General features: G+C 63.2%; 53 protein-coding genes, 1 tRNA gene and 1 pseudogene. 29 read left to right on the top strand and 26 right to left on the bottom strand.

From position 1 onward, the window contains the following. Positions 1-41 precede the first annotated feature (41 nt). Positions 42-260: a DUF2945 domain-containing protein gene (locus tag V2B31_RS11010; RefSeq protein ID WP_328278401.1), complete on the bottom strand. Its 219-nt coding sequence runs from the start codon at positions 258-260 to the stop codon at positions 42-44. 168 nt (positions 261-428) lie between these two features. Between V2B31_RS11010 and V2B31_RS11005 the strand changes: the two genes are divergently transcribed. From V2B31_RS11005 to V2B31_RS10995, 3 genes are all read left to right on the top strand, one after another. Continuing rightward, positions 429-1,607 carry a glycosyltransferase family 4 protein gene (locus tag V2B31_RS11005; protein WP_328278399.1) on the top strand — a complete coding sequence of 393 codons (1,179 nt, stop codon included), beginning with the start codon at positions 429-431 and terminating at the stop codon, positions 1,605-1,607. 105 nt (positions 1,608-1,712) lie between these two features. Further along, the gene (locus V2B31_RS11000) at positions 1,713-3,017 is read left to right on the top strand and encodes a replication-associated recombination protein A (protein ID WP_328278397.1); all 1,305 of its coding nucleotides are present in this window, start codon (positions 1,713-1,715) and stop codon (positions 3,015-3,017) included. After that, the gene (locus V2B31_RS10995) at positions 3,014-3,883 is read left to right on the top strand and encodes a hypothetical protein (protein ID WP_328278395.1); all 870 of its coding nucleotides are present in this window, start codon (positions 3,014-3,016) and stop codon (positions 3,881-3,883) included. Before V2B31_RS11000 ends, V2B31_RS10995 begins: the two co-directional genes overlap by 4 nt. Before the next feature lie 9 nt (positions 3,884-3,892). Here the strand turns inward: V2B31_RS10995 and V2B31_RS10990 are convergent. Then, positions 3,893-3,967: transfer RNA gene (locus tag V2B31_RS10990), tRNA-Thr, on the bottom strand. Between the two features lie 701 nt (positions 3,968-4,668). On the opposite strand from V2B31_RS10990, the gene V2B31_RS10985 reads away from it, so the two are divergent. Further along, positions 4,669-4,971, top strand: coding sequence for a glycine zipper 2TM domain-containing protein (locus tag V2B31_RS10985; RefSeq protein WP_328278393.1), 303 nt, complete (start codon positions 4,669-4,671; stop codon positions 4,969-4,971). 69 nt (positions 4,972-5,040) lie between these two features. Here the strand turns inward: V2B31_RS10985 and V2B31_RS10980 are convergent, their stop codons facing one another. Together V2B31_RS10980 and V2B31_RS10975 are read right to left on the bottom strand one after the other, a co-directional pair. Further along, on the bottom strand, positions 5,041-5,319 hold the full coding sequence (locus tag V2B31_RS10980) for a hypothetical protein (RefSeq protein WP_328278423.1): 279 nt from the start codon (positions 5,317-5,319) through the stop codon (positions 5,041-5,043). Positions 5,320-5,466: 147 nt separating this feature from the next. After that, positions 5,467-5,874, bottom strand: a complete 408-nt coding sequence (locus V2B31_RS10975) for an EVE domain-containing protein (RefSeq protein ID WP_328278391.1) — start codon at positions 5,872-5,874, stop codon at positions 5,467-5,469. Positions 5,875-5,974: 100 nt separating this feature from the next. Here V2B31_RS10975 and V2B31_RS10970 point away from each other — a divergent pair, with 100 nt between their 5' ends. Beyond that, the gene (locus V2B31_RS10970) at positions 5,975-6,922 is read left to right on the top strand and encodes an isopenicillin N synthase family dioxygenase (protein ID WP_328278389.1); all 948 of its coding nucleotides are present in this window, start codon (positions 5,975-5,977) and stop codon (positions 6,920-6,922) included. A 215-nt stretch (positions 6,923-7,137) separates the two neighbouring features. Here V2B31_RS10970 and V2B31_RS10965 read toward each other — a convergent pair whose 3' ends face one another. After that, on the bottom strand, positions 7,138-7,521 hold the full coding sequence (locus V2B31_RS10965; protein ID WP_328278387.1) for a dihydroneopterin aldolase: 384 nt from the start codon (positions 7,519-7,521) through the stop codon (positions 7,138-7,140). Between the two features lie 109 nt (positions 7,522-7,630). Between V2B31_RS10965 and V2B31_RS10960 the strand changes: the two genes are divergently transcribed. From V2B31_RS10960 to V2B31_RS10945, 4 genes are read left to right on the top strand one after another with little or no spacing between them, the layout of a single operon-like run. Beyond that, positions 7,631-8,167 (top strand): GNAT family N-acetyltransferase, encoded by a 537-nt coding sequence (locus tag V2B31_RS10960; protein ID WP_328278385.1) that lies wholly within the window; start codon positions 7,631-7,633, stop codon positions 8,165-8,167. Between the two features lie 43 nt (positions 8,168-8,210). Further along, positions 8,211-8,777, top strand: coding sequence for a DUF1285 domain-containing protein (locus V2B31_RS10955; RefSeq protein ID WP_328278384.1), 567 nt, complete (start codon positions 8,211-8,213; stop codon positions 8,775-8,777). Continuing rightward, positions 8,774-9,385: a CoA pyrophosphatase gene (locus tag V2B31_RS10950; RefSeq protein ID WP_328278382.1), complete on the top strand. Its 612-nt coding sequence runs from the start codon at positions 8,774-8,776 to the stop codon at positions 9,383-9,385. The genes V2B31_RS10955 and V2B31_RS10950 overlap by 4 nt, the downstream gene beginning before the upstream one ends. Further along, positions 9,366-10,577 (top strand): CCA tRNA nucleotidyltransferase, encoded by a 1,212-nt coding sequence (locus V2B31_RS10945; protein WP_328278380.1) that lies wholly within the window; start codon positions 9,366-9,368, stop codon positions 10,575-10,577. The genes V2B31_RS10950 and V2B31_RS10945 overlap by 20 nt, the downstream gene beginning before the upstream one ends. Here V2B31_RS10945 and V2B31_RS10940 read toward each other — a convergent pair. From V2B31_RS10940 to V2B31_RS10920, 5 genes are all read right to left on the bottom strand, one after another. Next, positions 10,541-12,292, bottom strand: a complete 1,752-nt coding sequence (locus V2B31_RS10940; protein ID WP_328278376.1) for a putative bifunctional diguanylate cyclase/phosphodiesterase — start codon at positions 12,290-12,292, stop codon at positions 10,541-10,543. The two genes, V2B31_RS10945 and V2B31_RS10940, sit on opposite strands and share 37 nt — an antisense overlap. Before the next feature lie 102 nt (positions 12,293-12,394). Beyond that, positions 12,395-14,683, bottom strand: a complete 2,289-nt coding sequence (gene parC, locus V2B31_RS10935) for a DNA topoisomerase IV subunit A (protein ID WP_328278373.1) — start codon at positions 14,681-14,683, stop codon at positions 12,395-12,397. 45 nt (positions 14,684-14,728) lie between these two features. Then, on the bottom strand, positions 14,729-15,025 hold the full coding sequence (locus V2B31_RS10930) for a CcdB family protein (RefSeq protein WP_328278372.1): 297 nt from the start codon (positions 15,023-15,025) through the stop codon (positions 14,729-14,731). Next, a complete protein-coding gene (locus V2B31_RS10925) occupies positions 15,025-15,267 on the bottom strand; it encodes a type II toxin-antitoxin system CcdA family antitoxin (protein ID WP_328278370.1) in 243 nt (80 codons plus the stop codon). The genes V2B31_RS10930 and V2B31_RS10925 overlap by 1 nt, the downstream gene beginning before the upstream one ends. A 44-nt stretch (positions 15,268-15,311) precedes the next feature. Further along, complete coding sequence (locus V2B31_RS10920; protein WP_328278367.1) at positions 15,312-16,232, bottom strand: LysR substrate-binding domain-containing protein; 921 nt, start codon at positions 16,230-16,232, stop codon at positions 15,312-15,314. 116 nt (positions 16,233-16,348) lie between these two features. Between V2B31_RS10920 and V2B31_RS10915 the strand changes: the two genes are divergently transcribed. The 5 genes from V2B31_RS10915 to V2B31_RS10895 all read left to right on the top strand — a co-directional run bounded on the left by V2B31_RS10915 (position 16,349) and on the right by V2B31_RS10895 (position 20,769). Beyond that, positions 16,349-16,507 (top strand): hypothetical protein, encoded by a 159-nt coding sequence (locus V2B31_RS10915; RefSeq protein ID WP_328278365.1) that lies wholly within the window; start codon positions 16,349-16,351, stop codon positions 16,505-16,507. A 57-nt stretch (positions 16,508-16,564) separates the two neighbouring features. Then, positions 16,565-17,335, top strand: a complete 771-nt coding sequence (gene otsB / locus V2B31_RS10910) for a trehalose-phosphatase (RefSeq protein ID WP_328278362.1) — start codon at positions 16,565-16,567, stop codon at positions 17,333-17,335. A 98-nt stretch (positions 17,336-17,433) separates the two neighbouring features. Next, on the top strand, positions 17,434-19,203 hold the full coding sequence (locus V2B31_RS10905; RefSeq protein ID WP_328278422.1) for a glycoside hydrolase family 15 protein: 1,770 nt from the start codon (positions 17,434-17,436) through the stop codon (positions 19,201-19,203). Further along, a complete protein-coding gene (gene otsA / locus V2B31_RS10900) occupies positions 19,200-20,606 on the top strand; it encodes an alpha,alpha-trehalose-phosphate synthase (UDP-forming) (RefSeq protein WP_328278360.1) in 1,407 nt (468 codons plus the stop codon). Before V2B31_RS10905 ends, otsA begins: the two co-directional genes overlap by 4 nt. A 31-nt stretch (positions 20,607-20,637) precedes the next feature. Further along, on the top strand, positions 20,638-20,769 hold the full coding sequence (locus tag V2B31_RS10895) for a hypothetical protein (protein WP_328278429.1): 132 nt from the start codon (positions 20,638-20,640) through the stop codon (positions 20,767-20,769). Positions 20,770-20,905: 136 nt separating this feature from the next. On the opposite strand, the gene V2B31_RS10890 is transcribed toward V2B31_RS10895, so the two are convergent. After that, positions 20,906-21,073, bottom strand: coding sequence for a hypothetical protein (locus V2B31_RS10890; RefSeq protein WP_328278357.1), 168 nt, complete (start codon positions 21,071-21,073; stop codon positions 20,906-20,908). A 105-nt stretch (positions 21,074-21,178) separates the two neighbouring features. On the opposite strand from V2B31_RS10890, the gene rpiB reads away from it, so the two are divergent. The 4 genes from rpiB to V2B31_RS10870 all read left to right on the top strand — a co-directional run bounded on the left by rpiB (position 21,179) and on the right by V2B31_RS10870 (position 24,656). Then, a complete protein-coding gene (gene rpiB, locus V2B31_RS10885; RefSeq protein WP_328278355.1) occupies positions 21,179-21,616 on the top strand; it encodes a ribose 5-phosphate isomerase B in 438 nt (145 codons plus the stop codon). A gap of 11 nt (positions 21,617-21,627) precedes the next feature. Further along, positions 21,628-22,929: a serine hydroxymethyltransferase gene (gene glyA / locus V2B31_RS10880; protein ID WP_328278354.1), complete on the top strand. Its 1,302-nt coding sequence runs from the start codon at positions 21,628-21,630 to the stop codon at positions 22,927-22,929. Between the two features lie 126 nt (positions 22,930-23,055). Next, positions 23,056-23,517: a transcriptional regulator NrdR gene (gene nrdR, locus V2B31_RS10875; RefSeq protein ID WP_328278353.1), complete on the top strand. Its 462-nt coding sequence runs from the start codon at positions 23,056-23,058 to the stop codon at positions 23,515-23,517. Between the two features lie 68 nt (positions 23,518-23,585). After that, positions 23,586-24,656: a TrmJ/YjtD family RNA methyltransferase gene (locus V2B31_RS10870; protein WP_328278352.1), complete on the top strand. Its 1,071-nt coding sequence runs from the start codon at positions 23,586-23,588 to the stop codon at positions 24,654-24,656. A gap of 84 nt (positions 24,657-24,740) precedes the next feature. On the opposite strand, the gene V2B31_RS10865 is transcribed toward V2B31_RS10870, so the two are convergent. Continuing rightward, positions 24,741-25,037, bottom strand: coding sequence for a chorismate mutase (locus V2B31_RS10865; RefSeq protein ID WP_328278421.1), 297 nt, complete (start codon positions 25,035-25,037; stop codon positions 24,741-24,743). A 232-nt stretch (positions 25,038-25,269) separates the two neighbouring features. On the opposite strand from V2B31_RS10865, the gene rpsD reads away from it, so the two are divergent. The 3 genes from rpsD to aguB all read left to right on the top strand — a co-directional run bounded on the left by rpsD (position 25,270) and on the right by aguB (position 27,849). Next, on the top strand, positions 25,270-25,884 hold the full coding sequence (gene rpsD / locus V2B31_RS10860; protein ID WP_328278350.1) for a 30S ribosomal protein S4: 615 nt from the start codon (positions 25,270-25,272) through the stop codon (positions 25,882-25,884). Positions 25,885-25,999: 115 nt separating this feature from the next. Further along, complete coding sequence (locus V2B31_RS10855) at positions 26,000-26,992, top strand: agmatine deiminase family protein (protein WP_328278348.1); 993 nt, start codon at positions 26,000-26,002, stop codon at positions 26,990-26,992. A gap of 8 nt (positions 26,993-27,000) precedes the next feature. Further along, the gene (aguB, locus tag V2B31_RS10850; protein ID WP_328278347.1) at positions 27,001-27,849 is read left to right on the top strand and encodes an N-carbamoylputrescine amidase; all 849 of its coding nucleotides are present in this window, start codon (positions 27,001-27,003) and stop codon (positions 27,847-27,849) included. Positions 27,850-27,928: 79 nt separating this feature from the next. On the opposite strand, the gene V2B31_RS10845 is transcribed toward aguB, so the two are convergent. Continuing rightward, a complete protein-coding gene (locus V2B31_RS10845) occupies positions 27,929-29,863 on the bottom strand; it encodes a hypothetical protein (protein WP_328278345.1) in 1,935 nt (644 codons plus the stop codon). Between the two features lie 267 nt (positions 29,864-30,130). Between V2B31_RS10845 and uvrC the strand changes: the two genes are divergently transcribed. Together uvrC and V2B31_RS10835 are read left to right on the top strand one after the other, a co-directional pair. Further along, positions 30,131-32,044 (top strand): excinuclease ABC subunit UvrC, encoded by a 1,914-nt coding sequence (gene uvrC, locus V2B31_RS10840; protein ID WP_328278343.1) that lies wholly within the window; start codon positions 30,131-30,133, stop codon positions 32,042-32,044. A 162-nt stretch (positions 32,045-32,206) separates the two neighbouring features. Next, positions 32,207-33,481 (top strand): annotated as a pseudogene (locus tag V2B31_RS10835) (MFS transporter); the annotation flags it as partial. Between the two features lie 62 nt (positions 33,482-33,543). Here V2B31_RS10835 and V2B31_RS10830 read toward each other — a convergent pair. The 3 genes from V2B31_RS10830 to V2B31_RS10820 all read right to left on the bottom strand — a co-directional run bounded on the left by V2B31_RS10830 (position 33,544) and on the right by V2B31_RS10820 (position 38,215). Continuing rightward, on the bottom strand, positions 33,544-34,443 hold the full coding sequence (locus V2B31_RS10830) for a nuclease (protein ID WP_328278341.1): 900 nt from the start codon (positions 34,441-34,443) through the stop codon (positions 33,544-33,546). Positions 34,444-34,541: 98 nt separating this feature from the next. Then, positions 34,542-35,615, bottom strand: coding sequence for a YdcF family protein (locus V2B31_RS10825; RefSeq protein ID WP_328278340.1), 1,074 nt, complete (start codon positions 35,613-35,615; stop codon positions 34,542-34,544). A 98-nt stretch (positions 35,616-35,713) separates the two neighbouring features. Then, the gene (locus tag V2B31_RS10820) at positions 35,714-38,215 is read right to left on the bottom strand and encodes a TonB-dependent receptor (RefSeq protein ID WP_328278338.1); all 2,502 of its coding nucleotides are present in this window, start codon (positions 38,213-38,215) and stop codon (positions 35,714-35,716) included. A gap of 118 nt (positions 38,216-38,333) precedes the next feature. On the opposite strand from V2B31_RS10820, the gene V2B31_RS10815 reads away from it, so the two are divergent. Continuing rightward, entirely contained in the window at positions 38,334-39,470 is a 1,137-nt protein-coding gene (locus tag V2B31_RS10815; protein WP_328278336.1) for an ROK family transcriptional regulator, read from the top strand. A gap of 76 nt (positions 39,471-39,546) precedes the next feature. Continuing rightward, positions 39,547-39,831 (top strand): hypothetical protein, encoded by a 285-nt coding sequence (locus V2B31_RS10810; protein WP_328278334.1) that lies wholly within the window; start codon positions 39,547-39,549, stop codon positions 39,829-39,831. A 120-nt stretch (positions 39,832-39,951) separates the two neighbouring features. Here the strand turns inward: V2B31_RS10810 and V2B31_RS10805 are convergent, their stop codons facing one another. The 3 genes from V2B31_RS10805 to V2B31_RS10795 form a co-directional block, all read right to left on the bottom strand. Next, complete coding sequence (locus V2B31_RS10805) at positions 39,952-40,590, bottom strand: TetR/AcrR family transcriptional regulator (RefSeq protein WP_328278332.1); 639 nt, start codon at positions 40,588-40,590, stop codon at positions 39,952-39,954. 125 nt (positions 40,591-40,715) lie between these two features. Beyond that, entirely contained in the window at positions 40,716-41,558 is an 843-nt protein-coding gene (locus tag V2B31_RS10800; RefSeq protein ID WP_328278330.1) for an NAD(P)-dependent oxidoreductase, read from the bottom strand. Between the two features lie 128 nt (positions 41,559-41,686). Beyond that, positions 41,687-44,149, bottom strand: a complete 2,463-nt coding sequence (locus V2B31_RS10795; RefSeq protein ID WP_328278328.1) for a TonB-dependent receptor — start codon at positions 44,147-44,149, stop codon at positions 41,687-41,689. A gap of 310 nt (positions 44,150-44,459) precedes the next feature. Here V2B31_RS10795 and V2B31_RS10790 point away from each other — a divergent pair, with 310 nt between their 5' ends. Further along, complete coding sequence (locus V2B31_RS10790) at positions 44,460-45,368, top strand: AraC family transcriptional regulator (protein ID WP_328278326.1); 909 nt, start codon at positions 44,460-44,462, stop codon at positions 45,366-45,368. Positions 45,369-45,467: 99 nt separating this feature from the next. On the opposite strand, the gene V2B31_RS10785 is transcribed toward V2B31_RS10790, so the two are convergent. Then, entirely contained in the window at positions 45,468-46,688 is a 1,221-nt protein-coding gene (locus V2B31_RS10785; RefSeq protein WP_328278324.1) for a cytochrome P450, read from the bottom strand. A gap of 119 nt (positions 46,689-46,807) precedes the next feature. Between V2B31_RS10785 and V2B31_RS10780 the strand changes: the two genes are divergently transcribed. After that, on the top strand, positions 46,808-47,173 hold the full coding sequence (locus tag V2B31_RS10780; RefSeq protein WP_017180969.1) for a nuclear transport factor 2 family protein: 366 nt from the start codon (positions 46,808-46,810) through the stop codon (positions 47,171-47,173). A gap of 36 nt (positions 47,174-47,209) precedes the next feature. Here V2B31_RS10780 and V2B31_RS10775 read toward each other — a convergent pair whose 3' ends face one another. The 3 genes from V2B31_RS10775 to V2B31_RS10765 form a co-directional block, all read right to left on the bottom strand. Beyond that, complete coding sequence (locus tag V2B31_RS10775) at positions 47,210-48,013, bottom strand: SDR family NAD(P)-dependent oxidoreductase (protein WP_009823699.1); 804 nt, start codon at positions 48,011-48,013, stop codon at positions 47,210-47,212. A gap of 73 nt (positions 48,014-48,086) precedes the next feature. After that, positions 48,087-50,480 (bottom strand): TonB-dependent receptor, encoded by a 2,394-nt coding sequence (locus V2B31_RS10770; protein ID WP_328278322.1) that lies wholly within the window; start codon positions 50,478-50,480, stop codon positions 48,087-48,089. Between the two features lie 147 nt (positions 50,481-50,627). Further along, positions 50,628-51,521, bottom strand: a complete 894-nt coding sequence (locus V2B31_RS10765) for an AraC family transcriptional regulator (protein WP_328278321.1) — start codon at positions 51,519-51,521, stop codon at positions 50,628-50,630. Positions 51,522-51,739: 218 nt separating this feature from the next. Here V2B31_RS10765 and V2B31_RS10760 point away from each other — a divergent pair, with 218 nt between their 5' ends. Then, on the top strand, positions 51,740-53,029 hold the full coding sequence (locus V2B31_RS10760) for an MFS transporter (RefSeq protein WP_328278319.1): 1,290 nt from the start codon (positions 51,740-51,742) through the stop codon (positions 53,027-53,029). A 53-nt stretch (positions 53,030-53,082) separates the two neighbouring features. Here the strand turns inward: V2B31_RS10760 and V2B31_RS10755 are convergent, their stop codons facing one another. From V2B31_RS10755 to V2B31_RS10745, 3 genes are all read right to left on the bottom strand, one after another. Further along, a complete protein-coding gene (locus V2B31_RS10755) occupies positions 53,083-53,475 on the bottom strand; it encodes a carboxymuconolactone decarboxylase family protein (RefSeq protein WP_009823703.1) in 393 nt (130 codons plus the stop codon). Then, the gene (locus V2B31_RS10750) at positions 53,472-54,323 is read right to left on the bottom strand and encodes an NAD(P)-dependent oxidoreductase (RefSeq protein ID WP_328278316.1); all 852 of its coding nucleotides are present in this window, start codon (positions 54,321-54,323) and stop codon (positions 53,472-53,474) included. Before V2B31_RS10750 ends, V2B31_RS10755 begins: the two co-directional genes overlap by 4 nt. A gap of 128 nt (positions 54,324-54,451) precedes the next feature. Beyond that, positions 54,452-55,780: a spinster family MFS transporter gene (locus tag V2B31_RS10745; RefSeq protein ID WP_328278314.1), complete on the bottom strand. Its 1,329-nt coding sequence runs from the start codon at positions 55,778-55,780 to the stop codon at positions 54,452-54,454. A gap of 143 nt (positions 55,781-55,923) precedes the next feature. On the opposite strand from V2B31_RS10745, the gene V2B31_RS10740 reads away from it, so the two are divergent. Continuing rightward, positions 55,924-56,189 (top strand): PRC-barrel domain-containing protein (locus tag V2B31_RS10740; protein WP_328278312.1); only part of this gene is annotated, 266 nt, incomplete at its 3' end.

Genomic DNA, 56,189 nt, shown 5'->3' with positions numbered 1-56,189 from the left:
TAGCGGCAGCGATCAGGCGACGGCCAATGTCGCTTGCGCGGCTATAGCGGGCTGAGTTCGGAGGCGAGCTTAAGCACCTCGCCACCATTGTCGGCGCGGATGAGGAAAGCGGGATTGCGCGGCGATCCATTGCGCCGGATCAGCGCCCCTTCGATCCTGCGTTCGACCTGCCCCTCATAACGCTCGGCGATGCGTCCCCGGCCGACGCCCTGCCCCCAGTTCCACCTGACCCGCATCCCATTGCGGAACATCTCGGTCATCGGGGCATCCTCTCCTTATTGGGCGCACGCTGCGCCGGCCGTCATCTTGCCTGAAACGCCAAAATCCCAAAGAGTTGGAAGGTTCCATATAGAGGCCCGGCGCGCCTGCCTTCGCCGACCCGCGCCGGGGGTGTTCCCCCTGCCGCCGGAATGCCCTAAGGGGCGCCGATGGATGCAACCGGCCTTCGCGTGGCGCTCTTCAGCGGCAACTATAATTATGTGCGCGACGGCGCCAACCAGGCGCTCAACCGCTTCGTCGCCTATCTTCTGCGGCAGGGTGCGACGGTCAGGGTCTATGCGCCTACGGTTGAGCAGCCTGCCTTCGAGCCGACCGGCGAGCTGGTGAGCGCGCCGTCCTTCGCGGTGCCGGGGCGCAAGGAATATCGGGTGCCCTACCGTCTGTCGCGTGGCCTGCGCCGCGATCTCAAAGCATTCGCGCCCAATCTCGTTCATCTGTCGAGCCCCGATCCGCTCGGCCATGGCGCGTTGAGCTGGGCGCGCCGCCATCAGCTGCCGACCGTTGCCTCCGTCCACACCAGGTTCGAAACCTATCCGCGCTATTATGGTCTCGCCTTCCTCGAACCTTTGGTCGAATCGCTGTTGAGACGCTTCTATCGCCGTTGCGACGCGATCGTGGCGCCCTCCGAATCGATGGCGCAACTGCTGCGCGAACAGCGGATGAGCTATGATGTCGGCATCTGGACGCGCGGCATCGACCGCGACATCTTCAATCCCGAGCGCCGCGATCTCGAATGGCGGCGCTTAATCGGCATAGAGGATGACACGCCCGCGATCGGCTTCATCGGCCGGCTGGTGATGGAAAAGGGGCTGGACGTCTTTTCCGACACGATCGACCAGCTCGCCGCGCGGCAGGTGCGGCACAAGGTGCTGATCGTCGGCGAAGGCCCGGCGCGCGAATGGTTCCAGAACCGGCTGCCGCAGGCGGTGTTCACCGGCTTTCAGGCGGGGCCGGACCTCGGCCGCGCCGTCGCCAGCATGGACATGCTGTTCAACCCTTCGGTCACCGAAACCTTCGGCAATGTGACGCTCGAAGCCATGGCGTGCGGTCTGCCCACCGTCGCCGCCCGCGCGACGGGCAGCGAGAGCCTGGTGACCGAAGGCGTCACCGGCCGGCTGATCCGTCCCGGCGCGATCGGCGCCTTCGCCGACGCGCTCGAAGCCTATTGCCTCGATCCCGAAGCCCGGCTGCGCGCGGGGCAAGCGGCGCAGGCGCGCGCCGAGCGCAATGGCTGGGACCAGGTCAACCAGGCGCTGGTCGACACCTATCTGCGCGTGATCCGCCAGCGCGCGCAGGGTCTCTCGCCCCGCTCCAGCCCGGTTCCATAATTCCGGCGGTTTCCTATATTTCGTTCGGGCTGAGCCTGTCGAAGCCCTGTATTTTTCTTCAAGAAGGAAAAGCCCTTCGACAGGCGCAGGGCGAACGGTGAAATGATGAGCGACCTGTTCGCGGACCAGCAGCCCGATAGCAACGCCACCGCGCCCCTCGCCGACCGGCTGCGCCCCCGCACCCTGGCCGAGGTTGTCGGGCAGGAGCATCTGACCGGGCCGGAGGGCGCCATCGGGCGGATGGTGGCGGCGGGGCGGCTCTCCTCGATCATCTTCTGGGGGCCGCCGGGCACGGGCAAGACCACCATTTCGCGCTTGCTCGCCGATGCGGTGGGAATGCGGTTCGAGCCGATCTCGGCGGTCTTTTCCGGCGTCGCCGACCTTAAGAAGGTCTTCGCCGCCGCGAAGGAGCATGGCCGGCGCGGCGAGAAGACGTTGCTCTTCGTGGACGAAATCCACCGCTTCAACCGCGCGCAGCAGGACAGTTTCCTCCCCTTCGTGGAGGATGGCACCGTAACGCTGGTCGGCGCGACCACCGAGAATCCGAGCTTCGAGCTGAACGCCGCGCTCCTGTCCCGCGCGCAGGTTCTGATCCTGCGCCGGCTCGACGCAGCGGCGCTGGAATTGCTGCTGGAACGGGCGGAGGCGCTGATCGGCCGTCCCCTGCCGCTCGATCCGGCGGCACGCGAGGCGCTGCTGGCGAGCGCCGATGGCGACGGGCGCTTCCTGCTGAACCAGGTCGAGACGCTCTATTCGATCGCGATCGCCGAGCCGCTCGATCCCGCTGGCCTGTCGGCGCTGCTCCACCGGCGCGTGGCGGTCTATGACAAGGATCGGGAGGGGCATTACAACCTCATCTCCGCGCTCCACAAATCGCTGCGCGGGTCCGATCCGCAGGCCGCGCTCTACTATCTCGCCCGGATGCTGACTGCAGGCGAAGAGCCGCTCTACGTGCTGCGCCGGCTGGTGCGCTTCGCCACCGAGGATATCGGCCTCGCCGATCCGCAGGCAGTGGTGCAATGCCTCGCCGCCAAGGACGCCTACGAGTTTCTGGGATCGCCGGAGGGCGAACTGGCGATCGTGCAGGCCTGCCTCTATTGCGCGACCGCCCCCAAGTCCAACGCCGCCTATATGGCGATGAAGGCCTCGTTCAAATCGGCGCGCGAGACCGGATCGCTGATGCCGCCGATGAACATCGTCAACGCGCCCACCAAGCTGATGAAGCAGGTCGGCTACGGCAAGAACTACCAATATGACCATGACGCGGCGGAGGGCTTTTCCGGCGCGAACTATTGGCCCGAAGACATGACCCCGCAGACCTTCTACGCGCCGACCCATCGCGGGTTCGAGGCGCGGGTGGCCGAACGCATGGCCCATTGGGACCGGCTGCGGGCAGAGCGCGGGGATTGAGCCGTTTCGATCATTTCGCGGTTGTCGACTGGTCCGGCGAGGCCGTCGCCCGGCCCAAGGGGCTGGCGGTGGCCTATGCCGAACGCGGCGACAACCCGCCTGTGCTTCTCTCCCCGCCCGGCGGCTGGACCCGCGAGCGGCTGACCGAGTGGCTGGCCGAGCATGGCAGGGCCGGAACCCGGCTATTGGTCGGCCTCGACCTGTCGCCCGCGCTGCCCTTTATCGATCAAGGCGCCTATTTCCCCGGCTGGCGCGACAGTCCGGCGGACGCGCTCTCTCTTTGGGCGATGGTGGAACACGTAACAGCCGATGATCCCCATTTGTCGGTATCCTCGCTGCTGCGCCATGCCGAGGTCCGCCGGCATTTCCGGCAGCTTGGCGATTGCGGCGATCTGTTCCCGCCCGGCAAGGGCCGCCTGCGGGTATGCGAACTGGGGCAGGCGGCGATGGGCCTCTCTCCGACCAGTTGCTTCAACCTGGTCGGGGCGGCCCAGGTCGGCAAGTCGAGCCTGACGGGGATGCGAACGCTGCACCGGTTGCGCGGGCTCGTGCCGGTCTGGCCGTTCGATCCCATTCCGGCGGAAGGGCCGCTGATCGTGGAAATCTACACCAGCCTCGCCGCGCGCGAGGCGCGCCTGCCGCGCGGGCGAGCCAAGATGCGCGATGCCCCGTCGCTGGACGCGGCGCTGGCGGCACTGGGGATCGGGCCGCACCAGCCTCTGCCGCGCTACAGCGATCATGCCACCGACGCCATCCTGACCACCGCCTGGCTCCGCATCGCCGCCAATCGCCCGGCGCTCTGGCATCCGGCGGGCATGACCCCGCACATCGCGCGCACAGAGGGCTGGACGTTCGGCGTCATGTAACTGGGGGGATGGTGCCGGCTGAGGGGATCGAACCCCCGACCTTCGGTTTACAAAACCGCTGCACTACCGCTGTGCTAAGCCGGCTGGATGGATGCTCGCCCTAATGGCGGTCCCGGTGCCGGTCAACGGCAAACCATGCCTGTTCCCGCCGAATCAAAATGGGGGCCGGCATTGCTGCCGGTCCCCATTTCCGTCGGGTCATCCGATCCGCGTCCTTTGCCGGATGCGATCATCGGCCCGGCGTATCCTGTGCTTCGCCCGTTAGGGATCGGCGCAGGCTTTGCTCCGGTCGTCGGCCTCTTGCAAGGCCGGCCTCCCGGCGCGGGTCGCCCCTTTTCCCATGCCCGACGTTCACTTTCGCGCGTACCCGGCATCGGTTGTAGAGCGGCCTGTCCGCCTTGGCGCTTTTGCTGGAAGCAGGACCGCCCGGCCAGACCATCGCGACAGAAAATCCCTGATTTCTCGGGAGATTTTCGGATTTGGATCACTCCGCTTCCTCGTCTCGATAGGGAGATGGTCTCACCATCTGCGAGTCGCGCAAAACGGAATCGGACGGGATGATGACCATGCCTCCGCAAAATCTGTGGATAAGTGTGGATAAGTTTCATCCGCACCCAAACGGCGGAACGTGGCGCGCAATTCGCCCCCGCCGCCCGCCCCCATCGCTTTGTCGCAAATTTTATCGACACAATTGCAACAACTTGCGTCGTTGCCGCAGGTTCATGCAACCTCGATCAAAGTGCAGGGGTTGAACCGCCAAATCACGCTACTGGAGGAGAAAACTCATGCGTAATACCCTGCTCGCCCTGGCCGCCGTCTCGTTGGCCGTCCCCGCGTCCATGGCGGTGCCGACCGATGGCGCTCAGGCCCGCAAGCATCATCGCTACAGCGAATGGCGCGGGCGCGACGGCCGCACCTATTGCCGCAAGTCGGATGGCACCACTGGTCTCATCATCGGCGGCGTCGGCGGCGCGCTCGTGGGCCGCGCGATCGACACGCGCGGCGATCGCGCCACCGGCACCATCCTGGGCGCGGCCGGCGGCGCGCTGCTCGGCAAGGAAATCGACAGCAAGCGCCGCTGCCGCTGAAGCTGGACGTAAAAAAGGGCGGCATCCATCTCGGATGCCGCCCTTTTTACGAGATATTAGAGGATCGGCTTATTCCGAAGCCGCGCCGCGCGCTTCTTCGACGTTGAAGGCGACAGACTGGCCGCCGGAAATGCCCGAAACCTTGCCGTTCTTGACCGCGAGGTTGAACGCAACCGCATCGGGATAACGACGGCCGGAAATGACCTGGCCGGTCTTGGTGTCCTTCACCTGATAGACATAGGTGTAGCCTTCATGGGTGAAGCGCTGCTTGGGGGTAGCGTCGCCGGCCTGGGCGGCGGTGGCGGCAATGGCGCTCACAGCGCCGGCAATGGTGAACTTCGACAGCATTCGCATAGGGTGTCTCCTTGTGAATGCCGATCAAACACCTCTGACTATATTTATTGGTTGCCGCCTATCTATGTTGCGATGCGGCACGGCCCAATCGCAAAGAGCGTTATTGCAATTGCGTAACGTGCAATCTCTGCCGTACCCGGCTCAAGCCTTTGACAAGGCGAGGATATGATCGAACTGCGCCTGAGTCAGCGGCGACACGGAGAGGCGCGACTGCCGCAGCATGACCATGTCGGCGAGCGCGGGATCGGCCTTCATCGTCTTCAATGTCACCGGTTTCGCCAGCTTTTCCTTGGGCGCGACATGCACCGCGACCCATTTGCCGGTCTCGTCGGTGCTGTCGGGCGCGGCTTCCTCGACGATGGTCATGATCCCCACCGCCTCGACTCCGATATTGCTGTGGTAGAACAGCGCCAGATCGCCCTTGCGCATCGCCTGCATGTGCAGCTTCGCCGCATGGTTGCGCACCCCGTCCCACTCCGCCTTCCCCTTCGCGACCAGGTCGTCATAGGAAAAGACGTCGGGCTCCGATTTCATCAGCCAATAGTTCATTTTGCCTCCTTGCAACAGCGGCTCGGCGCGATCAAGGATGCGGACATGAACGAGCCGCTGCGGGAAGCAGGCTCCTTGTCGGAATAGCTGGAGAATATCGGTGTCGCAAACGGTGCTGGATCAGGTGCCCGTCCTTTCCCTGGCGGACATGCCTAAGGCGGATTTCGCCCAGGCGTTCGGCCGATCTTTTCAGAGGTTCGGTTTCGCCATGGTCCGCGATCATGGCATGGATCAAGCGCTGATCGATGAAGGCTGGACGCTTGCCCGTCGCTTCTTCGACCTGCCTATCGAGGTGAAGCAGCGTTATGACGCCAGGCCCAATGGCGGGCAGCGCGGCTATACCGCCTTCGGCACCGAAATCGCCAAGGGCGCGAGTGAGAACGACCTCAAGGAATTCTGGCATGTGGGGCGCGATCTGCCCGCTGGCGATCCGCTGGCCGAAACGATGCCGCCCAATATATGGCCGTCCGAACTGCCCGAATTCGCGCCGGTCTTCGCGCGCCTCTACGCCGAATTCGACCGGGTGGGCGCGGAGCTTCTCTCCGCCATCGCCCTCTATCTCGGCCTCCCCGAACGCTGGTTCGACGGCCCGATCGACAATGGCAATTCGATCCTTCGCCTGCTCCATTATCCCCCAGTGTCGCCGCAAGCACCGGGCATCCGCGCCGGCGCCCATGAGGATATAAACCTCATCACCCTGCTGCTGGGAGCCGAGGAAGGCGGGCTGGAGCTGAAGGACCGGGACGGCAACTGGCTCCCGGTGGTGCCGCCGCCGGGCGCGCTGGCGATCAATGTCGGCGACATGCTCCAGCGCCTCACCAACCATGTCCTGCCTTCGACCAGCCACCGCGTCGTCAACCCGCCGCCCGACCGGCGCGGCCATTCGCGCTACTCGATGCCCTTCTTCCTGCACCTTCGCCCCGACTTCATGATCGACGCGCTGCCCCAATGCGTCACGGCCGACAATCCGCGCCGCGATCCGCCGATCAGCGCGCATGATTATCTGACCGAGCGGCTGGTGGAGATTGGGCTGATAAAGAAGGGGTAGGCGGGGCGTTTGGGGCAATCATCCTCCCCTGCAAGGGGAGGTGGCTGGCCGCAGGCCAGACGGAGGGGTTCGATCAGGTTCAACTGCCCCCGGCAGTTGAAGGTCATGCCGGGGGCATGACCGACCTGATCGACCCTCTCGATAGCGGGACACCCCTCCGTCACGCGCTTCGCGCGCGACACCTCCCCTTGCAGGGGAGGATGACTTTTCGGGTTTTAACGCCGCCCGCGTCCCAACGTGATCCCGATCTCCTCGCCCCGTTCGGACAATGCCAGCTTCACGATCTTCACCTCGACATGGCTGACCTTGTCGTCCTGGAGGAAGATGGTGTCGATGATGTGATCCGCGACCGCCTCGATCAGCGTGAAATGAACGCCCTCGGGCAGCGCCGTCGACGCGGCGTGCTTGAGGTCCATGTAATTTTTCGACCGGCTGAGCGGCGCTGAGGGATCATAATGGTCCGCAATTCTAAGCCGCGCGCGAATCGAGATGCGCAGCGGCTGCGGCAGATGCGTTTCTTCCGAATAGATGCCGGTCAGCACATCGACATGCAGGTTGTTCACCTCCAGCGTCAGAAAATCGTCAAATCCCGTCTGCATAGCCACCATGTTCGGCCCGTCCGCGCTGTCGGGCGGGTCCAATAAAGTCTTTCATTTCGCGGACCGGGCGCTAAAAGCCCGCCGCTCGGCGCTGCCCCATGCGCCATAGATGGCGGATCGGCAAGTCGTGTCTCATATCGTGCCCCTGGATAGCCAGCCTGCCGCCGCGATCGAGCGGCTGCTCGACGCTGCCTTCGGAGCCGACCGGCACGGCCGCACCGCCTATCGGATTCGCGAGGGCATGGCCTGGCTTCCCGCTCTCTCCTTCGCCGCGCTGGACGATGCCGGCGCGCTCATCGGCACGCTGCAAAGCTGGCCCGTCGCGCTGGCGCAGGCGGACGGCGCGCGCCTGCCGCTCGTCATGGTCGGCCCGGTGGCGGTCGATCCCGCGCACCAGAAGGGCGGGCACGGCCGCGCGCTGATGGACGCGGTTGTCGCCACCGCCCGCGCGCTGGCCAGCGAACCGCTGATGATGATCGGCGACCCCGAATATTATGGCCGTTTCTGGGGCTTTTCCGCCGACGGCACCGGCGGCTGGACCGCGCCAGGCCCGTTCGAGCCGCGCCGCCTGCTCGCCCTGTCGGTCGATGGCCGCCCGGTCGGCGGCACGGGGATGCTCGCCCCGCGAATTGCGGTCGCGGCCTGATTACCCCTTTGCCTTCGGGCGACGAGGCTCCTATCTCCGCCCCATGCCGATGGAGCCGCTGCCCGACCTTGCCACCCTGTCGCTGACCGACATTGCGCGGCTCGCGCAGGAGAAACGCTTGCCGCCGGTCGACCAGTGGAACCCCACCCATTGCGGCGACAGCGAGATGCGGATCGGCCGCGACGGCACCTGGTATCATCAGGGATCGCCGATCGGCCGCGAGACTATGGTCCGCCTCTTCTCCTCGATCCTGCGGCGCGAGCCGGACGGCAGCCATGTCCTCGTCACCCCGGTCGAAAAGCTCGATATCGAAGTCGAGGACGCGCCTTTCGTGGCGGTCGAACTCAAGTCCGAGGGCGAAGGGCGCGACCGCACTCTCGCCTTCCGTCTCAACAGCGGCGACCTGGTGACCGCCGGCCCCGATCATGCGCTGACCCTGCGCGAGACGCCCGACGGACCGCACCCCTATCTCCATGTGCGCGGCGGGCTGGAGGCTCTCGTCGCGCGCAGCGTCTATTATGAGCTGATGAACCTCGCGCTGGACGAGGAGTCCGATCCAGTAGGCCTCTGGAGCAACGGCGCCTTTTTCGCGCTGGACGGGGCGCAATGACGCTGGCGCAGCGGCTGCGCGCCGCGCTGGAAGAAGGGCATCGCCGCACCGACCTGCTGCCCCCCGCCGACCTCATCGACCCGCGCATTCAAAGCGAGATCGACCTCGCGGAGGCTGCTGTGCTGGTCGCGGTGACGGATCGCACCGAACCCGGCCTCATCCTCACCGAACGGGCGACGACGCTGCGCAAACATGCCGGCCAGATCGCCTTCCCCGGCGGCCGCGTCGATCCGGGCGATGCGGACGCCATCGCCGGCGCGCTGCGCGAGGCGCAGGAGGAGATCGCGCTGGCCCCCCACCATGTCGAGGTGATCGGCACGACCGATCGCTACCGCACCTTCACCGGGTTCGACATCGTGCCGGTTCTGGGCGTCATCCCGCCCGACCTGTCGCTCCGCGCGCAGGAAGGCGAAGTGGCCGACTGGTTCGAGCTGCCGCTCGCCTATGCGCTCGATCCCGCCAACCGCATCCGCCGCGAGGTCGAGTTCGCCGGCGCGATGCGCCATTATTATGAGATTTTTTGGGAAAACCGCCGCATCTGGGGCATCACCGCCGCCATCCTCGCCAACCTCTCGCGACGCCTGGGCCATGACCGCATCGCTGCCTGACGCCGAGTGGCGACACCGGCCGGGCCTCGACGGGCTGCTTGACGCGCTGGACGCCGGCGCGGGCAAGGCGCGCTTCGTGGGCGGCGCGGTGCGCGATGCGCTCTTGGACCTGCCGGTCAACGACATCGACATCGCCACCACGCTCGATCCGCATGATGTGCTCGACCGGCTGCAAAAGGCGGGGATCAAGGCGGTGCCGACCGGCATCGATCATGGCACCATCACCGCTGTCCTGCCCGGCGGGCCCGTCGAAATCACGACGCTGCGCCGCGACGTCAGCACCGACGGCCGCCGCGCCACCATCGCCTATACTGACGACTGGCGCGAGGATGCCGCGCGGCGCGACTTCACCATCAACGCCCTCTACGCCGATCCGCTGACCGGCGCGATCAGCGACTATTTCGGCGGCGTCGACGACCTGGAAGCCCGTCGGCTGCGTTTCATCGGCGATGCCGCCACCCGTATCGCCGAGGATCACCTCCGTATCCTGCGCTATTTCCGCTTTCTCGCCCGCTATGGCGGCAATGTGCTGGATGAGGCCGCCTATGCCGCCAGCGTGGCCGCCGCCAACAGCCTGATGGCCTTGTCGCGCGAGCGGATCGCCGACGAACTGCTCAAGCTGCTGGGCGTCGCCGCGCCTGTCCCGGCGTTGCGCCTCATGATTGACGGCGCCATCCTGACGCCTGTGCTCCCCGAAATCGACCGCGCCGGCATCGACCGGCTGGAGTCGCTCATGGCGCGCGAGGCTGAGGCCGGTGTAGCCCCCGCCCCGATCCGCCGGCTTGCCGCGCTGCTGCCGCCCGATCCCGTTCTGGCGGACCAGATCGGCGCCCGCCTCAAATTGTCGAACAAGGCGCGCAAGCGGCTCATGACCGCGCTGGAGCCTGCGTCGGGGCCGGAAAGCCCGCGCGCGCTCGCCTACCGCGTCGGCACCGAAAGCGCGATCGATCGGCTGCTGCTCGATTCCGCCCAGCCGCTCGATGCCCTTGCACAGCTCAACGGCTGGTCCCCGCCGCACCTGCCGATTGGCGGCGGCGCTCTCATCGCGCGCGGCCTAGCCGCCGGTCCTGATGTGGCGAAGGCGTTGCAAGCGGTCGAGCGCGCCTGGGTGGCGGAGAATTTTCCCGACGACGCCCGCGTCGCCGCGATCGCCGATCAGATCGTCTCGAAATTCCAGCGCGCCCGCCAGTAAGCGAAGGCATCCGCCTCCGCCATCGGCCGCGCGAAATAATAGCCCTGCCCCTGCCAGCAGCCCATCTGCTGCAACGCGTGGGCCAGTTCCTGGGTCTCGATCCCCTCGGCCGTGACTTTCAGGTTCAGCGATTCGGCCAGCGACAAGATCGTCCGCACGATCACGGCCTTGTCGCGATCGGCGAGCATGGAGGAGACGAAACTGCGGTCGATCTTCAATATGTCGATCGGCAGGCTGTGCAGGCTGGCGAGGTTGGAAAAGCCGGTGCCGAAATCGTCCATCGCGACCGACATCTTCAGATCCTTGAGCGCGACCAGCAATTTGCGCGCCTTGTCGGGATCGGCGATGATCGCGCTTTCGGTGAGTTCGGCGGTCAGCCGATGGCCGTCCACCCCGGAGTAGCGCAGCGCTTCCTCGAACATCGAGGCGACATCGTCGCGCGCCATCTGGATCGGCGAGAGATTCACATTGACCCCGACGGGTAGCGGCTGGCCAAATTGCGCGTCCCAACGCGCCAGCGCCTGCGCCGCTTCATAGGCCGCCCATCGCCCGAGCGGGGTGATGAGGCCGCTTTCCTCCGCGACAGCGATAAACTCGACCGGCGACACTTCGCCCAGTTCCGCGTCGTTCCACCGCGCCAGCGCCTCGAAGCCGGTAACCTCGCCGGTCTGGAGATGGATCAGCGGCTGATAGGCGAGCGTCAGCCCGCCCTGCGCCAGCGCATCGCGCAGCCGGCTTTCGACCGAAAAACGGCGATGCGCTTCCTTGAGCACGCCGTTGCGATAGATTTCCACCTTGCCGCTGCGCTTGGCGATCTTCACCGCCGCCTGCGCCTTGCGGACCACATCCTCGGGATCATCGTCCAGGCTGGCGGAGAGCGCGCAGCCGATCGCGCAATCGACGCGGATTTGCAGGTCGCTCAGCCGAATCGGCGAACTCAGCGCCTCCTTGATCCGTTGGACAATCTGAAGCGCGTCCGACAAACCGTTGTTCAGCCGCGCGAAGATCGCAAAGTCGTTGCCGCCGATCCGGGCCAGCACATCGCCCTGTCGCAGGCTGGATTTGAGCCGCTTGGCGACGGTGATGAGCAGTTCGTCGCCCGCCATCGGACCCAGCGATTCGTTCACGCGGCTGAACCGGCTGAGGTCGATCGCGATGATGCCGAACTGGGCGTTGTCCGGCCAGACCGCGTTTTTGAGCCGGTCGTCGATTTCCTCGCCGAAACCGGTGCGGTTGGGCAGCGCGGTGAGGCCGTCGGACAGCAGTTCGCGACGCAGATTTTTCTCGATCGCGCGCTCGCTGGTGCGATCGGTCGCGGTGAAAAGGAACAGGGGCGTATCGCCCTTACCCACAGGCAGCCGCCCGATGGTGCAGAGGAAATATTCCGGCCCTAGCTTGCCATCGCGCCGTATCTCGAACGTCTCCGAATCGCGGTCCGACTGCGAAAATGCCGTGAGCCGCTCCACAAATTCTGCCGATATGCGGGCAAGAGCCGGGGTGTCTTTGACGTCCTGCACCAGCGCGAGATAGCGATCGTTGCCGGAGATCATGGCGATGCCCTCGCGTGCCACCGCGAAGATGGCGGCAAGCTGGGGCAGCGCTGAAAGCCATTGGTCCATCGGGATGCAGCGGTCGCGACAGCCGAAATCCTTCCCCGGCAAGGGGAGGGCGTCAGCCGGCTTTACCGGCAAATTGCGCACCGAAACGGATTCCATGGCTCCGCTGTATCGCGGAGGAGTAAATTTTCGGGAAACATTACGCGCCCGTTCATCGCGAACTGCGTAAATTGCGAAGCGCCTGATTTTCCGATGCGATTTCTAGAATTTATTGTCGCGCGGAAAACCCGTTGGCGGCATCCGCCCGGCCGCGCCGCGCGCGACCTTCCACGGCAGCATATCGCTTTCGGTCCGGGTTCGCCCGCTTTCCCCGCCCATCGTCCAGCTAAGCCCGTCGGCCAGGCGGAAGGCAATGGCGTCGGAGAGGCCGCCGTCGCGGTAACGCTGCATCTGCACCCCCTGCCCCCGCGCCATCTTCGGCATTTCGCTTAAGGCAAAGACCAGCAATTTGCGATTCTCGCCGATCACCGCGATACTGTCCGCCTCGGCCGGGACCGGACGTATGACGCTTAGCTTCGCGCCCGCGCGGACATTCACCACCTGCTTGCCCTTGCGCGTCTCCGCGATCAGGTCCGCCGCCGCCGCCACGAAGCCGCGCCCATCCGAAGACGCTAGCAGCAGATCGCCGCCGATCCGCGCCGGCATCAGCGCGACGACCGCCCCTTCATTGTCCATATCGACCAGCGAGCGCACCGGATCGCCAAAGCCGCGCCCGCCGGGCAGCTTGTCCGACGCCAGCGTATAGACGCGCCCCGTCGCGGTCGCCATCAGCAGCTTGTCGGTGGTATAGGCGTGGAAAGCGAATTGCGGGCCGTCGCCTTCCTTGAACTTCAGCGTATCGGCGGCGGCGAGGTCGCGGTGGCCGCTCATCGCGCGTATCCAGCCGCGTTCGGAGAGGATGACCGTGATCGGCTCGCGCTCGATCATCGCCTCCAGCGGAATTTCCCGCGCCGGGGCGGCTTCCTCCACCAATGTCCGGCGGCGACCGATATCGGTCTCCGGCCCATAGCGCTTGCGCAGCGCCGCCAGATCCTTCTTCAGCCGGGTCTTCTGCCGGGCCGGGCTGTCGACCAGCTTCTCCAGCTCGTCCTTTTCCTTGAGCAGGTCGGCATGTTCGCGCCGCAGTTCCATCTCCTCCAGCTTGCGCAAGCTGCGCAGCCGCATGTTGAGGATCGCCTCCGCCTGCCGGTCGGTCAGCGCGAACTCCGCCATCATCACCGCCTTGGGCTCATCCTCGGTGCGGATGATCTCGATCACCCGGTCGAGATTGAGATAGGCGATGATATAGCCGTCAAGCAGTTCCAGCCGGTCGGCGATCTTGGCCAGCCGGTGCTGCGCGCGCCGCACCAGCACGTCGATCTGGTGCTTCAGCCATTCGATCAGCAGCGGCTTCAAGCCCAGCACGCGCGGCGTATGGCTGGCGTCCAGCACGTTGAGGTTCAGCGGAAAGCGGTTTTCCAGGTCGGTCAGGCGAAACAGGCTGTCCATCAGCACCTGCTCGTCCACCGTGCGCGCGCGCGGCTCGATGACGATGCGGATCTCCGTGTCGCTCTCGTCGCGGACATCGGCCAGGATCGGCAGCTTCTTGTCGTTGATGAGCGCCGCAATCTGCTCGATCAGCTTGGACTTCTGCACCTGATAGGGAATTTGCGTGACCACCGCGACCCAGGTGCCGCGCCCGCCATCCTCCTTGTGCCAGCGCGCCCGCGTGCGGAACGCGCCGCGCCCGGTGGCATAGGCTTCGGATATGATCGCGGGGTTGTCCACCAGCACGCCGCCGGTCGGAAAGTCCGGCCCGCGAACCACCTGCATCAGCGCGGCATGATCGGCATCGGGATCGTCGATCAAAAGGTTGGCGGCGTCGATCAGTTCGGCGACATTGTGCGGCGGTATGCTCGTCGCCATGCCCACCGCGATGCCGCTCGCGCCATTGGCGAGCAGGTTGGGGAAAAGGCCGGGGAACACCTCCGGCTCCTCATCCTCGCCATTATAGGTCGGACGGAAATCGACCGTGCCCTCGTCCAGCCCCGCCATCAGGTCAGCGGCGGCCTGCGTCAGCCGCGCCTCGGTATAGCGCATCGCCGCCGCATTATCGCCGTCGATATTGCCGAAATTGCCCTGCCCGTCGACCAGCGGCGTGCGCAGGGAAAAATCCTGCGCCAGCCGCACCATCGCGTCATAGACCGACGCATCGCCATGGGGGTGATATTTGCCGATCACGTCGCCAACGACGCGCGCGCATTTCTTGTAGGCGGTGGTGTTGCGCGCCGGATTGGCGACCAGCAAGTCGGGGTTGGCGCCGCCCGGCTCCATCTTCAGCAGCCGCATAGCCCAGAGAAGGCGACGATGGACCGGCTTCAGCCCGTCGCGCAAATCCGGCAGCGACCGCGCCGTGATGGTGGACAGCGCATAGACGAGATAGCGCTGCGAGAGCGCTTCGTCGAACGGATGATCCTTGATGGCGTCAAACGGGTCGCGGAAATCTGTCATTGCGGCCGGCTTAGCAAAGGGAGCACGAAACGGAAACGGTTTCGCTCAATAGCCGCCCAAGAGCATGTCGACCGCGCGAAGAATGGCATAATTGTGATCGACGAGAGATGTGACGACTTGGCCAAGCTCGCGGGCCGATATCGCCCCGGAAAACTGAGTCATCATCTGATACTGGCCACCACCGATCTCAAACCGCGGGTTTAGGACCGCCATGGCGGTGCCGGCGAGGTCAACCGGAACCAAAGGCACAACAAAGCGCGTCGTCAGATGATCCAGCAGTTCCGACTGGCAATCAAGCACATAGCTGCCATCGGACAGCCTGTACGCGCAATAGCGAGCCATCAAAACAGCCGGTATTTTTCGAGCGGAAGCCCATATTTCTCGACATAGGCGTTCGACGCCGCGATCCCCTCCTTATTCTCCTCCTGCCATCGCCGGCCGCGTTCCTGCGCGACTTCGCGCCGGAGTCCGTCTTCGCACGCGCGTGAGAGGTTAATGCCGAGTTCGCGCGCAGCTTCCACCAGATTGCTATCCAGCGATAGGTTGGTCGCCTTGCGTGAACCGATCCGTTCCTGCTTCGTCATCGCTGACCTCCATCATTCATGCGCATCAACATACGCATATTCCGTCAGCGCGGCAAGTAGACGCCCTCGGGATCGGCGGCGATCGCGTCGGCGAATTCGGCGCAGATCCAGTCGCGAAACGCCTTCACCTTGGGCGTGTTGCGCGCGTGGGCGGGATAGACGATCCAGTAGCTCGCCAGTTCGCGGACATAGGAAGGCACGGCTTCGACCAGCAGCCCGCCCTCGACTTCCGTCTTCCAGAGGAAATGATTGAGAATGGCGATCCCCTGCCCCGCAATGGCGGCGCGGCCTTCCATTACCTGGCTGTCGAGCGCGATGCCGGGTGGGCCAGCGGCGGGATCATCCTCCACCCCCATGGCGGCGAACCATTCATGCCACCACATATCGTCGGGCGACAGGCGCGGCAGAGCGTGCAGCGCCTTGGCGTCCGCGACCGGGCCGTTCCGGGCTAGCCAGCCGGGGCTGCACATCGGCACCAGCCGGTTATGAGTCAGCAGCCGCGCCTCCAGCCCCGGCCATTCGCCCCGCCCGCCCCGGATCGCCAGGTCCACCCCCGCCCGCGCGAGATCGACTACCGCATCCTCCGCCTGTATCCGCACCGCCAGCTGCGGATGCCGCATCTGAAACGCACCGATGCGCGGCGCGAGCCAGAGATGCGCGAAGCTGTTGGTGCAGCTGATCGTCAGCACCGCCGAATGATCCTGCGTCAGCGCCGCGAAGCCCTCGCGCATCTGGTCGAAGGCGCGCGTCAGGATCGGCGCGATCTCCCGCCCCTTTTCGGTCAGCGCCACCTTGCGGCCCGCGCGCTGGAACAGGCTGATGCCCAGCCGCTCCTCCAGCAGCTTGACCTGATAGCTGACCGCCGCCTGGGTCATGCCCAGTTCCTGCGCGGCGGCGGTGAAATTCTCGCGGCGCGCGGCAGCCTCGAACACGCGGATGGCGGACAGAGGCGGCAATGAAGACATGCCACGGATGATAAGGTCAGCTTATCGAAACCGTCCAGCCTTTTGTTGGCGGGCGCTACGGAAAGGGCGCATATGCTCTCCCGCGGAACGATCCGCTCGATCAAAAGGATCATGCCATGCGCGACGAAATCGACGACCGGCTGTGGCACTATGGCCGGACCCACTTCAGCACCGCCATCGACCGGCTGCTGCGCCGGATCATGCAGGCATTCTGCGTGCTTCACCGCCAGCAATGGTCGGCGCCCTGGAGCCCGGAGAAAAGCTGCCGTTCCTGACGCCGGCGCTTTAAAAAACAGGCTTGCAGTTTCGGGCGCAGCCGCCACCTTGCGCCCGTGCCCGAATCTGCTCCCGCTTTATCCACCGCCCCCTCCCTTCCCGCCCCGCCGCCGGCGCTGCTGGAAGGGGCTGCCTTGTTCCTCGATTTCGACGGGACGCTCGCCCCGCTCGCGGACTCGCCCGATGCCGTCCATGTCGATGATGCGCTGCTCGCCCTGCTGGCGGACCTGCGCGATCGGCTGAACGGCCGGCTCGCCATCGTCAGCGGCCGCTCGGTCGCGACCCTGCGCGACCTCGGCTTTGCGGACTTTATGCTCGCAGGCACCCATGGCCTCGAATTCGCCCGCCCCGGCGAGGCAGTGGACGGCCCCGCCCGCCTGCCGGCGATTGACGCGGTAGAGGCCGCCGTCACCGCCTTTGCGGCGGAAAAGCCGGGTCTTCTGGTGGAGCGCAAATCGATCAGCGTCGGCCTCCATTATCGCAGCGCGCCGCAATGCGGGGCTGAAGCCGCCGCACTGGCCGACCGGCTCGCCGCAACCCATGACCTCATCGTCCAGCGCGGCAAGATGCTGGTCGAGCTGCGCCCCGGCGGCGCGGACAAGGGCAGCGCGGTGCGGACGCTGATGGCGCAGCCCCGGATGATCGACGCCATTCCCGTCTTCATCGGCGATGATGTGACCGACGAGGAAGGCTTCGCCGCCGCCGCTGACCTCGGCGGCGCGGGCATATTGGTCGGCCCGCCTCGTTCCACCGCCGCAACCTTTTCTTTGGAACAGGTTGCCGCTGTCAGGCATTATCTGCGCGAAGCGGCTGCCCGGCTCGGCTGACAGGCGGCCTCTCCGCTTATGTCCAAGGCCATGGGGGAAGACACATCAGCAGCGACAGCTTTCTCGCCGGAAAAGAGCGCAATCTAGACCTCTGGCCCATCGGCAACTGCCAGGCGTCCGCCTTGATTGACCGCGCCGGCCGGATGATCTGGGCCTGCGTGCCCCGCGTGGACGGCGATCCTGTCTTTTCCGCTCTGCTCGACGACAAGGATTGGGACGGTCCCCAATCGCGCGGCTTCTGGGCGATCGAACTGGAAGGCTGCGTCGCCGCCGAGCAGCACTATATCCGCAACACCCCCATATTGGTGACGCGCCAGCGCGACGCGCAGGGCAACGCGATCGACATTTACGACTTCTGCCCCCGCCACAGGCATAAGGGCCGCATGTATCGCCCCGTCGCCTTCGTCCGCATCGTGCGGCCAGTGGCGGGCAGCCCGCGCATCCGGGTCAAGCTGCGCCCGACGACCAGCTGGAACGCGGACAAGGTGCCGATCACCTATGGCTCCAACCATATCCGCATGGTCCTCTCCTACATGGCGATGCGGGTATCGACCAATGCGCCGATCGGCCTCATCTCCCAGGAAAGCTGGTTCCGCCTGGAACAGGACATGCATTTCTTCATGGGGCCGGACGAAGGCTTCTCCGACGCGCTGCGCCCCGCGATCGAGCGGATGCTGGACGACACGATCAACGAATGGCAGCTCTGGGTGCGCGGCCTCGCCATTCCGGCCGAATGGCAGGAGGCGGTGATACGCTCCGCCATCACCCTGAAACTCTGCCAGCATGAGGAAACCGGCGCGATCGTCGCGGCGCTCACCACTTCCATCCCGGAACATGCCGACTCGGGGCGCAACTGGGACTATCGCTACTGCTGGGTCCGCGACGCCTATTACACGGTCGAGGCGCTGAACCGGCTCGGCGCGCTGGACGTCCTCGAATCCTACCTCGTCTATCTGCGCAATATCGTGGACGGCGCGCGCGGCGGACATATCCAGCCGCTTTACGACGTGCGCGGCAATGCGACGCTGACCGAGTGGGAAGCGGACAGCCTGCCCGGCTATCGCGGCATGGGGCCGGTGCGCGTCGGCAATGCCGCCTACAGCCAGATCCAGCACGACGCCTATGGCCAGATCGTCCTGTCCTCGGTGCAGGGCTTCATCGACCAGCGGCTGCTGCGCATGGCCGGCCATGCCGATTTCGAAGCGCTGGAGGTCGTCGGCGAACGCGCCTGGCAGGTCTATGACCAGCCCGACGCGGGCCTTTGGGAACTGCGCACCCGCGCCCATGTCCACAGCTATAGCGCGGTCATGTGCTGGGCCGCGTGTGACCGGTTGGCCCATGCCGCGACGGCGCTCGGCCTCGACCTGCGCGCGGCCCATTGGCAGAACCGCGCCGACACGATGAAGGCGCGCATCCTAGCATCCGCCTGGCGCGACGACAGCCACGCCATATCGGCCAATTTCGAGGATGATTCGCGCGACGCCTCGCTGCTCCAGCTTCTCGACCTTCGCTTCCTGACCGCCGACGATCCGCAGTTTATCGGCACCCTCGCGGCGCTGGAGGCGGACCTGCGGCGCGGCGACGACATGCTCCGCTACAGCGCGCCGGACGATTTCGGCGAGCCGGTGACAGCGTTCAACGTCTGCACCTTCTGGCTGATCGAGGCGCTGCATCGCACCGGCCGCACGGAAGAAGCGCGGCGATTGTTCGAGGTGATGCTGTCCCGCCGCACCGCCGCCGGGCTGCTTTCCGAGGATATCGATCCCGAAACCGGCGAACTTTGGGGCAATTACCCGCAAACCTACTCCCTGGTCGGCATCATCAACTGCGCTGTGCTGCTGAGTAAACCGTGGAGCGTGATGCGATGAGTCGCCTCATCGTCATATCCAACCGGGTCAGCCGCCCCAACAAGTCCGGCAATCAGGGCGGCCTGGCCGTCGCCCTGGCGCAGGCGTTGCGCGAGAGCCGGGGCATCTGGTTCGGCTGGTCGGGCGAGGTGACGGACAATTTCACCGGCCATATCGGCTTTGCCGAGGATCAGGGCGTCAAGACCGCGACGATCGACCTGGAAGAGCAGGATGTCGACGAATATTATAATGGCTACGCCAACAAGACACTGTGGCCGCTCTTCCATTTTCGCATCGACCTCGCCGAATATGCCCGCGATTTCGAGGGCGGCTACAATCGTGTCAACAAACGCTTCGCCGAGACCGCAAGCCCGCTGATCGAGCCGGACGACGTCATCTGGGTCCACGATTATCATCTGATCCCGCTGGGACAGATGCTGCGCGACCGGGGGCTGAAAAACCGGATGGGCTTCTTCCTCCACATCCCCTGGCCGCCCACGCGCCTGCTCGTCTCCCTCCCCCACCACAGCAAGTTGGTCAGCACCCTCTTCGCCTATGATGTGGTCGGCTTCCACACCGAGGAATGGCTCGAATCCTTCCGCCACTATGTCGAGCGGGAGATGGGCGGCACGGTCGACGGCGATAATGTGACCGTGGGCGACCGCACCATCCAGGCGATCGCCTGCCCGATCGGCATCAACGCGCAAGATTTCAAGGATGCCGCCGAAAGCGACACCGCGCAGGCAATGTACGCCAAGGTGCGCGCCTCGCTCCAGGACCGGCCGCTGATCGTCGGCGTCGACCGGCTCGACTACAGCAAAGGCCTGGAGGAGCGCTTCACCGGCTATGCCCGCTTTTTGAAGGATCATCCCGAACATCATCGCAAGGTCGTGCTGACCCAGATCGCCCCGCCGTCGAGAGGCGACGTAGAGAGCTATCAGCAGATTCGCGCGACACTCGACGCGCTGGCCGGGCGCATCAACGGCGAATATAGCGATGTCGACTGGACCCCGATCCGTTACGTCAACCAGGGATATCCGCGCGACGAACTGGCCGGCATCTACCGCGCGGCGAAGATCGGGCTGGTGACGCCGCTCCGGGACGGCATGAACCTGGTCGCGAAGGAATATGTCGCCGCGCAAGACCCGAAGGATCCCGGTGTGCTCATCCTCTCGCGCTTCGCGGGCGCGGCGATGCAGTTGAAGGACGCGCTGCTCATCAACCCCTACAGCCCCGAGGAAATGTCCGACTCGATCCTGCGCGCGCTCGCCATGCCGCTGGACGAGCGGCAGCGGCGCTGGCGCGCGATGATGGACAGCGTTGAGACGCAGGACATACGCTGGTGGCGCGAAGCGTTCACCAGCCGGCTGACCGCCGTGGACCGCGCCGAAGCCCCGACGGAGGCTGAACCGGCCGCCGGTTGAGCGGCGCGGCGCAGGCGGCTATGCCCGCCGCATGGACATGCCTGACGACAACCCCCGCGGCCTCTGGCCCGCCATCCGCGCCCGCTCCGGCATAATCCTCGGCACGATCGGCCTGGTCGCCTGGCTGGCGATGATCTGGTTCATGTTCGGCGACGTGCTGTGACTCATTCCTCCCCTGCAAGGGGAGGGGGACCACGAAGTGGTGGAGGGGTGTCACCCTCTCGATAGCGGGACACCCCTCCGTCAGTCGCTCCGCGCCTGCCACCTCCCCTTGCAGGGGAGGATAAGCGATCGGCCGCTCACCCCACCGGCATCACACTGATCGCCACATTGCCGAACATCACCAGCCCCGCGACGATCATCAGCGCCCCGCGCTTGCGATCCCCTTTCTTCACGATCATGTAAACGCCTCCGCCGGTCAGCAGCACGCCCGCCAGCATCAGGATCGAAAGGATGGTTCCGGCCATGCCCCGCCATAGGCGGCAAGCTCCATGGTGGCAATTGCTGCCCCGTCCCCCTATTAGGCGCGCAGAAACGAATCACCCCGCGCGGTGAAGGGACGCCCCGACTCCATGAAGATCGCTATCGCTTCCGACCATGCCGCCGTCGACCTGAAGGCGGAACTCGCCGCCTGGCTGCGCGCAGAAGGGCATGATGTGGAAGACCTCGGCCCCGCCACCGCCGATCGCGTCGATTATCCTGATTATGGTTACAAGCTCGCGACAGCGGTCGCCTCCAGCGCGGCCGAGCGCGGCATCGCGCTCTGCGGCTCCGGCATCGGCATCTCGATCGCGGTGAACCGCAACCCGGCCTGCCGCTGCGCGCTGGTGAGCGAACCGCTATCCGCCGCTCTGGCCCGCGAACATAATGACGCCAACGTGCTCGCCATGGGCGCGCGCCTCACTGGCATCGACATGGCGAAGGCCTGCGTCGCCGCTTTCCTCTCGACCGATTTCGGCGGCGGCCGCCATGGCCCCCGCGTCGACAAACTCTCCCATCCCGCGCTCTGAAAGGACCAGAGATGAGCTTAGACACCCTCGCCCCCGCCATCCGTCAGGACGGCTTCTTCAGCGAAAATCTCGCCAGCGCGGACCCGGAGATCTTCGACGCGATCGGCAAGGAGCTGAAGCGCCAGCAGGACAAGATCGAACTGATCGCGTCCGAAAATATCGTGTCGAAGGCGGTGCTGGAGGCCGCCGGATCGATCTTCACCAACAAATATGCCGAGGGCTATCCCGGCAAGCGCTATTATGGCGGCTGCGAATATGCCGATGTGGTGGAGACCCTCGCCATCGAGCGCGCCAAGCAGCTGTTCGGCGCGAACTTCGCCAATGTGCAGCCCAACAGCGGCAGCCAGATGAACCAGGCGGTGTTCCTGGCGCTGCTCCAGCCCGGCGACACCTTCATGGGGCTCGACCTGTCATCGGGCGGGCATCTGACCCACGGATCGCCGGTCAATATGAGCGGCAAATGGTTCAAGGTCGTGCCCTATGGCGTCCGCCCCGACGATCATCTGATCGACATGGATGAGGTCGCCCGCATCGCGCGCGAGACCAAGCCTAAGCTTATCATCTGCGGCGGCACCGCCTATTCCCGCACCTGGGACTTCAAGCGCTTCCGCGAGATCGCGGACGAAGTCGGCGCCTATCTGCTCGCCGACATGTCGCATTTCTCAGGCCTCGTCGCCGGCGGCGCGCATCCCTCGCCGGTGCCGCACGCCCATGTCACCACCACCACAACCCACAAGTCGCTGCGCGGCCCCCGCTCGGGCATCATCCTCAGCAATGACGAGGCGATCGCCAAGAAGCTCAACAGCGCGATCTTCCCCGGCCTCCAGGGCGGCCCGCTGATGCACATCATCGCGGCCAAGGCGGTTGCCTTCAGGGAAGCGCTGACGCCCGAGTTCAAGGCCTACGCCCACCAGATCGTCGCCAATGCGAAGGCTCTGGCCGCGACGCTCGCCGACGCCGGCCTCTCGATCGTGTCGGGCGGCACCGACAATCACCTGATGCTGGTCGATCTGCGCGCCAAGAATACCACCGGCAAAGCGGCGGAAAAGGCGCTCGACCGCGCCTACATCACCTGCAACAAGAACAACGTGCCGTTCGATACGGCCAGTCCCTTCGTCACCTCGGGCGTCCGCCTCGGCACCCCCGCCGGCACCACCCGCGGCTTTGGCGAAGAGGAATTCCGCGAAATCGGCCGCCTGATCGCCGAAGTCGTCGAGGGCCTCAAGCGCAACGGCGACGAAGGCGACGGCCAGGTCGAGGCGCATGTGCGCGAGAAGGTGCTGGGCCTGACCGGCCGCTTCCCGATTTATTGATCGCTTTTTAGCCCCTCCCCTTCAGGGGAGGGGTTGGGGTGGGGGTTCGCCTCAAGGCGCAACGCTATCCCGAGAGCCCCCACCCTCTGCCCCTCCCCTGAAGGGGATGGGAGATATGGAGACCTGATGCGCTGCCCCTTCTGCTCGCACGAAGACAGCCAGGTGAAGGACAGCCGTCCGACCGAGGACAATGCCGCCATCCGTCGCCGCCGACAGTGCGAGGCGTGCGGCGCGCGCTTCACCACCTTCGAGCGCATCCAGCTGCGCGACATCTGGGTGGTGAAGAGCGAAGGCCGCAAGGAGGCGTTCGACCGCGACAAGCTCGCCCGCTCGGTCGGCATCGCGTGCCGCAAGCGCCCGATCGACCCGAGTCGCCTGGAAAAGCTGATTTCCGGCATCCAGCGCCAGCTCGAAACCAGCGGCGAAAGCGAAATTCCCGCCCGCGCCATCGGCGAAATGGTGATGGAGGGTTTGAAGCGTCTCGACAGCGTCGCCTACATCCGCTTCGCCAGCGTCTACAAGGACTTCACCGACGCCAAGGATTTCGAGGAATTCGCGGGGTCAGTGCAGGAGGTGGCGCGTGAGTGAGTTTTATAACACCGCTCGCCCTGAGCGAAGTCGAAGGGTTCGGCTGAGCGAAGCGAAGCCCTGACGCTATGGCCTTCTACACCTATATTCTCCGCTGCGCCGACGGCTCCTATTACACCGGCCACACCGATGATCTCGAGGCGCGGTTCGCCGCCCATCAATCCGGCGCGATCAAGGGCTATACGTCCGAACGCCTACCTGTCGAACTGATGTGGTCCGTCGAATTTTCGACCCGCGCGGAGGCGATGGAAAGCGAATTTCAGATCAAGGGCTGGTCTCGCAAGAAGAAGGAAGCGCTGATCGCCGAAAACTGGGCGAAGTTGAAGCAAGCCGCCGTATCGCACACTTCGCCTTCGCTCAGTGACGCCCTTCGACTTCGCTCAGGGCAAACGGGGGAGGCTGCCAGTCATACCGAGACTATGCCCCACCCCACCCCCATCATCGTCCTCGTCCGCCCCCAACTGGGCGAGAATATCGGCAAGGCCGCCCGCGCCATGCTGAACTTCGGCCTGACCGAAATGCGCCTTGTCGCCCCGCGCGACGGCTGGCCCAACCCGGATGCCGGCCCGGCCGCTGCCGGCGCGGACGCGGTGCTGGACGGGGCGCAGGTCTATGACACGCTGGCCGAAGCCGTCGCCGACTGCGCCCATGTCTATGCCACCACCGTGCGCAAGCGCGGCGTCACCAAGCCGGTCGTGACCCCGGAGGAAGCGGCCTGCGAAATCCACGCCGCCCAGGGTCGCAGCGCCTATGTCTTCGGCCCGGAGCGCTCAGGGCTGGAGACCGACGACGTCGCCCTCGCCCGCAAGATCCTGACCGTGCCGATCAACCCGGACTTCGGCTCGCTCAACCTCGCTCAGGCGGTGATCCTGTGCGCCTATGAATGGTCGAAACAGGCCGATCTCGCCCAGCCCACCGTCACCGACCTTGGCGAACCCGCGCCGCAGGAGGAACTGGAGGGCATGATCGCCCAGTTCGAGGCGCTGCTCGACGGCGCAGGCTATTTCTTCCCACCCGACCGCGCGCCCGCGACCAAACGGACTCTGCGCAACCTGCTAACCAAGCCCGGCTGGAACCATCTGGAGGTGCGGACGCTGCGCGGGGTGTTGTCGTCCCTGGCGAACCCGCGCCAGCGTTGACCCACCTTCCTCCCGTTCGGTTCGAGCCTGTCGAGAACCCAGCGCAAGAGTTCTCGACAAGCTCGAACCGAACGGGTGGTGATTTTATCTCCATCGCCGATCAAACACGTCCATCTCATACCCGATCGACAGCTCGACTAGATGATCCCACAACTCCGCGATCATCTCCCCCGGCAGCCCCGCCGCTTCCGCCTCGGCGCGCGCGTTGGCGATCACCTCCGCCTTGCGCGCCTCGTCCCGCACCGCGCCGCGATCCGGCTTGATCCGCGCCGCCGCGCGCATATGGGCGAAGCGCTGGGCGAGCAGCGCGACGATCTGGCGGTCAAGCGCGTCGACCCCCGCGCGCACCTGCGCCATGGTGGAATAGCTGTCCGGGTCCATGGCCGCCCGCCTAAGCGCCTCGCGCGCGCCTGTCGAGGGGTTGACAGAGCCGCCCGCCCTCGTCATAGGCGCGCCTTCGCAATTGGCTCCGCACTCCGGTGAAGCGGCGGCCCTGCCCCTGAAATATGGCCAGCAGGCGAGACCGGAAGCCACATTCACCTTCCCCGAAAAGTGGGAACCGGTTTTCGGATCAGGAAGGTGAACAAACGTTAGAAGCAATTGAGGAAAGAATATGTCGAAGCGCTCCAGCGCCAAGTATAAGCTCGACCGCCGGATGGGCGAAAACATCTGGGGTCGCCCGAAGAGCCCGGTCAACAAGCGTGAATATGGCCCCGGCCAGCACGGCCAGCGCCGCAAGGGCAAGATGTCCGACTATGGCATCCAGCTCCGCGCCAAGCAGAAGCTCAAGGGCTATTATGGCGACATCACCGAAAAGCAGTTCAAGAAGAACTACACCGAAGCCGCCCGCATGAAGGGCGACACCGGCCAAAATCTGATCGGCCTGCTGGAGCGTCGCCTCGACGCGCTCGTCTACCGCGCCAAGTTCGCGCCGACCATCTGGGCCGCGCGGCAGCTCGTCAGCCATGGCCACATCTATGTGAACGGCGTGAAGTGCAACATCGCCAGCCGTCTGGTGAAGCCGGGCGACGAAATCACGCTGGGCAAGAAGGCGCAGGAAATGGCGCTGGTGCTCGAAGCGCAGAGCCTGCCCGAGCGCGACATCCCCGATTATCTGTCGCCCGACGGCGCCGCCAAGGTCACCTATGTCCGCGTGCCGACGCTGGACGAAGTGCCCTATCCGGTGAAGATGGAGCCGAACCTGGTCGTCGAATTCTATTCGCGCTAAGTCCTTCGGATTTCCCAATGATAGGAAAGGGCGGCCCCGCAAGGGAGCCGCCCTTTTGCTTGCCTCCACATGCGGCTATGACGCCGCCATAGCGCTCGCCAGAGGATCAGCCGCCATGACCTATCGCATGCCCGCCGAATGGGCACCCCATGACTGGACCTGGATCGGCTTTCCGACGAACCCCGCCGAATGGCCCGGCGCATTCGATGAGGCGCGTGTCCAGATCGCCGCCTTCGCAAGCGCCCTCCACGCAGGCGGACGGGAGGAAGTCCGCCTCGTCGCGGCCACCCAAGCCGATGCCGATGCCGCCCGCCAATTAGTCGAATCAGGTGTCTCACTCGCTGTTCTCAAACTCGGCGACGTGTGGCTGCGCGACACCGCGCCGATCGCCGTGCTGGATGGCAAGGGCCACCGCGCGCTGGTCGATTTCGGCTTCAACGGCTGGGGCGGCAAGTACCAGATGCCCGGCGACGAGGATATCGGCGCGCGCCTCGCCGCGACCACCGGCCTCCCCACCGCGACGCAGAACTGGGTGTTCGAGGGCGGCGCGGTCGACACCGACGGCGCCGGCCTCTTCGTCACCACCGAGCAATGCCTGCTCAACCCCAACCGCAACCCCGATCTCGACCGCGGCAAGATCGAAACCTTGCTCGCCGGCAGCCTCGGCCTGTCCGACATGCTATGGCTGGGCGACGGCCTGCTCAACGACCATACCGACGGCCATGTCGACAATCTCGCCCGCTTCGTCGCCCCCGGCACGCTGGCGCTGCCCGTAGCCACGACGCCCGACGATCCCAACGCCGCCATCTATGCCGACGCCCGCGCCCGCGCGACGGCGCATGGGGTGCAGGTGGTCGACATGCCCTCTCCCGGCCTGGTTGAAATCGATGGCGAGCCGATCCCGGCCAGCTACATGAATTTCTACATCGGCAACGCCGCCGTCATCGTCCCCGTCTACGGCCGCCCCAACGACGCCGCCGCGCTCGACGCCCTGCGCCCCTTCTTTCCGGGCCGGGATATTGTCGGATTGCGGAGCGACGCCATATTGTCGGGCGGCGGCAGCTTCCATTGTTGCAGCCAGCAGATGCCCTCCCCCTCACCCGTTTGAGAGACAGAATGACCAAAGTCACCGTCGCCGCCCTGCAACTCGCCTTTTCGGACGACATGGCCGACAATATCGCCATGGTCGCCGACCATGCGACCAAGGCCGCCGCGCGCGGGGCGAAGATCATCCTGCCGCCCGAACTGTTTGAAGGCCCCTATTTCTGCCGCGAGGAGGATGAGGCGCTGTTCGCCCGCGCCCAGCCGGTGGACGAACATCCCGCCGTGCAGGAGATGCGCAAGCTGGCCAAAGACTTGGGCGTTTATATCCCGACCAGCTTCTTCGAGCGGGACGGGCACCATCATTATAACTCGCTCGCCATGATCGATGACGAGGGCGAGATCATGGGCGTTTATCGCAAGAGCCACATTCCCGACGGCCCCGGCTATGAGGAGAAATATTATTTCCGCCCCGGCAATAGCGGCTTCAAGGTGTGGAAGACCCGCTACGGCACGATCGGCGTGGGCATCTGCTGGGACCAATGGTATCCCGAAACCGCCCGCGTAATGGCGCTGATGGGCGCGGAGATGCTCTTCTATCCCACCGCGATCGGCTCCGAACCCTATGACGCCGATCTCGACACCAGCCGCATGTGGCGGCGCGCGATGATCGGCCATGCGGTCAGCAACTGCATGCCCGTCATCGCCGCCAACCGCATCGGCGAGGAGGACGGCCAGCGTTTCTACGGCCACAGCTTCATCACCGACGAATGGGGTGATTTCGCCGCCGAAGCCGACGCCCGCGACAATGGCGCGCTGGTCGCGACGCTGGACCTGGAGCGCGCCCGCAAGCACCGCGCCGGCATGGGCTTCTTCCGCGACCGCCGCCCGGAGCTTTACGCCCGGATTGCGCAGGACATCTGAGGCCAACCTCGTTCCCGACGAACCCGCGGAAACAAAACAGCGAGACGGACAGCCATTCAGGGGCCGCGATGCGCGGCCTTCATGCGACGATCAGGAAATCCGCATTGGTCAGCGCCAGATTGGCCTCCAGACGGGCGAACAGCACGGCATCGACCCCGCCGACGCCATCGGCGTCATAGAACAGGCCACCGGTCGCGCGATTGTAGAGGATGCGATCATCCGCATCGAGGGCGACCGACCCGAACTGGAAGGCGCTGGCGGACAAAGCGCCGTTGGCGGTGATCGCCGAAAAGACCGACCGGCTGAGGCGGATCGTGTCATCGACTACGGTGAAATCGGTGATGCGGTCGATATTGGTCGATCCCAGCGCGGTGTCGAAGCCGAATATGTCCCGTCCCGCGCCGCCGGTCAGCACATCCTTGCCCAGGCCCCCGCGCAGGACATTATTCCCGCTATTGCCGACCAGCGTGTTGGCGGAATCATTGCCGAGCGCGCTGATATTGGCGGTTCCCGTCAGCGTCAGCGTTTCGACCTGGCGGCCCAGCAGCGTGTAGGTGACAGACGCGAAGATGCTGTCATTGCCCCCGCCGCTGCCTTCCACCACATTGTCGCCGCTATTGTCGACGGTGAAGACATCGTCGCCCGCGCCGCCGCGCATCACGTCCGCGCCCAGCCCGCCGTTGATGATATCGTTGCCGGCGCCGCCCGTAAGGACGTCCGCGCCGCCGCCACCATTCAGCGTGTCCGCCATCGCGCCGCCGGTGATGCGATCGTCGCCCGCGCCGCCATTGACGGTGATGAGATAGGTCTGGGTCGATCCCGTCAGATTGAACCCGGTGCCGGCGTCGGCAAGGTTGAAAATCTGGGTGTTGATCGCCGCGCCTGTCATCGACACGTTGCCGCCAGTGGTCAGGGTGAAGGACTGGCCCGAAATGCTGGTGACCGCGTTCAGCTGCGCCGCCGTCAGCTCCGTGTCGAAGTTGAAATAGCTCTGGGTAAGCGACTCGATCCCGGCCAGTGTCACCCCGGACAGGTCGCCATCGGTATTGAAGTTCAGGATCAGGCTGTCCTGCCCCGCCCCGCCGTCATAGCGTTCGCCCGCGACGATGTCCGACGCGCGGTCGATGATGATGACATCGTCGCCATCGCCGCCATAATGCAGGTCCAGCCCGGCCGCGCCGCCGCGCAGCGTGTCATTCCCAGCGCCGCCGATCAGCGTGTCGTTGCCGTCGCCACCGTCCAGAAAATCGTCGCCCGTGCCGCCGCTCAGCACGTCATTGCCCGCGCCGCCGACCCGCTCGACGGGGAAGCCGCCGATGCGGAACACCGTGCCGCTGGTGTTGACGACGAAGGCTTCGCCCGGCGAGTCGGGAATGAAGGCGATGCCGGACAAGGCGCCCACGCCCACGGGCAAATCGACCGTGCCCAAGATCGCGCCATCGACGCTCATACGCTGCACACTGCTATGGTCGCTGCTGACCACCCACAGCGCGCCCGAATAAGGATCGACGTCCAGATCGCCGAAATTGACCGTGAAACCGCTGGTATCGGTTGGAAATTCCTCCACGACCGCGCCGGTGGCGGGGGCAATCTCCGCGATCAGATTGTCGAGCGCGGTGGCGGGCACCTTGTCCTGCACCACGAAGAAGGTCCCGGTCACCGGATTATAGCTGCCGCCCACGACATGGCTGGCGCCGAAGCCGGTAGTGAGCGTGGCGATGATCGCGCCGGTCACCGGATTGACGGCGTAAATTTCCACTACGCCGCTCTCGCCGTTGAACACCAGCATGCTGCCGGCGGGCACCAGCACGCCGTTCATCATGAAATCGACCGCCACGCCATCCAGGTCGAAATCATTGGCGCCGCCGCCCGGAACGGCATAGCTGCCGAGCGCCGCGCCCGTGCTGCTGTAGCGGAAGATGCTGGCGCCGAAGCTGCGATAGACCGACACCTCGCCAGTGACACTGTCATAGCCGATGCCGACAGCGCCGCTGCCGACGCTGAATTGAGACATGATCGAAAGCATGACGCCTATCCCCTCTGCCCGAGTCCCCGGTAGCGGGACGGCCAAGAATAGATAAAAGCGACGCACTGATCTACTTGAAAGCTGTTGCCTTGAACATGGCCGATATCGTTCAATGATTATTTGGAGGAATTTGACATCCCGCTTTTATTGAATTGAAAATTAAAGGGATAGTCATACGGCGTTGTACTGGTTTCGAACCGACGAAGCGCTCACACGCCCATTGCGAAAGCAACCGGGGACGCTATCTCTGCCCCCATGTCCGGCCCGCAATCACCCGACCGTTTCAACGAAGACAAGGCGACCTACACCGTCACCGGCAGCCAGCCGGACATCGACGCCGGCGTGGCGGCGATCCGCACCGTATTGAAGACGCTGCCGGTGCGCCCCGGCGTCTACCGGATGCAGGATGCGCGCGGCGACGTGCTCTATGTGGGGAAGGCGCGGGCGCTGAAGAACCGCGTCGCCAACTATACGCAGGTCGATCGCCTGCCCAAGCGGCTCCAGCGCATGGTCGCGCAGACCCGCAGCATGACCATCGTCACCACCAACAGCGAGGCCGAAGCGCTGCTGCTGGAGGCGCAACTCATCAAGCGCTACCGCCCGCCCTACAATGTGCTGCTGCGCGACGACAAGAGCTTCCCCTTCATCCTTCTGCGGGAGGATCACGCCTTCCCCCGTGTCCAGAAGCATCGCGGCGCGCGCAAGGCGAAGGGGCGCTATTACGGCCCGTTCGCCAGCGCCGGATCGGTGACGCGCACGATCAACGCGCTGCAGAAGCTGTTCCTGCTACGGTCCTGCACCGACAGCTTCTTCGCCAATCGCTCGCGCCCCTGTTTGCTCTACCAGATCAAGCGTTGCTCGGCCCCCTGCGTCGATCGGATCGACGAAGCGGGCTATGCCGAACTGGTCCGCGACGCGCAGGATTTCCTCGGCGGCAAGTCGACTGAGGTGCAGAAGAAGCTCGGCGCGGCGATGCAGCGGGCGTCGGACGCCATGGACTTCGAGCAGGCGGCGGTGATCCGCGACCGGCTGAAGGCCCTGACCTTCATCCAGGGGTCGCAGGCCATCAATGCCGAAGGGCTGGGCGATTCCGACATCTTCGCGCTGGCGGAGAAGGGCGGCGCGATGTGCATCCAGGCCTTCTTCATCCGCGGCGGCCAGAATTGGGGGCATCGCAGCTTCTTTCCCGTCCACACCGCCGATGTGGCGACGGAGGAGGTGCTGGAAAGCTTCATGGCGCAATTCTACGAGGAAGTGCCGCCGCCCAAGCTGATCCTGGCTGACCGCGAGCCCGCCGAATGCGAGTTGATGGCGCAGGCGCTGACCGAACGCGCGGGCAGCCGCGTCCGCATCGAAGTCCCCCAGCGCGGCGATCGCACCCGCCTCATCAAACAGGCGCAGCGCAACGCGGTCGAGGCGCTCGACCGGCGGCTGGCGGAATCGACCAGCCAGGGCCGCATCATGGACGAGATGGTCGAGAGTTTCGGGCTGGAGGGCGTGCCGGACCGCATCGAAATCTACGACAACAGCCACATCCAGGGCGCGCACGCGCTGGGCGCCATGGTGGTCGCGGGGCCGGAAGGGTTCCGCAAGAACGCCTACCGCAAGTTCAACATGAAGAACCCCGAAACCAGCAACGACGATTTCGCGATGATGCGCGAGATGTTCGAGCGGCGCTTCGGCCGGGCGCAGAAGGAAGACCCGGACCGCGAGAGTGGCGAATGGCCCGATCTCGTCCTGATCGACGGCGGCAAGGGGCAGCTATCGGCCGCCCGCACAATGCTGGAGGAAATGGGGATCGAGGACGTCACCATGATCGGCGTCGCCAAGGGCCCGCATCATGGCCGCGAGGGCCGCGAGGTCTTCCACCTGATGGACGGACGCGAAATCACCTTCCCCCTGAACCATCCCGTCCTCTTCTATCTCCAGCGGCTGCGCGACGAGGCCCACCGCTTCGCCATCGGCGCGCACCGGGCGAAGCGCAGCAAGGCGATCACCGTATCGTCGCTGGACGAAGTCCCCGGCATCGGCCCTGCCCGCAAGAAGGCGCTGCTGATGCACTTCGGGACAGCCCGCGCCGTCCGCGACGCCGCGCTCGAAGACCTGCAACGCGCGCCCGGCGTGTCGAAGGCGGTGGCGCAGCAGCTATTCGACTATTTTCATGGCTGACGATCAAGTCGTTCGCGGCCAAAATGATCTTGATCGATCGCAACCCCATGGCCTTCCCTCCGACTGAGAGTGGGTTCCTGCCCCGGCTCTTCAGTTCTGCGGGAAAGTCAATCGACGTCATCATCTTCGGTTAGAAGAACCATCGAAATCACAAAATCGCAGATGATAAAACTTTATCAGAAAGCCCGTAGCGAAGGGCGATCTATCTCCTATGCCTCCGGCAACTTCGGGAAGGCTTTGGTATTCAGCAGCGCAGACCTTACGATCCTGTATCTGCTGACCGATGTTCTCGACGTCCCTGGCGCGCAGGCGGCCAACCTGATGTTGATCGCGATCTTGGGCGACCTCCTTTTCGATATGCTGGCTGCCCGCCTCGTTATCCGATGGCGCAGTTCAGGACGGGGCTATCGCTGGGCGATCGCCGCCGCCGCAGCGCCCTGCGGCGCTGCCTTCGCGCTGATATACGCCATGCCGTTGCTCGGCGTTGCGAAGATGTGGCTTTTGGCGGCAGCGATCCTGACCTTTCGTGGCGCCTATGCCCTGGTCGACGTGCCGCATAATGCGTTGATGGCGCAAGTGGCGACCGACAGCAGGGCGCGCGGCCGCGTTTCGGGCTACCGGCTCCTGTTCAGCACGGCAAGCGCGCTTGCGATCGCGACCATCGTTACGCCGCTCGTACAGCAAGCTGGGGGGGATGGACGCTATGGCGCGCTGGCGCTGACTGGCGTCGCCGCCGCGTCGATCTTCACCCTTACCATGCTGCTCTGTTCCTGGGCTTCGATAGGAAACCCCCGACCGCAGATGAGCCGGCCGTTGACCGACGGCATCGTCATCCCTCTTTGCGATCCCATGGTGCTCGCGATGGGAGCGCTTGCTCTGCTGACGGGATTGGCCGCTTCTGCCTTCGGGCGGATGCTCCTTTACGTCGGCAGCTATGTTGCCGAAAATCCCGGAGCGGTCACGGGCCTTTTGACCGTCATGTCATGCGGGCAATTTTGCGGGGTGTTGCTATGGACCACCCTCAATCAGCGCTTCAGCAAAAGCACGCTCTTGTCCGCGGGTCATGCCGTCAGCCTCCTCGGGCTGACCATGTTCGCCCTCGTCCTGCATTGGCCAATCGCGACTTTCGTGGCGGCCGCCCTGATCGGGTTCGGCTTTGCAAGCGTCTTCATGCTGCCCTGGGGGCTGCTGGCGGATGCGGTCGATGTGGTCGAGTGGCGCAGCGGACGACGGTACGAAACGGGGATGTTCGCCTTCTACCTCGTCGTCGTGAAGGCGAGCGGCGCGGCCTGTGCCGCCACCATCGGCTGGGCGCTCGCGGCCCTGGACTATGTGCCGCGACAGGTTCAGCCAGACAGCGTAAAATGGGGGATGATCCTGATCGGCCTTGGCCTTCCCATCATCGGGGCGATCGCTTCGATCCTGCTGCTCGGGCGCTTTCGCCTGGATCATGCACGCCATGCGCGATTGATGCGCGCTATCTGCTGGCGACATATGCGTCAGGGCGGCGCCGATCCGGTTTCGGGATCGAAGGCGGGGTTGGCGAAGTCGAGCGGTGAGGGCGACGCAGGAGCAGGCGATTTCGCGCTCTCCGCCCAAGCGCGGCAGAGCATGTCACGCAACATCGCCGCTCCGGCCGCTGTTCGTTCATAGATCAGGGCGCGGACGTCCTTGTCGGTAAAATCCTGGAACCCGTTCCGCTTTTCGAGGCGGTAGACCGTTTCCATCCGGTGGCCAGCGTCGTCCAGAAAGGCGAGGATCGCATCGAACATGTCGCCGCTGCGACGGGCGGGGGCACCGATCCGTGGTGCGATATCAGTGGCCGTCAGTTTCATGCCGTCCACGAACTTGCTTTCGAACCGGCCATGAATGCTGCGATCCCGGGTATATTGTTGCGGGTTCGGGCCAAGCCATCCGTCGGAGTTCACCGAGTCATGCAACGGCTGCGAGCCATCACCGATATAATGGCCGAGGCGAGCGGCATCGAATGCGCATTGCTGTTCGGCGAACCGGGTGTCCTCCCCCTTCGCACCGGCAATCCGGACAGCCCTCATGCAGACTATAATCCGCTCATAGGCCTCCATCGCGGCATAGGGCAGAGTACCTGTCCAGCGGACATTGGTGCGCGCGGCAGCAGCCGGATCACTGTCCTTGATCGCCTCATGCTGCTTGTACACAGCGATGACGAAGGCCCATCGGGACCGGGGAATGGGTTTCAGGAACTGGAATTGTTCACGAAACCAGCCGTGATTGGGATCTTCCTCCACCTTGGAGAAAGGTTCGGAATCGCCGCGCCATGTATCCGGCAGCGCGGCCGACGCCACGATGTAATCGGCGTGGCGGCGAAGGAAGATCGGGCCGTCTTCAGGGATCGCGTCGATGGCGGCGCGGTCGATCACCGCATGAGCCGTGCCGCCCCAGGCATGGGCGGCGGTCGGCGCAATGCTGAGCGCGGCGGCAAGCAGGATGTGACGCATCCAATTTCCTTATGATGAAGTCAGGGGTCGAGCGGATCGCGCGGATCGACGCGGGCCGATGCGCGGAAAGGGCGGAACACCAATTCGGTAGGCGAGATGCGGCTCGCCACGCGACCAGGCTGATAGCCAAGTTCCGCAGCGTTTCGATCGATGAACTTGGCGCTTTCGATATAGGCGCTCTGCACAGGGTTGCAGATGATGAGCGCATCCTTGTCTAACGGCCCCCCCATCTGCATCAGCAGGCGACTGGCGTTGCGCAAGTTCGTTGTCGTATGGCGCGCATAGGGCTCGATTACGATGGTGTCTGCCGGGACACCGTAGCGCTCGATCAGCGCCTTCTTCATTTCCACCGCCTCGGTAAAGGGCGTTGCGCGAGGGTGCGCCCGTCCGCCCGAGAGGATGATGAAGGCAATGTCTCCCTGAGCGAACCGGCGGGCGGCAAGGCGCAGGTGATATTTGCCGAATGGGCTCAGCGGCTCGCCTTCGATCTCCGGCCCGACCCCAGTGACGATCAGGGCTGTGTAACGGTAGCGGTTCCAGTCCAATCCCTTGGCTCGCGCAGAAACGGCCGCGTTCGCGCTGGCCATCAACGGCTCGAAACCGATCGCGTCGGTTCGACCGCTGACATCAAGCATGGCCAACGCATAATCCAGGCTGGGATCAAGCTGCTGCGATGACCCGGTACGCGGCGTGTCCGCAATCCAGTCCGCCGCCTGCAAACGCGATTGCTGATCCCGAGGGGAGACCGTGCCCGCTCCGTCGATCGGCGTCGTTGCCGGCTGACCAAGAGCATAGGTCCGCAGGATCATGTTGATGCCAGCGACCTCCCGCCCGATCTGAGCGTCCACGCCATCGTCGGACGCCGGCAGGCTCGCCTCACGCGCAGCTGCCGCACGCAGCGCCTGGGCTTCCATGTCGGACCACAACAGCGCCTGCGCCCGGCAGATGAGGTCCAGCCCGCAAGCGGCGCGGCGGTCGCGGCGCGCGCGCAGGACTGGCGCTAAGCTCGGAGAGGCAATGATCCGCTTCAGGACGGCAGAATCGCGGCCCGATGCGTCGAGAGTTGGGAAGAGGCGAGCGGACAGCGTCGCCATGACTCTGTCCGCAGCCTCTTGCGCCAAGGTTGGCGTCGGCGCAACCGCCAGCGCCAGCGCAGCCACCCCCATCACCCCTGCAGCCAGTCGCAACCGCATCACCAGCTGCGGCTCAGGATGAAGCGGAAGTTCTGGCCGAAAAGCGGCCGGCCATAGATTGCTTCGCTCGTCCCTTGGCCTGCGAACTGATCGGTGCGGGTATTGCCTTCGGTCAGGCCCTTTGCGTTGGTGAGGTTGTCGCCCACGACCTGGAAGCGCCACGCCCCCCAGTCGATCGACGCACCCGCGCCCAGCGTCTGATAACCGGGCATCGCTGTCCGGTTGAAGAGATCGACATAGCGCCGGCCGACCCATTCGAACCGTCCGAACACGGACAGCTTCTGCTCACCCAAGTCGAAATCGAAGCTGGGACGCACATTGCCGAAGAACTTTGCCTCGCGGATGATCTGATTGCCGTTGACCGAGCTGGGATCGGCGCCCGAATTGTTCTGAAGATTGGTGTATTTCGGGTTCTGCCAGGTGACCGAGCCGTTGAGCGAGAACCAGCGGGTGGGCGCGACACGGCCGTCGACCTCGACCCCCTTCACCGACGCTTCGCCGATGAAGGGCAGCACCTGATCGTTACGTCCAGTGACGGGGTTGAACGCCGCGAAGGATGCGTTGAACGGATCGAACTTGGTGTAGAAGCCGGTCGCATAGAGATAGTGCGGACCAAAGCTCGCCTTAAGGCCCGCTTCATATTGGCGCGCCTTGGTCTTGACGATGGTCGCGCCGACGCCGGTCACGACACTCAGCTGCGGCGGCACTTCAAGGTTCGAGACACGGCCATAGAGCCCGAGATTGCCGTTGATGTCGTAATTGGCACCCACCGTCCAGTTGGTTGCCTTGGGCTTCAGCCGCTGGTCCAGCACCGCGCCGCTGAACGCGCGCGTCGTGTTGTCGGCCAGCGTCGTCGAATCACCTAGATCGACTTGCGTCGTGGGCAAGGCGAACCCCTTGTAGCTGTAGCGTTCGGTGCGCACGCCAGCGTCGATCCGCAGCCCGCGCGTCACATCCCACGTGTCGTTGGCGTAGAAGGCGATCATCTGTGCGTCGCCCTCACCCTGGTTGAGCGTCGTCGTGTACCGCAGGACGCCGTTCTGCGTCACCGATCCCAGCACGGCGCCCGTCGACGAATAGGCGACGAGATCGAGCGTGCGGGGCCGGCTGCGCACCTCAATGAGCATGTCCTGGTAAGCCTGAAGCAGCGTATTGCCGTAGAAGGAGCTGTACACGCCCACCTTGACATCATGGGTGCCAAGACCGGTGTCGAATTTGTGGGTGAGGCTGAGGTCGCCCTGCACCGAATAGAATTTGGATTCCGACGCGCGATACTGGCCAGACATCACGAGACCGGAGGCCGAATAAGGGTCGTAGGCCGTTGCGCCGTTTGTGCCCGCCAGAGCATAGCCAAGCCGCGCGACATTGGGGCCAAAGGCCGTACGCGCGGCAGTCAGATATCCCGCCGCGAACATGTTGCCGTCGACCGGATTGGTGGTCGAATAGAAGGCGTCGAAGCTGGACTTGCCCTTGGTGCCGCCCAGCTTCGCTGCAACCTGCCAGCCGTCGAAGTCGCCCTGGTAGTTAATCGCCGCGTTGAAGAAGCGCATGTGACGGCCATCGGCCAGATCGCGGTTCATGCTTTGCAGCGCGCCCGCGCCGTCGCGATACTTGATGTTGACGTTGCGCAGAGAAGGCGAATTGAGCGTGCCGGTGTGATAATCGATGTAGGGGTCGAGCGAGACCTGCGGGTTGCGTGGATCGGCTATCGGGATAGGCAGGTAGAAGATATTGTGATCATTCACATATTCAGCCGAAATCTTGATTGAGCCGTTCTCCAGATCGCGCTTGATGTTCGCGCGGATCTGCCCACCCTTGTCGCTGGGGAACCCGCCATCGCGATAGCCGTCATGCTGGCGCAGGAAACCGCCGATCGCATAATAGGTCCGGTCGTCGATCGGACCGGACTGCATCACGTCAAGCCGATAGAGGCCCGTGTCGCCGATCGTCACCTGCGCCTTCCCGCGCGATTCGCTGCCTCCGGTAACAGTGATGTTGTTGGCGATCGCCGCTGCGCTGCTGGCATAAATCGGCGCAGGACCGCCGCGCACGATCTCGACCCGCTCGGTCATGAGGTCGTAGCGGTTCATGCCTTCGCCGGAGTTGAAGAACACCCCGTCGATCTCATGATAGAGCGGCAGTCCGTCCTGCTGGAAGATCAGATAGCCACGATCGGTCGGAATGCCGCGAACGCGGGTGATGTTTTGGACTTCGCCGCCCGTCGCTTCGACCTGGATGCCCGGCACGGTGCCCAGAAGGTCGGCAAAGCTCTTGGGTGCGATCTTCTGTACGTCCTCCTGGCCCAGCGAGTTGATGGCATAAGAGACGTCGAAGCGGCGCTGCGCGCGGGCCGAACCGGTGACGATGATGTCGGTCTGCGCATTATCGCCTTCGGTGGCGTCTGCTGCGGGAGTGGCGGAATCCGTTTGCGCCACGGCGGCTGAAGACAGAATTGCAAGCGCGAAAGTCGCGCAGCCATAAGCGAAGCGGGCTTTGGTCATGGATCTGGTCCCCCTGGTGGATGAGTGATGGGGGGCCAGTGGGCAGGGTCGATGACAGCTTTATTTATTTCTGAGAAAATTAATCGGACTTGTCATATCGCGCTCTTACGGGCGCCGTATGAAACACCCATCCCTCGCACTTCTCGAAGATGAAAAGCGTCTGCTGTGGCAACTTCGGACCCGGGGCCCGCAGTCCCGCTCGGCGCTGGCCCACATTCTTCAGATCAGCAACAGCGCCGTCTCGAAACTCAGCAAGTCGCTCGCTGGGCTGGGCTTGATCGAAGAATTGGCCCCGGAGGCTCTGCAGGGGCGCGGGCGTCCATCGATACCGCTTCGGATTTCACCGCTGGGTGGATACTCCGTCGGCATCGCCATTTATTCCGGCGTCCTCCAAATCGCACTGATCGATTATGCGGGCGGCGTCTTGTCGCTCACGACAGAAAGCATGGAACCGAGCGATCCGTATAAGTTCGCCAGCGATGTCGATCGTCGCGTGCAGGCTCTCGTCGTCGAACATCGACTGATTGGCAGTCGGCTTTATGGCGTGGGCTTTTCCATCCCGGGACCAGCATTGTCGCGCGATGGAAACCGGTGGAATGTCGTGCGCGAACTGCCCGGCTGGAAAGACGCGCCCCTGCGCGATATCCTGCAGGAGACGCTGCATTTGACGGTCTGGATGGAGAATGACGCGACTTCGGCCGCGCTGGCGGAATATTATCTGGGGGGCCTCATCCAGCGCTGCACCACCGCTATCGTGATCCTGTTGGGGCATGGCGTCGGCGCTGGCATCATTCATGAGGGCCGGCTGATGCGGGGCGAACGCGGATGTGCCGGAGAAATCGGGATGTTCTATCCCGGATCGAAACCCCGACCCACTACGCTGGACCTGATTGCTACTCTACGGTCCGCCGGATGCGGCGTTACGTCGCTGGCCGACTTTCGAGATGTGATAGCAGGCTATGAAGACGTTATCGAACAATGGCAGGACCGTGCGGCCGCCCAGCTGCTCCATTCGATCAACTCGGCGCTCGCCTGGTTGGACCCAGGAGCCATACGATTGATGAGCCCGCTCCCCCAAGCCGTTATGCAGGGATTGGCCGACCGGCTGAACCGTGGAGGCATCATCTGGGGCGAACATGTCAGAGACAGTGTCCAAGGCAGCTTCAACATCGAGATTTCGCAGATTGGCGGCGCCGGAGCGGCGTTGGGGGCAGCGCTCCTTCCGATCCACGCCTCCGTGGTCCGAAACACATGAGCATCGCTCGCCGATCGTCGCACCCGATGCGAGTATCGGCGCGGTGCCAGCAGCGGCTTTTCGATAACGAGCGGCCGTGATCGGATTGGGCCTTGGCAATGGTCCCCGTCATTCCGGCGCCATTTACGGCCACTGGCAACCCGATGCCGCCAAACGCCGTATTATGTCCACCGCGCGCATCGGCCTGTCCCACCAATTGGGCAAGCACAATGAAATGCGGTGCGGGAGGGAGAAGATGCGATTCCGTCAGCGCTGGTGGGCCCGGCATCTCCTTAAAATAACAAATAACCATTTAAAACTATTACATATTATTCATCTCCTTGCCGACGGTACCCCAATGGATACCCCTATCACCACGTGACTGGCTTTAATGCTTTTTTTCATTATGCTTCACTCTTCTCCATTCAGTAAGTACAGCATGGCCAACAAATGGACGTTATACGGGGGTGAAGTAATTGAGCATGATGGTGATGAAGGCCGATTAGTTACGAGCAAAGGCACGGAGGAAAATATCCCGTACCTCATTCACATCGGAATCAATAACTTCATCGCGATAGATTTCGGTTGCCCCAGACAGCAAGAAATCCTCGACTTTTGATATGCAAAGACCTCTCAATGCCTGGGCTAATCTTAGCGGGTTGCCTTCGCGTAATGAACCACAGCTCATGGCTTTGGCGAAATAATTGGCGAGTATCTTGTTGGTAACTGACTGTACTCGAGCATGATAAATTTGACCAATCTCCGGAAATCGGGCTCCCTCGCCTACGACTAATCGGTATAAGGATAAGGCATCTGCCGACGTTACCGTTTTCAGGAAATTAAAGCAAAAGCGTTCGACCGCCGTGGCGACATCCTCAGAGGGATCAAGTATCAAGCAAAGCCGTTTGTGATACTCGGAGGTTGCTTGGTCAAGGACGGCGGTAAACAGTTCTTCTTTCGAAGGAAAATAACGCCACAGGGTGCTCTTTGAGCCACCGAGCGTTGCAGCTATTCCTGACATGGTAGTCTGGGCATAGCCATCCTGCAGAAAGGATCGGCGAGCCACGGCAATGATGAACTGCCGTCGATCGGACTGACGCTCTTCCCTTCGAGAAGGCACCCCCTTAATCTTGGACGGCATAACCACAACTACAAGTTCGCCCTGGGATCAGAAAGGATAGGTCGCGGGTAGTAGGATAATCAATACAAAATCGCGCCCGTAAAGCTTTGTCCTCGAAACCTTATTTTCTGCGAATTTTTGACAATCTACCTCTCACAGATTGCGAGCAGCGTTTTCTTGATCAGCGTCTTGGTATGGCTGGTGATTGGCGACGGGGCATCGGCAACAGCCGCCAGCTCTTCGGCCAGCGCAAGGTCCTTTTCGCCGATGCCGGCCTGGCTGGCGAAAAAGGCGCGACGGGCGGCGTCTCCCGGATTATTGCGAAAATCGATGAAACCCGCCATGGGCGGGGTGAGATTGCCGTTGCGCTTCATCACGGTCAGCAGCTTGTCCATCGGCACGCCGGACGCCTCCGCCACATTGGCGACTTCGACACCTAGCATGATACCACACCAAGATACGAGATTGTTGCAGATCTTGAGGGCCATCGCCGATCCGAGCGGGCCGATATGCATCGTGTTCGTCGAAAAGGCGTCCAGTACAATCTGGACGCGCGCGGCGACGGATTCATCGCCACCAGTCATGCAAAAGACGAACGGGCCGTTCTTGGTCATTTCAGTGCGCGTAACTGGCGCATCGATGACATCGACACCCACGGTGGCAGCTCGTTCGGCTATCTGCTGTGCAGTTTTGGGCTTGATCGTGCTGTGGATGAGCAGGCTCGCCCCCCGCTTCATTACGGGCAGCAGCGGATCAACACATTCCAGCACCTGCGTGTCGTCCCGGACACAAATGCCGACGGCGTCGGCGTCCTTGCCTACCTCCGCTATGGAGGCGGCGAGCTTCGCGCGGCCCTCGAATTTCGCCAGCGCATCGGGAAATACATCGTAAACAGTCAGGTCGAGCGGCAATTTGGCCAACTCCCGTGCCTGATCGCCGCCCATGCTGCCGAGGCCGATGAACCCAATTTTCCTGATACTATTTGTCATGAAATATCCCTCAGGCTTCGTCCAAGTTCGCGAATGAGCTAATCACTCCGAACGTCTTTCGTAAATCCCCGACGGGGTCCGCCTGACCGCCAAACCATTGCGGGAGCGCCAAGGCCGACAGGTCACGCCTAGCTTTTCGGCCCGAAACGAAAGGTGGCGCCGATGCCCCATGTGAAGGGATCGCCGATATAGTCGATCGCCGTGCCCAGTGTCGGCAACTGATCGGCGAATGCGCGGGTCACATATTTCTTGCCGCCAATGTTGCGGCCGAATACCGACAACTCAAGATTGGGATCTTCGATCTGCAGCGCAATACGCCCATTAAAGAGCCCGTATCCCGAAATAGTGTTGATCCGGTTGGCGATGGCGACCGCATCACGATAAGCCTGCGGACGACGCGGATCGGCGGTGAACAGACCGAAATTCTGTCGACCGATATAGGCGTAGTTCACGTGGATCGAGAGTTCCCCGACCGAAGTGGCGAGTTTCTGGGTCACCGAGATGCCGAACTGCTTTTTGGGCATCTGCGGCAGAGCCTCGCCGCTGCGGACGACCGAACAGCGGACTGAACCCGCAGCGGTGCCAGCGACGCAATCGGACACATTGGCGCCGGCGACGGGGACGAACTGCTGCTGCTCAACGAAGGTACCGGTGGCATATTTGCCGTCGAGCAAGGCAAAATTGCCGGAGACCAGCATTCCTCCCCAAGGAACAGCGCTTATTTCGAACTCGCCGCCATAGACACGCGCGTCACCCGAGTTGCGGAGGAATTGCGTGGTTGTACAAGCGAGCGCGCCCGGTGGAGTTATGCAGTCGGAAGCATTGCGCTGCACCTCAGACTGCCAGGAATGGAAAGCCGCGGCATTGATACGCAAACGGTTATCCCATGTACTGAACTTGACGCCGAGTTCAACGTCCCTGACCTTCTCCGGCTTGAACGGCGGCGTCGCGGCCGAACCATTACGCATGTTGAAGCCGCCGGCCTTCGATGCGGCGCTCGTTTTCACATAAGCAAACAGGCCGTCGGTGATCTCCACATCGATACCTGCCGTCCAGGCGGGATAATCATATTTGACCGAACGCGGTAGGCTGCAAGGCGCAATGAAATCCGGATTTGAGAGCAGTTCAGGCGCACAGCTATTAGCGGCCAGATTCGTTCTGTTCAGCAGAACAACCTCTCGCTTATCCCATGTCCAACGGACGCCTCCTGTAAGACGGATCGTATCGGTCAGACGGTAATAGCCCTGGCCGAACAGGCCGACCGAGATATTCTTCACTTTGCCGTAATTCAGGCTGAAACCGAAATTGGGTGCCGGGGCTGCGGGGGTAAAGGAGCCGAACGTCTGCGCCACCGACGATTCACGGCCGCTTTCTGTCGAATAATAGCTGCCGAGAATATAACTGAACCGATCGCCAAGCTCTCCGGACAACTGAAGTTCCTGGGAGTATTGATCGGACTTGTAGGCACTTTCGGCCGCCAGAATCTGAGCAGGCGTACCATCGAGTTCGTTCAGACCTATTGCGTTGCTGTAGCGATAGGCAGAGATGGATTTCACCGTAACAGAACCGATTTCGCCATCTATCGTGAGATTGCCGCCATAAGCTTCCAGCCTGTTATAGGCACTCCGGCTGCCCGCGGTCAGAAACCCATAATTGGACCCGACCGGCGGATTGGTGCTGAATGGAATGCCATAGGCATTATACCAATGGGCTTTGTTGTGCAGATATGCCGCAAGAGGGGTTGCGGCGTTGATCGCGCCGATTGCCGCGCTGGCGCCCGGATTGACCGCTGCGAGGCCGACGAACTGACCATGATCCTTGATGATATTGTAGTCGCCGCTGAGCGTCGCGGACCAGTTGCTGCCGGCGGGCGCCCAACGCAATTTAGCACGGGCATAATGGCTGTTACGGTCCTTCAATTCGCTGTTCGAGGTCACATTGCGGGCGTAGCCGTCGTGATCCACGAAATCATAGACGAAGCGCGCCGCCAATTCATCGCCCACCAATGGTACGTTGAGCACCGCGTCGATATTGCGATAATCATAGTTGCCGCCTTGAATGCGGAACTGTCCTTCGAAATCGCCCGTAGGATTGACCGTGACGATGTTGAGCGCGCCGCCGGTGGTGTTGCGACCGAACAACGTGCCCTGAGGGCCGCGCAGGACCTCGACCCGCTGGAGGTCGATGAGATCGGCCGAACCCTGCGAAGGACGCGGAATATAAACCCCGTCAACATAGGTCGCGACCGAAGGGTCGTTGGCGACGCCCGGGTTCAATGCCGGCATGCCGCGAATGGAGATATAGACGAAACCCGAACCGCCCGGGGCGCCGGTCGCGATCGACAGGCTGGGCGCGGTGCGCTGCAGACCAGCCACATCGCCGACCTGCGCCTGTTTGATCATTTCAGTCGAAAGAGCGGTGACGGCGACCGGCGTCGTCTGGATATTTTCCTCGGTCCGCCGGGCGGTGACCACGATGTCCTCTATTCCCACAGAACCGATCTGATCCGCCGCCACCGCCGGCGCAGCGGCCGTGACAAAAACCGACAAGCTCGCCAAGGCGCTTGTCCGAAACCATTTCTCTGAAGCCATATTATCCCCTCCCAGAGCCATTGCATACGGGCAGGACGTTTTTCTATCTCTACCCATCCCCATCGACGGCTAGCATTGGCAAGGAGCCCGGAAAACCGGCTTCCGCGCCATGTCCTGTCTGCGATCAAACCAATGTCCGCTTCGCGATGCTTTGGAATTTTTCGACCGTCGGGCCATGAACATGATGACGGTTTCGCGATGGGATGTCCGGTTTGCGCAATATGATTGAGCATCGACCTGTTTTGGATGAGGCCCCATACATCGCTTATAAAAAGGGTCGACAGTAGGCTTTGAAAAGGGGGAGCGGACAATGGCGATGGCGAGCGAACGATCCAAGATTCAGCCGACTGGGACCATTCTCCCATGCCAACCGCTCACAACCGCCTATTTCCACGTCGAGAACAGCATCATTGCCAACGGCATTCGGGCCGACATCCGACATTTTGCCTGGGATCGCAGTTGTGACGCCATATTCGAGCCGAACAGTCACTATCTCGACTATTCGCTTGGCCCACGCGCGCGCGGCTCACGCCTGTTCCCCGACGGCCGTCGTCATGCGCCGCCCTTTGGCGAGGTGTCCTATCTGCCCAAGGGGAGCCAATTTGCGGCGCGCTGCGAACCCAGCGAATATCGCATTTTCTGTTTGACGTTTGAAAGCCACGCAGCAGATCAACTCTTCGAGAATGACACGCTACCTTCCTCATTGCCCCCCTGTTTCGATGTGAAGGCACCGTGGATACTGAACGGTATGTCCCGGCTTGCACACGAGGTGCGCCATCCCGGCTTCGCTCCCGCCATCATGGTCGAGACCATTGCGTTGTCACTGGTCATCGACCTCTGTCGACACCTTCAAATTCCACACAAATCCGATGTTGAAACCGATCAACGCATGGCGGACTGGCGCCTGCGCCGTCTTCAGGAACGGATCGAGGCGGAACTGGCGGGACCATTGTCGGTCGTCGACCTTGCGATAGAATGCGGTGTCAGCTCACGGCATCTGGCGCGGATCTTCAAGAACACGGTCGGAAAGACGCTCGGCAGCTACATTGCCGATGCGCGGATTGCGCGGGCCAAACGGGAATTGATGCAGGATGGCGCTCTCATCAAGGTCATCGCGGGCAATTGCGGCTTCCAAAGCGCTGCAGCCTTCAGTGCCGCCTTCCGGAAGGCGACAGGCCTCAGCCCAGGGGCATTCCGGAAGGATATACTATACAGCTAGCCCGCACCAGAGCAGGGGCCGACGCCATCGACCCCGCTCCAGATTCCCGTTTCAGGCGCTCACTCCCCATATCGGTGAGCGTGAGAGCCTTGGGAATATTCAGCCCCATTGCAGGTGGAGGTCCGGCACATGCAGGATATTGCCCACATAATATGGCACCCGGAAACCGTCCTTGATCCGGAATTCCGGTATGGCCTTGACGAATTCCTCGACCGCGATCTGCAGTTCCAGCCGTGCCAGGTGCATCCCCAGGCATTTGTGGATGCCACTGCCCAGCGACATGTGCGGCGCCTTGCGATCGAAGCGGATCGCTTGGGGATCTTCATAGAATGCCGGGTCGCGTCCCACCACGGGGGAACTAAACGCCACATAATCGCCGGGCATTATTTTCTGCCCATGAATCTCGATGACCTTGGTTGCGATACGGAAGGCCGTAACCGGCGCGAAAGCGCGCAGGAATTCTTCGACTGCCAGGACGATCAGCGATGGATCAACGCGCAGCGCGTTCTGTTTGTCCGGATGCGACGCCAGATAGTTGAAGATGTTGCCGAGCAGGGACGTAACCGTGTCGAGGCCGCCAATGTACAGATTGAAGCAATGGCCGAACACCTCGTCATCATTCCACAAACGGCCATCGACCTCGAAGGTCAGCACCTTGCTGATATAGTCGTCGCGCGGCTGCTGGCGGCGTGCCTCAATCTCTTCCAGCAGATAGTCCTTTACGCAGCGTACAGCGTTACCGCGCACTTGCCAGTCGTTGGAATGGAGCATTTCCTTTTCCCATTTAAGGAATTGCGTCATTCTTTCCTGCGGAAGGCCCAGCAGATCGAGGACGATGAAGATCGGGAATTTTTCCGAAAACTCATCGATGAAATCGCATTGTCCGCGATCCTTGAAGGCATCGATCAAGGCCTGCGCTCGCTCGCGCACCTGTTCCTTCATCGCGAACATCTTCTGGGGTGCGAAATGACTGTTCAGCGCCTTGCGATAGCCGGTGTGGATTGGCGGGTCGGCCTCGGTCGGAATGACCAGCCAGTTCTCGCCGATATTCTGCGCCCATTTGCCCATGCCATTCTTGGTGAAATTGTCGGCATCGCGCAGCATCGCCTGTACATCCTCGGCATTTTTGAGCAGCCAGCCAGGTTGATCGCCCGGGAAGATGTTGGTGACATAGGTGATCGGCGGCAGCTCCGCATGCATCGCGGGGATCAGCACTTCCTGTGGATTGTCATAGATCACCGTCCGCGAAAAGAGCGGCAGCGCCATCGCCAGTTCGGGCGGCACGTGATCCGGCAGGGGCTGTTGTGCGACTTGGGTCATCATAGTCTCCGAAGCAAAAAGAGATAAATTCCACCCCTGCCAAAGACAGGTGCGATCGTGGCCGTCCGTCTGAGACTGGTGAGCATGCGGACGAGCCGCAATGACAGGAGGCGATGCACATGAGTGAGGCAGACGTGCTGGATCTGGAACAGGCGATCCGGGACAATTACCGGCTGTGGAACGAAGGGAAGCGCGAAGAACTCGATCGTCTTTTCCGGGCGTTGGGGCCAGAGGGGTTCACGATCGAATATGTCGGTTCGCCCGCCGTGGACGGCAACGCCGCGATGACGGAGATGTGGGCGGAATATGGAGGAAAATGCACGACCGAACCGCTGGAGGTGATCGTCAACGGCGCTGAAGGCGCCGCCTATGTCGCCAACCACCTGCAAACCAAGGATGGCGTCGTTACGCTGCCAAGCCTCGAAACCTACAAGGTCGCCGATGGCCGGCTGACGATCCGCTATTTTCATCGGACCGCTCACTAACCTCCCATGCTCCGACGTGCAGGCGCTGGACACGGCTCAGTCCTTCGCCTGCATGAAGGCCAGCAGGTCGGCATAATGGGGTTGGTGGACTAGGCCGCCGCCCGAAATCGAGATATTCTCGCCCGTGATGTAGCGCGCTTCGTCCGAAGCCAGGAACGCGACCAGCGCCGCGATATCATCCGGCGTTCCGAATTCCGGCGTCAATATGTGCCGATGGATGATTTCCTTCAGCCCCGGCACGGTCTTTTCGAGGGCTTCGGTCAACACGACACCCGGCGCGATACTATTGCAGCGGATATTCTCCCGCCCATGCTGGGTCGCCACATATTTGGTGAGTCCGATGATCGCCGCCTTGGACGAACCATAGGCGATGCGCGCCAGATCCCCTGCACTGCCCGAATTGGATGCGGTGTTGATGATCGAACCGCCGCCGCCCGCGACCATATGCGGGATGGCATATTTGCATCCGAGCAGATAGCCGGTGAGATTGACGTCGAGAATTTCGCGCCAGATGCCGATCGGGATATCGACGGCTGTGGTATCCTGCGGGCTTTTGTCCGGATCGGTCATTGCCGCGTTGTTGTGCAATATGTCCAGCCTGCCGAAATGGTCTACGGTGCGATCGACCATCGCCTTTACCGATTGCGGATCGGCAGCATCGAACTGTACCGGCAGTGCCTTGTCGCCCAGCGGTTCCGCCGCGCGAACGGCGGCAGCCTCGAACAGGTCGGCGATCACGACGCGCGCGCCCTCCGCGACCAGACGTCGGGCGACCGCGGTACCGATACCGCCGCCGCCGCCCGTGACGATCCCTACCCTGTCTACCAACCTCGTCATCATGCGCCCGCCCCCGGTGATGGCTGGCGAGAGAAAGCTGCATCATTGCAGATTGTCCCGCCAGCCGCTTATCCGATCAGAATTTAAACGTTGTTTCAACGCCATAGGTGGCCGGCTGGCCGACATAGGCGGCTGCTATTCCCAATGTCCGATAGAGATCGGGGAAGCGGCGCAGCAGATATTTCTTGTTCGTGATGTTGCGGCCATAGACCGCCACTTCGACATTGGGATTTTCAAGCTGGAACGCGATACGCCCGTTGAAAATGCCATAGCCAGGTACGAAGCCGAGGCGGTTTTCCGTCTCGTAGGCCGCCTTTGTCGCCGCCGACGCCTGATCCGCCGCCCGGACCGCATCGAAATACTGACCCCCGACATAGGAATAGGCGCCAGTGACGGCGAGCGTGCCGCCGCCGACAGGAATCTTCTGCGTGGCGCTGACGTTAAGCTGCTTCTTGGGCAATTGCAGCAGCGGCAAGCCGCTCAGATCGACGACGCAGCCGTTGGCGACCCCGGCGCTGTTGGTGCAGCCGCTGCCGGCCACCACCTGGATTTCGCTGAAGCTGCCCTTCGCATATTTGCCATCCTGCAGCGAGCCGTTGACGCTAAGCGTCATGCCTTCCCATGGCACGGCGGTGATTTCATTTTCTATGCCCCAGATGCGGACCTTGCCGTTGTTCTGGATATATTGGGTAACACCGATACCGGTCACGAAGCTGTTGACGATCGCCTGATTGTCATCCTTCCAGGTATGGAAGACCGCCGAGTTGAAGCGCAGGCGGCGGTCGAAGAGATCGACCTTCAGACCGGCCTCCACATCCTTCACCTTTTCAGGAGAGAAGGCAGGCAGGCCGCCTGCACGCAGGTTCCAGCCGCCAGCCTTGGCCGCGCCGCGGGTCGCAGCATAGAGGAAGATATTGTCGCTTGCCTGCCAGTCGATGCCCAGGTTCCAGGCCGGATAGTTGAACTTGGCATTCTGCTCCTGATTGCAGGTGGTCGCCGTCACGGGGCTGGTTGGCGTCACGGTGCAGTTGATGCCAGTCGGCGTACCCGCCACGGCGACGTTATAGGGCAAACCATATACCTGCGCATTATGCAGCACGCTGTCGCGGGTGTCCCATGTATAACGGAAGCCGCCGACCGCACGCAGCTTCGGGGTCAGTTCATAATAGGCCTGCGCGAACAAACCGAAGGTCTTGTTGGTGACGTCGGCGTTGGAATCGCGGATGAGTCCGCCAAAAATCTGCGAGCGGCTGAATTCATAGCCGCTTTCCTTGCCGGCATAAGCGCCCGTGATGAAGCTGAGGCTATCGGTGATATTGCCGGAAAGCTGGAATTCCTGGGAAACATAATAGGAGCCAGACCCTGCAAAAGTCGCCAGCAACGGGACGGCCGTACCGTCCGTATCATTCTGGCCATAGTTCATCGAATGGCGATAGCCCGTGATCGACTTGAAGTTCAGGCCACCCAGTTCGACGTTGAGCGTACCGGAAAACCCATATACTTCGAGCGTATTGAATGGCTTCACACCGTAGAGAGCCTGCGCTTCCGGGGTCAGCGCACCGATCGTGGCCGGGGTCGATGTCCCGGTCGCGGTGTTGCTCCACCAATGATCCTTGGTCAGCAGACCGGCCGTGAGGCCCGGCTGGAAGGCGGCGGGGACGATCGCCGGATTGAAGGCCCAGAGCGCGATCTGCTGACCATGGTTGGACTGGCGGTTCCAATCGCCCGAAAGGGTCAGATCCCAGCCATTGCCTTCATATTTGAGCTTGCCGCGCAAGAATTTGCTGTTGTTGTCGGAAAAGTCGCGGTTGGTGGCGAGATTGTCGCCATAACCGTCGCGCTCGTTGATCGCGCCGCTCAGGCGGATCGCAAGCCCTTCTGCAAGCGGCACATTGATATTGGCCTGCGCACCCAGCGTACTGTAATTGCCAAACTCCGCCTTGAACGTGCCGCTGAGTTGGTCATTGGGATCGTTGGTGACGATGTTGATCGCACCGCCGGTCGTATTGCGGCCAAAGAGCGTACCCTGCGGCCCGCGCAGAACCTCCAGCCGCTGAACGTCCTGAATATCGGTCATGCCCGTCGAGGGACGAGGGATATATATCCCGTCAATATAGGTGGCGACCGCCGGATCGTTGGCGAGAATAGGCTGGAGATTGCCCTGGCCACGAATGGCCACGAAGACGATGCCGTCGCCCCCCGCCGAACCGCGGCCGATGACCAGGCCCGGCGCGGTGCGCTGAAGATCGACGACATTTTCCACCTTGGCCGTCGCCAATGCTTCTGGCGTGAGCGCCGTGACAGCGATCGGGGTCGTCTGAAGACTTTCTTCAGTGCGGCGCGCAGTGACGACAATATCCTGAATGCCTTCGCTTGCACCCGATTGCGCCTGCTGCGCAAAAGCGGGCTGCGCCAGAGCGACGACGAGCGCGCTCATGCCGATCGCGCCCATGGTGACGGCCTTATTCATGTCTTTCTCCCCTAGATTTAATCATATGTCGATTTGACGTATGGAATATGTTTAGCTTGGAGCCGATTTGCGCCATAGTGGCCGAGCCCGGATTGACTGCGCGGCGATAGAATTTGGCCGCTCACCGACAGTTTCCTGCTGCCGCGGTCAGTGGACCTGCGTCGGATGGCAACGGAAATCCTTCGGCGTCTGGCCGGTCGCTGATCGGAAGGCGGCGGAGAAGGCGGACGTGCTGTTGAAGCCACATCGCCAGCTGATTTCCTTTATGCGGGAGTTGTCGCTGCGTAGCAATTCCTTTGCCAGGGCGATCCGGCTGCGCGCGACGAATTCACCCAGGCTGCAGCCCGTTCCCTCCTTGAAGACGCGTGCGACATGCCGCACGCTCATGTTGCAGTCGCGTGCGATATCGGCGACGCCGAGCGGCGCGGAGAGATTCTCCATCACATAGTCAATGATGTTCTGGACCTGTCGCGTGCTGCGCGAGTGCAGGCCGCGCCGTTCGCAAGGGCCCATGTGTCGGGTGAGTTCGACCGCAAGACCCATCAGCATCGATTCGACGAGCGTCTGGCTGGCAAATCCGGGCGTCCGCAGTTCCGCAGCCAGTCCCGCAAAGAGCCTGCGCATGGAAATATTCTGGACGTCGGCGCAAGGCTCCACCTTGTTCAGCGGCTGCTCTCCGTCGAACAACTCCTCCAAAAATTCGTCTCCGAGCGCCACGCAGACGAGATGGCGCTCCTGGAGCGCAGGCTCGCCGAAATATTGGCGATGCGGCGGCATGTAGAGGATGTCCCCCGACGCGGCGCGCCGGTCCGGGCGGCCCATGCTGACCATGCTGCGCCGCGGCTGACCATCGAGCGAATAGTCGAGATAGTGTTTCTCGGGACTGAAAACGCCGCTGCTGGGCTGGACCCAGTCGAAATGCCGCACGTCCACATGTGCGTCGCGAACGGTGGCCGCCGCTTCGATGTAGAAATTCTGGACGCCGAGCCTTCCTTGGCCGGTCCAATCGCTCTCCGGACGAAACATCTCTACCTCTGCCACGTTCTATTCTGTCGATGCCCGAATAGGCGGACAAATGCGCTTTTACTTCTATCTTCGGATAGGTGGTCAAGGCGCCATGCGCGGGCACATCCCTGCCTGTACCCGATCGAGGCGCGGCATGGGAACAGGGGCGAGAGGTTTCGCCATGCACCCGGTTCGATACTCAAAAACAGGAGGCGCTCAATGTCCATCGCACCGCTCTTGCAGCAGCGGACGCCATGAGAGCGCCATCGGACAAACCCTCCGCCGCCAGCCATTATCCCTGGTATGTGCTGGGCATATTGACGCTCGCGCAAACCTGCCATGGAATCGACCGCGCCATCATCGGGCTGGTGCTGGCGCCTGTCGGGCATGAATTTGCGCTCTCCGACGGACAGTTGGGAATATTGGCGGGTTTCGCCTATGGCATATTCTTCGCGCTCGCCGCCCTGCCCTTCGGCGTGGCCGTGGATAGCTGGAACCGGCGCAACCTGATGACGGCCGCCTTGACGCTGTGGAGTGGCGCGACCGCCTTGTGCAGCCTGGCGACAGGATTCTGGACGTTGCTTATCGGCCGCGCCGCCGTGGGGACCGCCGAGGCGGGGGGATCGCCGACCGGCATGTCGCTGCTGAGCGATTATTTCGGCGAAGACCGACGCGCCACCGCCATCGGTATCTGGTATCTGAGTTCGGGGATCGGCCTCGCCATCGCGTTCATTGTGGGCGGCGCGATCGTGCAGAGCGCTGGATGGCGCTGGGCGTTTGTAGCCGCCGGCGTGCCGGGGCTGGTGCTGGCGCCGCTGCTGCTGCTGACGGTAAGGGAACCCGTACGCGGCGCGCATGACGGGCCAGCCCCGCAGCAGGAAAAAACGCTGAGGCTGGGGCAACGCATTCGCCTGCTCGCGGCGCGGCCAGGGCTGCTGTACTGCATTTTCGCCATCGTCCTGATCGCGGCGGGCATCTACGGCATGAGCACATGGCTCACCACTTTCCTGATCCGGGTCCACGGCATGCCCATTGCGAAGGCGGGCATCCTCATCGCCATCGCCTATGGCGGCCTCGGTTCGCTGGGCGGATTCCTCGCGGGCTGGGTGATCGACCGCGTCAATCGGCGGCGGGGTGGCTTCGATCCGGCAAGGACATCCCTGTTCGGCGCGGTGATACCCTTCCTGACGGCCGTGACCGGGGTCGGTACGGTCCTGTTCCACGACGTCGATCTAATGCTGGCGCTGCTGATGGCCTGCGGCTTCCTCAGCGCGTCCTATAATGGTCCGATCTACGCCGTCATCGTGACAATCGCCGGACCGCGCCTGCGGGGCCTTGCGGTATCGCTGGTGCAGTTGGGCGCGAACCTGATCGGCGTGGGCGCGGGCACCTATCTGATCGGCGCGGTCAGCGACTTTGTCGGGGGAACGGCCGGTGTCGCCTGGGGAATCGGCACCGCCATGCTGTTCACATTCGCCGGGGGCATATTGCTGCTGCTGGCGTCGCGCGCGATCCGCCGCGCCAAGGCTAGCGGCGACGCATAAGAAAAGGGCGGCCTGATCTTTCAACCAGGCCGCCCTTCATCCTGCACGTCCCATCACTTCGCGGCGTTGCGTTCCTTGCGCCGTGCCTTGGCGGCTTCGATCCCCCGGAATACGGTGGTCGTATTGCCCGCCCCGGCATAGAAGAGCACGAAGAGCGGCAGGAAATCCAGCTCCTCATCAGTGAATTCTTCGTTGATGAGGGCGCCGTTCATCTGGATCTCGACCAGATCGGCGCGGCCCAGCATGGCCGTGGCGCCCAGCACCAGCAAGCGCTTCTCTCGCATCGAGAAAATGTCGCTCGCCCACAGATTGGCGAACTGATTACCGACGATTTCCTGGTTGAAGGACGATTCCCGATACGGGAGCGTCATTTCCGACGATCCCGGTCCGTAGACCTTGTCGAAGACTTCCAGCCCCTTCTGCCACTGCGCTTCGTCGATGCTCATGCCTTTTCTCCCATTATATTTTCCAAGCCCACGACCGTCTGATCGGTTCGGCGCGTCAATTCGACCAAGGGCAGCGCGATGCCGTAGCTGCGCGCCAGATCGATGGCGGCATCCAGATCCTTGACCATCAGGCTGCGGGTATATTCGCGCACTGCCGCTTCCTGCTCGCTGGACGACGGATCGTCGCGCACCGCCAACATCAACGGTCCGCCGACGCTGTCCGAACTGGCGTCGATCACTTCTGCGAGCTGGCGGATATCCACACCGGCATTGCGACACAGGACGGACGCTTCATAACCGGCGCGAAGGCAGCCGAAGACGATGACGTTGCGGGCGATCTTCGCGGCCATGCCCGCGCCGGGGCCACCCATATGCGCCACCAGCTTGGCAAAGCCGTCCAGCACCGGACGCACCTTTGCGATTGTTTCATCCGTACCGCCGACGAGGCAAACGAGGCCATGCTCGCGGGATTTAGGGCCGCCCGTCACGCCGCAATCGACCAGTTCCACGCCTGCCGCGTCGGTCAGGGCGCGAATGGCGTCCAGATCCTCGATCGAGACGGTCGCGACCAGCACCACGATCATGCCCGGTCGCGCGCGCGACAGCACGCCGTCGGGGCCTGACAGCACATCAATCGTCTGCTTTGCGTTGACGACGGCGATGATTACGACATCGGACTGCGCGGCCAGTTCCGCTGGACTGGCGACGACGGACGGCACGCCTTCCAGCATGTCGGCAGCGTCCGCGCGAATGTCGTAAACCGCAGCCAACTGCTGCGTCCGCGCAAGGCATATGGCGACGCCCGCGCCGATCTGCCCCAAGCCGATAACGCCTGCTCTTTCTTCCATCCTCACGATCCTTTCCGCCGCTTGGTTCGCGGTCCTGTCATATCCAGACCGCAAGGGTGGCATAGCCGGGGATGCGCCGTCATCCCGTCAACTGCTGCGTGGCCGAACCTCGACAGATTTACCGTCTTTCACGACGCATTTGTTTCCAGCGGCAGATTTTTTGCGGCCAGGCAATAATGGAGAACCGCGATCAGGAGCACGGATGCCGACAATTGCATACTCAGTTGCAGGCCGCTTGCCGATGCCGAGAGACAGGCGGGTGGCAGCGATGCCTTGCCCGAAACGAGGCAGTCGGCGGCATAATTGCCCTTATAGAGAAAGACAGCGAGGCGATCGCTGAGATAGCCCAACACCACCGATCCCAACCCCAGCCCGGCGACGGTCTGGCCGAAGGCATGAAGCGCCGCAGCCGACGCCCGCATGCGCGGTTCGACCAGCGATTGGGTGATGGTCATGATCGCAGGCGTGAAGGCGTAAAGCAGGGTGGTGGCGACAAAGAGAAAGGCGACCAGCAACCGCCAGTCCGATTGATGGATCGCCAGCAGATAGAAGGGCAGGGCCAGCCCCACCGCGATGGCAGGCGCCCACCCGCCCCAGCGTATGTCCCGCTGGATAAGCCGTCCGATCAGATAGCCGCCACTGACCTGTCCGACCATCGTCGCCAAACTGAACGACAGCGCGAACACGAGGCCCGCATGCGCCAGCGGGAGATCGAACCGGCGAACCAGCAAGGGGATTAGGAACAGATTGGTGCCGAACCCCACCAGCCCGACGAAGCCGCTGCCAAAGGTCAGGTGCAGGAAGGCAGGCGAACGGGCGAGCCGCCGAAGCACCATGGCGAAGGGGGGCGGATCCGCACTCTGCCCGGCATCCTTCCGTTCAGGTTCGGGAATGGTCGCAACCAGTAGCAGCGCCAGCAGCAGGCCGGGCGCACCAACCGCCACGAGCGCAAGACGCCAGCCGAACGCCTGCGCCACTGCGCCGCCCGCGATCGCGGCGACGGCGCCGCCCAGTGGTACGCCTATCGCGATCAGCGAAAAGACGACCGCGCGGCGCCCGGCATCGAACCGGTCGGAAATCATGGAAACGAGCGCTGGCGTGAAGCCCGCTTCGCCTATGCCGACGCCCATGCGGCAGAGCAGCAGCTGGACATAGCTCCCCGCCGCGCCGGACAACGCGGTCATCAGCGACCAGAGCATGGTCACCACGGCGATGATCCGAACCCGGCTGTAGCGTTCGGCCAGCCGCGCCAGCGGGATGCCGAGCACGGCATAGAAGATGGAGAAGGCCAGCCCACCCAGCATGCCAAGCTGAAGATCGCTCAGGCGCAGGTCGTGGCGAATCGATTCGCCGACCACGGCGATGATCGTGCGATCGATGAAATTGAACATGTAGATCGCGCCCAGCAGCAGCAGGAACCATCTGTCGTGCGGCCGAAATCCGCCTGCGTCCTTCATTCTCTCTCCCCCGCATCTGGCGGCTTTCATTCCATATGTGGGACAGATAGAACAGATTCTTTTCGATCTGTATCGGTTTTCTCTTGAAACCATAGTGGTACTGCGCCAACAGATCGCCATCTTCGATAAGGGAGTTTCAGCATATGAAGACGATCATCATTGCGCTGGCCGGCCTGGGCCTGACCGCCCCTGCATTTGCCCAAGCGCCTGCGGTGAATCGCAACGAAGCGATCTACTCCGCCGACGGCACCAAAATCGGCAAGGTGGATCGCGTGCTGACGGCTGCCGACGGCGCCGTATCCGCCGTTCGCGTCATCTATCGTGGCAAGTTCATCTCGATCCCCGCCACCACATTGACCGCAGGCGAGAAGGGCGTGACGACCAGCCTGTCGAATGCCGAGCTGAAGAA

Source organism: Sphingobium sp. (assembly GCF_036170395.1).
Lineage (GTDB): Bacteria > Pseudomonadota > Alphaproteobacteria > Sphingomonadales > Sphingomonadaceae > Sphingobium.
This window is presented reverse-complemented; position numbering and strand designations above follow the sequence as displayed.

Coding starts and splice junctions, on each gene's coding strand:
- V2B31_RS11010 (WP_328278401.1), bottom strand. CDS start 260: ATGACCGAGATGTTCCGCAATGGGATGCGGGTCAGGTGGAACTGGGGG.
- V2B31_RS11005 (WP_328278399.1), top strand. CDS start 429: ATGGATGCAACCGGCCTTCGCGTGGCGCTCTTCAGCGGCAACTATAAT.
- V2B31_RS11000 (WP_328278397.1), top strand. CDS start 1,713: ATGAGCGACCTGTTCGCGGACCAGCAGCCCGATAGCAACGCCACCGCG.
- V2B31_RS10985 (WP_328278393.1), top strand. CDS start 4,669: ATGCGTAATACCCTGCTCGCCCTGGCCGCCGTCTCGTTGGCCGTCCCC.
- V2B31_RS10980 (WP_328278423.1), bottom strand. CDS start 5,319: ATGCTGTCGAAGTTCACCATTGCCGGCGCTGTGAGCGCCATTGCCGCC.
- V2B31_RS10975 (WP_328278391.1), bottom strand. CDS start 5,874: ATGAACTATTGGCTGATGAAATCGGAGCCCGACGTCTTTTCCTATGAC.
- V2B31_RS10965 (WP_328278387.1), bottom strand. CDS start 7,521: ATGCAGACGGGATTTGACGATTTTCTGACGCTGGAGGTGAACAACCTG.
- V2B31_RS10960 (WP_328278385.1), top strand. CDS start 7,631: ATGGCGGATCGGCAAGTCGTGTCTCATATCGTGCCCCTGGATAGCCAG.
- V2B31_RS10955 (WP_328278384.1), top strand. CDS start 8,211: ATGCCGATGGAGCCGCTGCCCGACCTTGCCACCCTGTCGCTGACCGAC.
- V2B31_RS10950 (WP_328278382.1), top strand. CDS start 8,774: ATGACGCTGGCGCAGCGGCTGCGCGCCGCGCTGGAAGAAGGGCATCGC.
- V2B31_RS10945 (WP_328278380.1), top strand. CDS start 9,366: ATGACCGCATCGCTGCCTGACGCCGAGTGGCGACACCGGCCGGGCCTC.
- V2B31_RS10940 (WP_328278376.1), bottom strand. CDS start 12,292: ATGGAATCCGTTTCGGTGCGCAATTTGCCGGTAAAGCCGGCTGACGCC.
- parC (WP_328278373.1), bottom strand. CDS start 14,683: ATGACAGATTTCCGCGACCCGTTTGACGCCATCAAGGATCATCCGTTC.
- V2B31_RS10930 (WP_328278372.1), bottom strand. CDS start 15,025: ATGGCTCGCTATTGCGCGTACAGGCTGTCCGATGGCAGCTATGTGCTT.
- V2B31_RS10925 (WP_328278370.1), bottom strand. CDS start 15,267: ATGACGAAGCAGGAACGGATCGGTTCACGCAAGGCGACCAACCTATCG.
- V2B31_RS10920 (WP_328278367.1), bottom strand. CDS start 16,232: ATGTCTTCATTGCCGCCTCTGTCCGCCATCCGCGTGTTCGAGGCTGCC.
- V2B31_RS10915 (WP_328278365.1), top strand. CDS start 16,349: ATGCGCGACGAAATCGACGACCGGCTGTGGCACTATGGCCGGACCCAC.
- otsA (WP_328278360.1), top strand. CDS start 19,200: ATGAGTCGCCTCATCGTCATATCCAACCGGGTCAGCCGCCCCAACAAG.
- V2B31_RS10895 (WP_328278429.1), top strand. CDS start 20,638: ATGGACATGCCTGACGACAACCCCCGCGGCCTCTGGCCCGCCATCCGC.
- V2B31_RS10890 (WP_328278357.1), bottom strand. CDS start 21,073: ATGGCCGGAACCATCCTTTCGATCCTGATGCTGGCGGGCGTGCTGCTG.
- rpiB (WP_328278355.1), top strand. CDS start 21,179: ATGAAGATCGCTATCGCTTCCGACCATGCCGCCGTCGACCTGAAGGCG.
- glyA (WP_328278354.1), top strand. CDS start 21,628: ATGAGCTTAGACACCCTCGCCCCCGCCATCCGTCAGGACGGCTTCTTC.
- nrdR (WP_328278353.1), top strand. CDS start 23,056: ATGCGCTGCCCCTTCTGCTCGCACGAAGACAGCCAGGTGAAGGACAGC.
- V2B31_RS10870 (WP_328278352.1), top strand. CDS start 23,586: ATGGCCTTCTACACCTATATTCTCCGCTGCGCCGACGGCTCCTATTAC.
- V2B31_RS10865 (WP_328278421.1), bottom strand. CDS start 25,037: ATGGACCCGGACAGCTATTCCACCATGGCGCAGGTGCGCGCGGGGGTC.
- rpsD (WP_328278350.1), top strand. CDS start 25,270: ATGTCGAAGCGCTCCAGCGCCAAGTATAAGCTCGACCGCCGGATGGGC.
- V2B31_RS10855 (WP_328278348.1), top strand. CDS start 26,000: ATGACCTATCGCATGCCCGCCGAATGGGCACCCCATGACTGGACCTGG.
- aguB (WP_328278347.1), top strand. CDS start 27,001: ATGACCAAAGTCACCGTCGCCGCCCTGCAACTCGCCTTTTCGGACGAC.
- V2B31_RS10845 (WP_328278345.1), bottom strand. CDS start 29,863: ATGTCTCAATTCAGCGTCGGCAGCGGCGCTGTCGGCATCGGCTATGAC.
- uvrC (WP_328278343.1), top strand. CDS start 30,131: ATGTCCGGCCCGCAATCACCCGACCGTTTCAACGAAGACAAGGCGACC.
- V2B31_RS10825 (WP_328278340.1), bottom strand. CDS start 35,615: ATGGCGACGCTGTCCGCTCGCCTCTTCCCAACTCTCGACGCATCGGGC.
- V2B31_RS10820 (WP_328278338.1), bottom strand. CDS start 38,215: ATGACCAAAGCCCGCTTCGCTTATGGCTGCGCGACTTTCGCGCTTGCA.
- V2B31_RS10815 (WP_328278336.1), top strand. CDS start 38,334: ATGAAACACCCATCCCTCGCACTTCTCGAAGATGAAAAGCGTCTGCTG.
- V2B31_RS10805 (WP_328278332.1), bottom strand. CDS start 40,590: ATGCCGTCCAAGATTAAGGGGGTGCCTTCTCGAAGGGAAGAGCGTCAG.
- V2B31_RS10800 (WP_328278330.1), bottom strand. CDS start 41,558: ATGACAAATAGTATCAGGAAAATTGGGTTCATCGGCCTCGGCAGCATG.
- V2B31_RS10795 (WP_328278328.1), bottom strand. CDS start 44,149: ATGGCTTCAGAGAAATGGTTTCGGACAAGCGCCTTGGCGAGCTTGTCG.
- V2B31_RS10790 (WP_328278326.1), top strand. CDS start 44,460: ATGGCGATGGCGAGCGAACGATCCAAGATTCAGCCGACTGGGACCATT.
- V2B31_RS10785 (WP_328278324.1), bottom strand. CDS start 46,688: ATGACCCAAGTCGCACAACAGCCCCTGCCGGATCACGTGCCGCCCGAA.
- V2B31_RS10780 (WP_017180969.1), top strand. CDS start 46,808: ATGAGTGAGGCAGACGTGCTGGATCTGGAACAGGCGATCCGGGACAAT.
- V2B31_RS10775 (WP_009823699.1), bottom strand. CDS start 48,013: ATGATGACGAGGTTGGTAGACAGGGTAGGGATCGTCACGGGCGGCGGC.
- V2B31_RS10770 (WP_328278322.1), bottom strand. CDS start 50,480: ATGAATAAGGCCGTCACCATGGGCGCGATCGGCATGAGCGCGCTCGTC.
- V2B31_RS10760 (WP_328278319.1), top strand. CDS start 51,740: ATGAGAGCGCCATCGGACAAACCCTCCGCCGCCAGCCATTATCCCTGG.
- V2B31_RS10755 (WP_009823703.1), bottom strand. CDS start 53,475: ATGAGCATCGACGAAGCGCAGTGGCAGAAGGGGCTGGAAGTCTTCGAC.
- V2B31_RS10750 (WP_328278316.1), bottom strand. CDS start 54,323: ATGGAAGAAAGAGCAGGCGTTATCGGCTTGGGGCAGATCGGCGCGGGC.
- V2B31_RS10745 (WP_328278314.1), bottom strand. CDS start 55,780: ATGAAGGACGCAGGCGGATTTCGGCCGCACGACAGATGGTTCCTGCTG.